The organism is Streptomyces sp. NPDC002701 (assembly GCF_042889045.1).
In the GTDB taxonomy this organism is placed as follows: domain Bacteria; phylum Actinomycetota; class Actinomycetes; order Streptomycetales; family Streptomycetaceae; genus Streptomyces.
In genome coordinates, this window is sequence record NZ_JBIAQL010000003.1 from 529376 (window position 1) to 571341 (window position 41966).

At 71.7% G+C, this 41966-nt stretch carries 43 protein-coding genes, 1 pseudogene and 1 riboswitch (1 of these 45 cut by a window edge); of the genes and pseudogenes, 21 read left to right on the forward strand and 23 right to left on the reverse strand.

The window, feature by feature from the left end; translation table 11 throughout:
• On the forward strand, nt 1-467 hold the 3' portion of the coding sequence (locus tag ACFYXC_RS10785) for an FG-GAP-like repeat-containing protein (protein WP_389549347.1). Its footprint begins 2302 nt before the window's first position; the window shows 467 of its 2769 coding nt (coding positions 2303-2769); the start codon falls outside the window, past its left edge; its stop codon occupies nt 465-467.
• 104 nt (nt 468-571) lie between these two features.
• Here the strand turns inward: ACFYXC_RS10785 and ACFYXC_RS10790 are convergent, their stop codons facing one another.
• The 3 genes from ACFYXC_RS10790 to ACFYXC_RS10800 all read right to left on the reverse strand — a co-directional run bounded on the left by ACFYXC_RS10790 (nt 572) and on the right by ACFYXC_RS10800 (nt 3520).
• The gene (locus ACFYXC_RS10790) at nt 572-1162 is read right to left on the reverse strand and encodes a hypothetical protein (RefSeq protein WP_389549349.1); all 591 of its coding nucleotides are present in this window, start codon (nt 1160-1162) and stop codon (nt 572-574) included.
• A gap of 99 nt (nt 1163-1261) precedes the next feature.
• Entirely contained in the window at nt 1262-1780 is a 519-nt protein-coding gene (locus ACFYXC_RS10795) for a hypothetical protein (protein ID WP_389549351.1), read from the reverse strand.
• Nucleotides 1781-1936: 156 nt separating this feature from the next.
• A complete protein-coding gene (locus ACFYXC_RS10800) occupies nt 1937-3520 on the reverse strand; it encodes a glycoside hydrolase family 20 protein (protein ID WP_389550012.1) in 1584 nt (527 codons plus the stop codon).
• A 236-nt stretch (nt 3521-3756) separates the two neighbouring features.
• On the opposite strand from ACFYXC_RS10800, the gene ACFYXC_RS10805 reads away from it, so the two are divergent.
• The 5 genes from ACFYXC_RS10805 (at nt 3757) to ACFYXC_RS10825 (ending at nt 8125) form a co-directional block, all read left to right on the forward strand.
• Nucleotides 3757-4362, forward strand: coding sequence for a 2-oxo-4-hydroxy-4-carboxy-5-ureidoimidazoline decarboxylase (locus ACFYXC_RS10805; protein ID WP_389549354.1), 606 nt, complete (start codon nt 3757-3759; stop codon nt 4360-4362).
• A gap of 341 nt (nt 4363-4703) precedes the next feature.
• Nucleotides 4704-5084, forward strand: coding sequence for a succinate dehydrogenase, cytochrome b556 subunit (sdhC, locus tag ACFYXC_RS10810; RefSeq protein WP_388914441.1), 381 nt, complete (start codon nt 4704-4706; stop codon nt 5082-5084).
• A 5-nt stretch (nt 5085-5089) separates the two neighbouring features.
• Nucleotides 5090-5572 carry a succinate dehydrogenase hydrophobic membrane anchor subunit gene (locus ACFYXC_RS10815; protein ID WP_388914438.1) on the forward strand — a complete coding sequence of 161 codons (483 nt, stop codon included), beginning with the start codon at nt 5090-5092 and terminating at the stop codon, nt 5570-5572.
• A 19-nt stretch (nt 5573-5591) separates the two neighbouring features.
• Nucleotides 5592-7346, forward strand: a complete 1755-nt coding sequence (sdhA, locus tag ACFYXC_RS10820; RefSeq protein WP_389549359.1) for a succinate dehydrogenase flavoprotein subunit — start codon at nt 5592-5594, stop codon at nt 7344-7346.
• On the forward strand, nt 7346-8125 hold the full coding sequence (locus tag ACFYXC_RS10825) for a succinate dehydrogenase iron-sulfur subunit (RefSeq protein ID WP_388914432.1): 780 nt from the start codon (nt 7346-7348) through the stop codon (nt 8123-8125). Before sdhA ends, ACFYXC_RS10825 begins: the two co-directional genes overlap by 1 nt.
• Nucleotides 8126-8197: 72 nt before the next feature.
• Here the strand turns inward: ACFYXC_RS10825 and ACFYXC_RS10830 are convergent, their stop codons facing one another.
• The 4 genes from ACFYXC_RS10830 to ACFYXC_RS10845 form a co-directional block, all read right to left on the reverse strand.
• Entirely contained in the window at nt 8198-8461 is a 264-nt protein-coding gene (locus ACFYXC_RS10830) for a TM2 domain-containing protein (protein WP_388914429.1), read from the reverse strand.
• A gap of 226 nt (nt 8462-8687) precedes the next feature.
• The gene (locus tag ACFYXC_RS10835) at nt 8688-9080 is read right to left on the reverse strand and encodes a DUF2752 domain-containing protein (protein WP_388914415.1); all 393 of its coding nucleotides are present in this window, start codon (nt 9078-9080) and stop codon (nt 8688-8690) included.
• 46 nt (nt 9081-9126) lie between these two features.
• A complete protein-coding gene (locus ACFYXC_RS10840; RefSeq protein WP_388914412.1) occupies nt 9127-9678 on the reverse strand; it encodes a TM2 domain-containing protein in 552 nt (183 codons plus the stop codon).
• Nucleotides 9679-9798: 120 nt separating this feature from the next.
• Nucleotides 9799-10260: an ATP-binding protein gene (locus ACFYXC_RS10845; RefSeq protein ID WP_389549364.1), complete on the reverse strand. Its 462-nt coding sequence runs from the start codon at nt 10258-10260 to the stop codon at nt 9799-9801.
• 189 nt (nt 10261-10449) lie between these two features.
• Here ACFYXC_RS10845 and ACFYXC_RS10850 point away from each other — a divergent pair, with 189 nt between their 5' ends.
• The 6 genes from ACFYXC_RS10850 to ACFYXC_RS10875 all read left to right on the forward strand — a co-directional run bounded on the left by ACFYXC_RS10850 (nt 10450) and on the right by ACFYXC_RS10875 (nt 13890).
• Nucleotides 10450-11301: a helix-turn-helix domain-containing protein gene (locus ACFYXC_RS10850; protein ID WP_389549367.1), complete on the forward strand. Its 852-nt coding sequence runs from the start codon at nt 10450-10452 to the stop codon at nt 11299-11301.
• 11 nt (nt 11302-11312) lie between these two features.
• Nucleotides 11313-11519, forward strand: a complete 207-nt coding sequence (locus tag ACFYXC_RS10855; protein WP_389549370.1) for a DUF397 domain-containing protein — start codon at nt 11313-11315, stop codon at nt 11517-11519.
• A gap of 123 nt (nt 11520-11642) precedes the next feature.
• Nucleotides 11643-12053: a VOC family protein gene (locus tag ACFYXC_RS10860; protein ID WP_388914401.1), complete on the forward strand. Its 411-nt coding sequence runs from the start codon at nt 11643-11645 to the stop codon at nt 12051-12053.
• A gap of 118 nt (nt 12054-12171) precedes the next feature.
• Nucleotides 12172-12579, forward strand: coding sequence for a hypothetical protein (locus ACFYXC_RS10865; protein WP_389549373.1), 408 nt, complete (start codon nt 12172-12174; stop codon nt 12577-12579).
• Complete coding sequence (locus tag ACFYXC_RS10870) at nt 12576-13097, forward strand: thiol-disulfide oxidoreductase DCC family protein (RefSeq protein WP_388914394.1); 522 nt, start codon at nt 12576-12578, stop codon at nt 13095-13097. Before ACFYXC_RS10865 ends, ACFYXC_RS10870 begins: the two co-directional genes overlap by 4 nt.
• 55 nt (nt 13098-13152) lie before the next feature.
• Nucleotides 13153-13890 (forward strand): TetR family transcriptional regulator, encoded by a 738-nt coding sequence (locus ACFYXC_RS10875; protein ID WP_389550015.1) that lies wholly within the window; start codon nt 13153-13155, stop codon nt 13888-13890.
• 47 nt (nt 13891-13937) lie between these two features.
• Here ACFYXC_RS10875 and ACFYXC_RS10880 read toward each other — a convergent pair whose 3' ends face one another.
• Complete coding sequence (locus ACFYXC_RS10880) at nt 13938-16355, reverse strand: MMPL family transporter (RefSeq protein ID WP_389550018.1); 2418 nt, start codon at nt 16353-16355, stop codon at nt 13938-13940.
• 175 nt (nt 16356-16530) lie between these two features.
• Between ACFYXC_RS10880 and ACFYXC_RS10885 the strand changes: the two genes are divergently transcribed.
• Together ACFYXC_RS10885 and ACFYXC_RS10890 are read left to right on the forward strand one after the other, a co-directional pair.
• On the forward strand, nt 16531-17220 hold the full coding sequence (locus ACFYXC_RS10885; RefSeq protein ID WP_388914388.1) for a response regulator transcription factor: 690 nt from the start codon (nt 16531-16533) through the stop codon (nt 17218-17220).
• Nucleotides 17217-18662 (forward strand): ATP-binding protein, encoded by a 1446-nt coding sequence (locus ACFYXC_RS10890; RefSeq protein ID WP_388914385.1) that lies wholly within the window; start codon nt 17217-17219, stop codon nt 18660-18662. The genes ACFYXC_RS10885 and ACFYXC_RS10890 overlap by 4 nt, the downstream gene beginning before the upstream one ends.
• Nucleotides 18663-18823: 161 nt before the next feature.
• Here ACFYXC_RS10890 and ACFYXC_RS10895 read toward each other — a convergent pair whose 3' ends face one another.
• The 3 genes from ACFYXC_RS10895 to ACFYXC_RS10905 form a co-directional block, all read right to left on the reverse strand.
• Nucleotides 18824-19234: an ATP-binding protein gene (locus tag ACFYXC_RS10895; RefSeq protein WP_389549378.1), complete on the reverse strand. Its 411-nt coding sequence runs from the start codon at nt 19232-19234 to the stop codon at nt 18824-18826.
• Nucleotides 19235-19608: 374 nt separating this feature from the next.
• Nucleotides 19609-20937 (reverse strand): metallophosphoesterase, encoded by a 1329-nt coding sequence (locus ACFYXC_RS10900; RefSeq protein WP_389549381.1) that lies wholly within the window; start codon nt 20935-20937, stop codon nt 19609-19611.
• A gap of 38 nt (nt 20938-20975) precedes the next feature.
• Nucleotides 20976-21224: an SCO4848 family membrane protein gene (locus ACFYXC_RS10905; protein WP_388914376.1), complete on the reverse strand. Its 249-nt coding sequence runs from the start codon at nt 21222-21224 to the stop codon at nt 20976-20978.
• A 151-nt stretch (nt 21225-21375) separates the two neighbouring features.
• Here ACFYXC_RS10905 and ACFYXC_RS10910 point away from each other — a divergent pair, with 151 nt between their 5' ends.
• Nucleotides 21376-22764, forward strand: coding sequence for a D-alanyl-D-alanine carboxypeptidase family protein (locus tag ACFYXC_RS10910; protein WP_389549385.1), 1389 nt, complete (start codon nt 21376-21378; stop codon nt 22762-22764).
• On the opposite strand, the gene ACFYXC_RS10915 is transcribed toward ACFYXC_RS10910, so the two are convergent.
• From ACFYXC_RS10915 to ACFYXC_RS10930, 4 genes are read right to left on the reverse strand one after another with little or no spacing between them, the layout of a single operon-like run.
• Nucleotides 22718-23650 carry a YihY/virulence factor BrkB family protein gene (locus tag ACFYXC_RS10915; RefSeq protein WP_388914370.1) on the reverse strand — a complete coding sequence of 311 codons (933 nt, stop codon included), beginning with the start codon at nt 23648-23650 and terminating at the stop codon, nt 22718-22720. The two genes, ACFYXC_RS10910 and ACFYXC_RS10915, sit on opposite strands and share 47 nt — an antisense overlap.
• Nucleotides 23638-24099 carry a GtrA family protein gene (locus tag ACFYXC_RS10920; RefSeq protein ID WP_389550021.1) on the reverse strand — a complete coding sequence of 154 codons (462 nt, stop codon included), beginning with the start codon at nt 24097-24099 and terminating at the stop codon, nt 23638-23640. Before ACFYXC_RS10920 ends, ACFYXC_RS10915 begins: the two co-directional genes overlap by 13 nt.
• Before the next feature lie 23 nt (nt 24100-24122).
• On the reverse strand, nt 24123-25064 hold the full coding sequence (locus ACFYXC_RS10925; RefSeq protein WP_389549389.1) for a decaprenyl-phosphate phosphoribosyltransferase: 942 nt from the start codon (nt 25062-25064) through the stop codon (nt 24123-24125).
• Complete coding sequence (locus ACFYXC_RS10930; protein WP_389549392.1) at nt 25057-25578, reverse strand: phosphatase PAP2 family protein; 522 nt, start codon at nt 25576-25578, stop codon at nt 25057-25059. The genes ACFYXC_RS10925 and ACFYXC_RS10930 overlap by 8 nt, the downstream gene beginning before the upstream one ends.
• A 132-nt stretch (nt 25579-25710) precedes the next feature.
• On the opposite strand from ACFYXC_RS10930, the gene ACFYXC_RS10935 reads away from it, so the two are divergent.
• Nucleotides 25711-27066: an FAD-binding protein gene (locus ACFYXC_RS10935; RefSeq protein WP_389549395.1), complete on the forward strand. Its 1356-nt coding sequence runs from the start codon at nt 25711-25713 to the stop codon at nt 27064-27066.
• Nucleotides 27067-27114: 48 nt separating this feature from the next.
• Entirely contained in the window at nt 27115-27870 is a 756-nt protein-coding gene (locus ACFYXC_RS10940) for a decaprenylphospho-beta-D-erythro-pentofuranosid-2-ulose 2-reductase (protein WP_388914358.1), read from the forward strand.
• Nucleotides 27871-27944: 74 nt separating this feature from the next.
• Here ACFYXC_RS10940 and ACFYXC_RS10945 read toward each other — a convergent pair whose 3' ends face one another.
• Complete coding sequence (locus ACFYXC_RS10945) at nt 27945-28523, reverse strand: 2'-5' RNA ligase family protein (RefSeq protein ID WP_388914355.1); 579 nt, start codon at nt 28521-28523, stop codon at nt 27945-27947.
• A 218-nt stretch (nt 28524-28741) separates the two neighbouring features.
• The gene (gene trpS, locus ACFYXC_RS10950) at nt 28742-29755 is read right to left on the reverse strand and encodes a tryptophan--tRNA ligase (RefSeq protein ID WP_388914352.1); all 1014 of its coding nucleotides are present in this window, start codon (nt 29753-29755) and stop codon (nt 28742-28744) included.
• A gap of 89 nt (nt 29756-29844) precedes the next feature.
• Here trpS and ACFYXC_RS10955 point away from each other — a divergent pair.
• Nucleotides 29845-29994, forward strand: a pseudogene (locus tag ACFYXC_RS10955) (siderophore-interacting protein); the annotation flags it as partial.
• Nucleotides 29995-30339: 345 nt separating this feature from the next.
• Here the strand turns inward: ACFYXC_RS10955 and ACFYXC_RS10960 are convergent.
• Nucleotides 30340-31785, reverse strand: a complete 1446-nt coding sequence (locus tag ACFYXC_RS10960; protein ID WP_389549399.1) for a glycine hydroxymethyltransferase — start codon at nt 31783-31785, stop codon at nt 30340-30342.
• Between the two features lie 31 nt (nt 31786-31816).
• Nucleotides 31817-31902: riboswitch (ZMP/ZTP riboswitch) on the reverse strand.
• A 116-nt stretch (nt 31903-32018) separates the two neighbouring features.
• Nucleotides 32019-33449, reverse strand: a complete 1431-nt coding sequence (locus ACFYXC_RS10965) for a PLP-dependent aminotransferase family protein (RefSeq protein ID WP_389549402.1) — start codon at nt 33447-33449, stop codon at nt 32019-32021.
• 47 nt (nt 33450-33496) lie between these two features.
• On the opposite strand from ACFYXC_RS10965, the gene ACFYXC_RS10970 reads away from it, so the two are divergent.
• Complete coding sequence (locus ACFYXC_RS10970) at nt 33497-34039, forward strand: carboxymuconolactone decarboxylase family protein (protein ID WP_389549405.1); 543 nt, start codon at nt 33497-33499, stop codon at nt 34037-34039.
• Complete coding sequence (locus ACFYXC_RS10975; protein WP_389549408.1) at nt 34036-34764, forward strand: isocitrate lyase/phosphoenolpyruvate mutase family protein; 729 nt, start codon at nt 34036-34038, stop codon at nt 34762-34764. The genes ACFYXC_RS10970 and ACFYXC_RS10975 overlap by 4 nt, the downstream gene beginning before the upstream one ends.
• Nucleotides 34765-34933: 169 nt before the next feature.
• Here ACFYXC_RS10975 and ACFYXC_RS10980 read toward each other — a convergent pair whose 3' ends face one another.
• Nucleotides 34934-36448 (reverse strand): aldehyde dehydrogenase family protein, encoded by a 1515-nt coding sequence (locus ACFYXC_RS10980; protein WP_389549411.1) that lies wholly within the window; start codon nt 36446-36448, stop codon nt 34934-34936.
• Nucleotides 36449-36648: 200 nt separating this feature from the next.
• Here ACFYXC_RS10980 and ACFYXC_RS10985 point away from each other — a divergent pair, with 200 nt between their 5' ends.
• Nucleotides 36649-37530: a GNAT family N-acetyltransferase gene (locus ACFYXC_RS10985; protein ID WP_389549414.1), complete on the forward strand. Its 882-nt coding sequence runs from the start codon at nt 36649-36651 to the stop codon at nt 37528-37530.
• A gap of 146 nt (nt 37531-37676) precedes the next feature.
• Here the strand turns inward: ACFYXC_RS10985 and ACFYXC_RS10990 are convergent, their stop codons facing one another.
• The 3 genes from ACFYXC_RS10990 to ACFYXC_RS11000 form a co-directional block, all read right to left on the reverse strand.
• A complete protein-coding gene (locus ACFYXC_RS10990; RefSeq protein ID WP_389549417.1) occupies nt 37677-38666 on the reverse strand; it encodes a malate dehydrogenase in 990 nt (329 codons plus the stop codon).
• Nucleotides 38667-39256: 590 nt separating this feature from the next.
• Nucleotides 39257-40555, reverse strand: coding sequence for a helix-turn-helix domain-containing protein (locus ACFYXC_RS10995; protein WP_389549420.1), 1299 nt, complete (start codon nt 40553-40555; stop codon nt 39257-39259).
• Between the two features lie 592 nt (nt 40556-41147).
• Nucleotides 41148-41741 (reverse strand): DUF3017 domain-containing protein, encoded by a 594-nt coding sequence (locus ACFYXC_RS11000; RefSeq protein ID WP_389549422.1) that lies wholly within the window; start codon nt 41739-41741, stop codon nt 41148-41150.
• Nucleotides 41742-41966 lie beyond the last annotated feature (225 nt).

Consider the following 41966-nt stretch of genomic DNA (forward strand, 5'->3'; position numbering starts at 1 on the left):
CGGGTGTCGAGGGGGCCAACGAGTCCGGTGACGCGATGGGCACCTCGGTCTCGGTGGGCGACTTCGACGCCGACGGCTTCGCGGACGTCCTGACCGGCGCCCCGAACGAGGACATCACGCGCAGCGGCGCCAACAAGGCCGACGCGGGCGCGGTCTGGCTCCTGAGGGGCACCGCGGCGGGGCTGACCGGCACCGGTTCGCTCTCCTACTCGCAGGACACGAGCGGCATCGCCGGGTCCACGGAGAAGGACGACAAGCTGGGCTCGTCCGTCTCGCTGACGGACTTCTCCGGCCACGGCCGGGCGCACCTGCTGATCGGCGCCGAGGGCGAGGACACGGGCAACGGCACGCTGCTCCACCTTCCGAGCACCGCCTCGGGCGTCTCCGTCGCCAGGTCGGCGTACTACGGCGTCACCCAGCTGGGCGCGGCGACGGCCGCGCGTCTGGGCCAGGTCCTGACCCCGTAGACACGCCACCGGCGCCGGCGCACCACCGCGCCACCGACCCGCAAAGGGCCGGGACCCCGTTTCGCACGGGGTCCCGGCCCTCCGCGGTTCCGGCCCGGTTCGGGTCAGGCGCGGCCGCGGGCCCGCCGGGACACCACCGCGCGCAGCACGCGCCGGCCTTCCGTGGAGAGCTCCCGCGCCTGGCGCAGACCGGCCGGGCCGTGGGCCGACAGCAGTTCCAGGATGGCGATCTGGCGGCGCAGTTCGGCGGCGACGAGGGGTGACATGTCCTGCGTACGGCCCTCGCGCGGGGCCGTCACGGAGGACGCGTCGCCGGATCCAGCAGCGGACGAGCCGTCGAGGAGGCGGTGGATCCGCAGCGCGGCGACCGAGCAGTCGTCGGCCCACTCCCGGAGGTTCTCGGTGGTCCGTTCGACGGGGGCGGTGCCGAGCATGCGATGCGCCAGCGCGACGGCCTCGCCCTCGGCGGACGCGTCGTCCCGCGGCACCTCGAAGGCGTAGAGCTTGGCGCGCGCCTGCTCGACGCACTCGCCCCAGTCGAGGTCCCCGGCCTCGGACTCGGCGAGGCTCGCCCACAGGGGCCGCAGGATCTCGTCGTCGCCTCCCAACAGGGGTACGCACCTGTCCAGGCACGCCAGACCGCCGGCCGCGAGACCCCGCTCGTCGGCCCGAGCGATCAGTTCCACCAGGCTCATCACGCCTCCCTCGGTGGGGCCGCCGCCGGTCACGGAGCCCGCACTTCCCCTTACTGCGTGCACTGTGGCCGGAACGTCACACTGCGAGATGGCCGAAATCTACATCGGGACGACCCCGAGCCGGTCCAGGAACCGGAAGAAAAGCATCTCGGCCGAGGGGTCCGCGTCGGAGGTGAGCACGTCGAGGAGACGCTCCTCGGAGGCGTCACGGCCCGATTCGGCGGCCCAGGCGAGGGCCCGCGCCACGGCGTCACGCGGTTCCAGGAAGAAGTCGTCGACAGCCAGCCCGTCCTCGTTGCCGCCCAGGTACCCGGCCATCGCCTCCCGGGCCAGGCAGGTCGTCCAGGACCCGCTGTCGGGCGCGGCCGCCTCGACGACCACGCAGTCGCTGTCCATGACGTAGCCGAAGAGAGCGGGCGCGCCCGTCTCCTCGGCCAGGTCGTTCATGTTCCCGACGTCCCCGGCGGCGCCGTCGGGTGCGTTCGGGTACTCCCACACCTGCCAGCCGTCTTCCGTCGTCTCGTGCAGCGTCATGCCCGGCGCCGCCGCCGACAGCGCGCCGAGCTCCGCGAGCCGCCGCTCGCTCCTGCCCACCACGAAGTATCCCCAGTAGCCCATGCCGCTCCCCCCGCCGTGTCGATTCGGCCAGCGCCGAATACACCACATACGCACGGCAGTTCGCCACCGGAACGGGCAAGTCGCCACAACCGCGTCATCGCGGCCGCCCCGCACGGCCGGACCTCCGGCCCCCGCCCGCCCCGGCGGCGCCGGCCCTCAGCCCAGCTTCCCCGCCAGCCCCTTGAAGTCGGTCCACGACGCCTCGGGCGGGCGCGGGTCCCACAGCTTCTGCGTCAGCGCCCGCAGCGGCATCCGTATCCCCGCCGCCACCTGGTCCTGGGTCTGGGAGCCCGCGAGGTCGCACCAGACGGCGAAGGACGCGCCGAGTATCCGGTCGTCGTACTCCTTGGCCACCGGCGCCGTACCGCGCAGGACGAGGGGCGTCCACTGCTCGTAGATGCGCTGCCCGGTCGGGTAGACGAAGGTGTTGGGCTGCCCGAGGACGTAGTAGAGGTACTCGTCGTTGTAGTTGTGCAGCTCGCGCCCGGCCCGCAGGTACTCGGCCGGCGGACGCGCGCCGATCTCCTTGCCCGTCCAGTACGCGACCTCGACGTCCTTGTCGGCCTGGACCTCGCCCCCGGCGAAGATCCCGTCGTTCCACGCGCGCAGGGTGCGGTCGTGCCCGCGCATGGTGGCGGCCCGGTCGTTGAGCCACCCGGTCGCCAGGTCGGCGATCCCGGCACCGGATCCGTACGCCTTCGTCGCCGCGGCGGCCAGCCGCGGGTAGGAGGCTTCCGGGTTCGCCACCGTCAGCGCCTGGTACTCGTCGGCCCCCAGATGCCAGTACGGGCCGGGGAACAGGCCGGCGTACTCGTCCAGCAGTTCGTCCACGATCTTCGCGGACGCCGGGTTCGCGATGTCGATCGCGCCGCGCGTCGCGACCCCCTGGGTGTTGCGGAGCTGGAGGTCCGGGTGCGCGGCGATCACCGCGCCGAGGTGGCCGGGCGAGTCGATCTCGGGCACGACACTGATGTGGCGGCTCGCCGCGAGCTTGAGGATGCGCCGCACCTCCGCCTTCGTCAGGTGCTCCTTCGACACGACCTCGGGATGCGAGTCGGAGGCGATCCGGAAGCCCTGGTCGTCGGAGAAGTGCAGGCCCAGCTGGTTGTACTTCAGGTCGCCCAGCTCACGTATCCGGTCCTCGATCCACGCGGCGGTGAAGTGCTTGCGCGCGATGTCCAGCATGAACCCCCGCTGCGGCTTCGCCGGCGAGTCCCGTACGACCCCCTCGGGCGCCGTGGCCTTCCCGTGGACCTCCTGCTTGAGCGTGCGCGTGCCGTAGAAGACGCCCGCCTCGGCCGTCCCGCTGATCCGCACCCGCCCGTCCGCGACGGCCAGCGTGTACGACTCCGCGTTCGCGTCCTCGTCCGTGAGCTTCAGCCCGACGTCGCCGGCGCGCGGCTCGCCCTCACCCGCGTAGGCCAGCCCCAGTTCCTTCGCGAGCAGCCGGCCCTCGTCCGCGAGCGCCTTGTCGCCGACGACCACCCGCCCGCCCTTCGCCGGCCGCCAGCCCGGACCGCGGGCCGGGGTGTGCTCGCGCACGGCCGGTATCGTCCGGGGAGTCCGTGACAGGGGATACGTCCGACTGGGTGACGGCGTCGGGGAGGCCGCGGGGGCTTGGGCATGTCCCTGTCCGGAGGGTCGCCGGGTCGAGGGCGCGCCTGCGTCGCCGCCCGGCCAGAGCCCGACGGTCAGCGCGGCACCCGCCACGACGGCCACCACGCCCGCGCCGACCAGCAGGGGCCGCCTGCGGTCCGAAGCCCGTTGCTTGCGCCTACGCCCGTTCACCACAGACCACTCACTCTCCCGTGACTGTCCCCGTGACTGTCTCTGTGACTGTCCTCTTACGCTGTATCTCCGTTGTGAACCTAAGCCCCTTCGCTCTGTCCCGCCGTCCGCCCCTCGCTCCGCGACGTGCCCTTACGGGTGAAGTTCGGGCATTCGTCGGACAGGTCCTGTCACGTCTCGATAGCGTGATGACACATCTCTCACTTGATCCCCTGCCGAACCACGCGTGGCGCCCGTCCGAGCGCCACCGAACCGCCGAGGAACCCACGCTGCCCGCGCACCGTCCTTCCCGCCTCCCCGGTCTGGAGCGGTTCAACGCCCTGCCCGCCGACGAGGCCGAGCGCGTCCTGCTCGCCTGCTGTGGCAGCTGTCACTGGGCCCGCCGCGTCGCCGCGCACCGCCCCTACCCCGACCTTGAGTCCCTGCTGGCCGCGGCCGACGAGGCGGCGTACGACCTGACGCCCGGCGATGTCGCCGAGGCCCTGGCCTGCGAGTCCCTCACGCTCCTCCCGGACGGCGCGTACTCCGGCGCGCACACCGCCCTGAGCGCCGCGCACGCGGCGTACGAGAGCCGCTTCGGCCACGTCTTCGTGATCTGCCTGGACGACACGCCCCCGGCGGAGTACCCCGACCGGGTCCTCGCCGGAATCCGCTCCCGCCTGACCAACGACCCGGACGAGGAACGCTCCCACACAGCAGAAGAACTACGCCGCCTGGCCAAAGGCCGCCTGACCAGATCCCTGCCCCCCACCCCCTCCCACGACCACGGAGAACAACGCAGCCTCCTGCCGTAGGGGGCGCGGGGAACGGCGCAGTCTTTCGCCTTGAGGGGCGCGGGGAACGGCGCAATCTTTTCAGGGGCGCGGGGAACGGCGCGACCAGCCACAACGCACCCGCACCGGCCACCCCACCCACCCCACTCCCACCCCCACACCACCCCACCCCACCCAAAACCCCCGCCCGCTATAGCCCGTACGGACCTGTTTGCCTGCCAGTTCGATCACATCGGTAGGCCCGCCGTAAACGTTCCGACAACACGTCGCTACGATGGCCAGGGCCGGTGGACCGTACCCGGCCGGGCCCGACCGACATCGAAGCCGGCAGGCCCCAATCCCCGCTCCCGGAGGGTTCTTCCGTGCCGGCTGGAACGCTGTACCGCGGCCGGGAAGGAATGTGGTCCTGGGTGGCTCATCGAGTCACCGGCGTCCTCATCTTCTTCTTCCTGTTCGTACACGTCCTGGACACCGCTCTCGTGCGTGTCTCCCCCGAGGACTACGACAGGGTCGTAGCCACCTACAAGACCCCGCTCGTCGCGCTGCTGGAGTACGGCCTCGTCGCCGCCATCCTCTTCCACGCGCTCAACGGCCTGCGGGTGATCGCCGTCGACTTCTGGTCGAAGGGCCCGCGCTTCCAGAAGCAGATGCTCTGGACCGTGGTCGGCATCTGGGTCGTGCTGATGATCGGGGCCCTGTACCCCGTACTCGGCCACGCCGCTCGTGAAGTCTTCGGGAGCTGACGCACATGTCCACCACTGAGAAGACCGCGTCCGGCATCGGCCCCGTCGAGGGCGCGTCCCTCTACGACGTCGACAACCCGGCGCCCCTGATCGACCCCCCGCGCAAGCGGACCAAGAAGACGCCGAAGTCCGCCCGCGGCAACTTCGAGATGCACGCCTGGCTCTTCATGCGCCTGTCCGGCATCGTCCTGGTCGTCCTGGTCATCGGCCACCTGCTCATCCAGCTCGTCCTCGACGGCGGCGTCTCCAAGATCGGCTTCGCCTTCGTGGCGGGCCGCTGGGCCTCCCCGTTCTGGCAGGTCTGGGACCTGCTGATGCTCTGGCTCGCGATGCTGCACGGCGCCAACGGTCTGCGCACGGTCATCAACGACTACGCGGAGCGCGCGAACACCCGGCTGTGGCTCAAGGGCCTGCTCTACACCGCCACGGTGTTCACCATCCTGCTGGGCACGCTGGTGATCTTCACCTTCGACCCGAACATCCGCTAGGCACGGGGCTGCGAGAAACATGAAGATCCACAAGTACGACACCGTCATCGTCGGCGCCGGCGGCGCCGGCATGCGTGCCGCCATCGAGGCGACGAAGCGCAGCCGGACCGCCGTGCTGACGAAGCTCTACCCCACCCGCTCCCACACGGGCGCCGCGCAGGGCGGTATGGCCGCCGCGCTCGCCAACGTGGAGGAGGACAACTGGGAGTGGCACACCTTCGACACGGTCAAGGGCGGTGACTACCTGGTCGACCAGGACGCCGCCGAGATCCTGGCGAAGGAGGCCATCGACGCGGTCCTCGACCTGGAGAAGATGGGCCTGCCGTTCAACCGGACCCCGGACGGCACCATCGACCAGCGCCGTTTCGGCGGTCACTCGCGCAACCACGGCGAGGCCCCGGTCCGCCGGTCCTGCTACGCCGCGGACCGCACCGGCCACATGATCCTCCAGACGCTCTACCAGAACTGCGTGAAGGAGGGCGTGGAGTTCTTCAACGAGTTCTACGTCCTCGACCAGTTGATCACCGAGGTGGACGGCGTCAAGAAGTCGTCCGGCGTCGTCGCCTACGAACTGGCGACCGGTGAGATCCACGTCTTCCAGGCGAAGGCCGTGATCTACGCGTCCGGCGGCACCGGCAAGTTCTTCAAGGTGACGTCCAACGCGCACACGCTGACCGGTGACGGCCAGGCGGCCGTCTACCGGCGCGGGCTGCCGCTGGAGGACATGGAGTTCTTCCAGTTCCACCCGACCGGCATCTGGCGCATGGGCATCCTGCTGACGGAGGGCGCCCGCGGTGAGGGCGGCATCCTGCGCAACAAGGACGGCGAGCGCTTCATGGAGAAGTACGCGCCGGTCATGAAGGACCTCGCGTCCCGTGACGTCGTCTCGCGCTCCATCTACACGGAGATCCGTGAGGGCCGCGGCTGCGGCCCCGAGGGCGACCACGTCTACCTCGACCTCACGCACCTCCCGCCGGAGCAGCTGGACGCGAAGCTGCCCGACATCACGGAGTTCGCCCGTACCTACCTCGGCATCGAGCCGTACACGGACCCGATCCCGATCCAGCCCACCGCGCACTACGCGATGGGCGGCATCCCGACGAACGTCCAGGGCGAGGTCCTCGCGGACAACACCACGGTCGTCCCGGGCCTGTACGCGGCCGGCGAGGTCGCCTGCGTCTCGGTCCACGGCGCGAACCGCCTGGGCACGAACTCGCTGCTCGACATCAACGTGTTCGGTCGGCGCGCGGGCATCGCGGCGGCGGAGTACTCGGCCACGGTCACGCACGTCGACCTGCCCGAGGACCCGGCCTCGCTGGTCGTCGCGCAGATCGAGCGGCTGCGCTCGTCCACGGGCAACGAGCGGGTGGCGGACATCCGCCGCGAGCTGCAGGAGACCATGGACGCCAACGTCATGGTGTTCCGCACCGAGCAGACGATCAAGACGGCGGTCGAGAAGATCGCAGAGCTGCGCGAGCGCTACCTGAACGTCTCGGTCCAGGACAAGGGCAAGCGGTTCAACACCGACCTCCTGGAGGCCGTCGAGCTGGGCAACCTGCTCGACCTCGCCGAGGTCATGGCCGTGTCCGCGCTCGCCCGCAAGGAGTCCCGCGGCGGTCACTACCGCGAGGACTACCCGAACCGCGACGACGTGAACTTCATGCGCCACACCATGGCGTACCGCGAGGTCGGCGACGACGGCACCGAGTCCATCCGTCTCGACTACAAGCCGGTCGTCCAGACCCGCTACCAGCCGATGGAGCGTAAGTACTGATGGCAACCCCGACCCTGGACAAGGCGGACGCGGCCGGCACGCCCGAGCCCGGCTTCGCCGACTCCCCGTACATCACGGCCACCTTCCGCATCCGCCGCTTCAACCCCGAGGTCTCGGGAGAAGCGGTGTGGGAGGACTTCCAGCTGGAGATCGACCCCAAGGAGCGTGTCCTCGACGCGCTGCACAAGATCAAGTGGGACCAGGACGGTTCGCTGACCTTCCGCCGGTCCTGCGCGCACGGCATCTGCGGTTCGGACGCCATGCGGATCAACGGCAAGAACCGGCTGGCCTGCAAGACGCTGATCAAGGACATCAACCCGGCCAAGCCCATCACGGTCGAGCCCATCAAGGGCCTCACCGTGCTGAAGGACCTGGTCGTGGACATGGAGCCGTTCTTCCAGGCGTACCGCGACGTGATGCCGTTCCTCATCACCAAGGAGACGAACGAGCCGACGCGCGAGCGTCTGCAGACGGCGGAGGACCGGGAGCGCTTCGACGACACGACGAAGTGCATCCTCTGCGCCGCCTGCACGTCCTCCTGCCCGGTGTTCTGGAACGACGGCCAGTACTTCGGTCCGGCCGCCATCGTGAACGCCCACCGCTTCATCTTCGACTCGCGCGACGACGCCGGGGAGCAGCGGCTGGAGATCCTCAACGACAAGGACGGGGTGTGGCGCTGCCGCACGACGTTCAACTGCACGGACGCCTGCCCGCGCGGTATCGAGGTCACGAAGGCGATCCAGGAAGTGAAGCGTGCGCTGATCACGCGCCGTTTCTGATCGTCCCGGCACCGACGCACGAGGGCCCCACTCCTGCCGGAGTGGGGCCCTCGTGCGTCACGCCGGCCGGACTCAGCCGCGGAGCACGCGGCCGTGCTTGTCGGTGCGGTCGTTGCTGGTGAGGAACAGGATGCCGTCGATGAGCGCCCAGAGGCCCAGACCACCGCAGGTGAGGAGCTGCGCGACACCCACACCGACGGAGCCGACGTAGAAGCGGCCGATGCCGAGGGTGCCCAGGAAGATCTGGAGGATGCCCGCGACGATCTTCGACTTGTCGGAGTAGGGGCGGCCCTGGGGGTCGACACCGTACGGGGTTGCGGGAGTGGGGACGGTCATGAGACGTGCTCCTGGATGACTGAATGAGACCGGAGCGGACTTGCTCCGGTGGGACCCCAGGAGGAACCCCCCATGGCAGAGACCTGCCAAGAATCGCGTGACCACGTGACCGCGTACACGTCGTCCCCCCTGTGCCGTGTGAGCGTACGGAGAGGCGTGGGGCGGGCGGGAGGGTAAACCTTCTATTGTTCCCATCCCGTGATCAAGTATGCAGGGATTCCGGGATTCAGCCCCGGATGTTGCGGAGCACGGTCCATACGACCGCCACCGCCAGGATCAGGACCTGGTTGCGCGCGCTCAGTTCGGGGCGCCAGCGGCGTCCGCGCAGCCCTTCCACGGTCCAGCGGGCGAGCAGCGCGAGGGCGAACGGCGCGGCGAGCAGCAGCGCCCTGTTGTCGAGCCAGGCCGCGGCGAACTGACCGTGCATCAGGTCGTACGTCATGCGGGTGCCGCCGCAGGCCGGGCAGAGCAGCCCGGTGACGAAGCGGAACGGGCACGCGGGCAGGACGTGGCCGGACTCGTGCGGGTCGGTGACGTACAGATAGGCCGCGCCGGCGGCCCCGGCGAGGAGCACCGCGAGGGGTGCCGCCGCCGGGTGCCGCAGAGCGTTTGCGCGCACCGCGCGCGGGGCTCGCGCCGCGCGTGCGTCGTGCACGGGGCCCGGCTCAGCCACGCAGCGGCCTGCCCTGGGCATCCGTCGCGTTGTGGCCGGTCAGCAGCATGATCCCGTCGATCAGGGCCCAGATGCCGAGACCACCGCAGGTGAAGAGCTGCGCGAGACCGATCCCGACGCTGCCGATGTAGAACCGCCCGACGCCGAGACCTCCGAGGACGAGCTGCAGCACCCCAGCGATGATCTTCGACTTGTCCGAGTACGGGCGCCCGTAGGGGTCGTAGCCGTACGGGGCGTTGGGGTCGCCGGTGTAGGCACCGGGCGGGAACGCGCCGGGCGGCGGGTAGCCCCCGGCCCCCGGAGGCGGGTACCCGCCGGGCTGCTGGTACCCCGACTGCTGGTACCCGCCCTGCGGATACCCGTACGGCTGCCCCGGCTGCTGCCCGGCCCCGGGCTGCCCGGCCGCGTACGGGTTCGCGTCGCCCGGCGGAGTCGATCCGGAGCCCGGATACCCGTAACCGGGCGGGGTGGCCCCGGAGTTCGGATAGCCGTAGCCGGGCGGCTGGTTCGGTGGCTGCTGCGGCTGCGACGGCTGCTCGCTCACGGTGACTGCTCCTGGGGAGGGGACGAAGTAGGAAAAGAATCAGGTCAACCCATCTTGCCGGAGACACCCCCAACAGAGAAGCCGGCTGGGCCGCGGGGCCGCCTCCGGCGGGGTCCGGACCTACGCGTCCGGGGTGCGCCACTCCGCCCAGACCTCCTTGCCGCCGCCGTTGCGGCGTCCGTTGATCAGGAGGTAGTGGCCCCACTCGTCGGCGCACGCCCGCGTCAGCCAGAGCCCGCGCCCGCTCTCGGCGTCCAACTCCGGCCCCGACACGGGTCCGGGCCACCGCGGTGGCGGATACGGGCTGCTGTCCCACACGCTGAGCCGCAACCGCCCGCCGGTGCGGACGAGTCGTACGGCGATGGAGTCCCGGGTGCAGGCCAGGGAGTTGGTGACCAGCTCCGAGGCGACGAGCTGAGCGTTGTCGAGGACGGTGGGGTTCGTACGGTGGCGGGTCAGCACGGCCCGCACATGGGCCCGGACGATGCCGGGCCCGAAGGGTGAACTGGGGATGCGGAGGGCGTACTCCCAGTCGCCGTCGAGCGGGGGGTGCGCGAGGTCGTTCAGGACGAGTTCGGTCATGGCCGTAACTCCTGTGTGCGATGCGGGGGTTGATGAACGTGGTCGAGTGACGCGGGCGGTGGCTCTGTCGCTGACGCGGTGCGCTTCCGGAATCCCGACGCCACGTTGAGTGACCTGACGAGCACACACAGTAGAGCAGCTGGCTGCAATACTGCTACCGAACAAGGCAACTTCTTGGATGGGACACCGATGCCACCTCGGCCGACAGCAACTGTCAGACAACAACGTCTAGGCGCTGAGCTGCGCAAACTGCGTGAACGAGCCGGCCTCAACTCCCGCGAGGCCGGGCAGAAACTCGGCATCGATCCGGCCCGCATCAGCAACATCGAGTCCGGACGGTTCGGCGTCAGCGCGGATCGTGTTCGAGCATTCGCCCACGGGTACGAATGCTGCGATGAGCCCTACATCGACGCGCTCGCGGCCATGACGGGAGGCCGCTCCCGCAACTGGTGGGACGACTACCGGGACCTCCTCCCACCGGTCCTGCTGGACCTGTCGGAGATGGAGGAGCACGCGAAGGCACTGCGTACGGTTCAGTTCACCCACCTGCCCGGCCTGCTCCAGACCGCGGAGTACGCACGGCTGGTCTTCCAGCAGAACGTGCCCAGCCTGCCGCCGCCGACGGTCGAGCACCGTCTGTCCCACCGCATCAAGCGCCAGGGAATCCTCTACGGCGACACCCCGACGCACTATGTCGGGATCATCCACGAAGCCGCCCTGCGCATGCGGTTCGGCGGTCCCGGGGTCATGCGTGAACAGCTGGCGCACATCACGCAGATGAGCGAGCGCGAGGACGTGACCGTCCTCGTGCTTCCCTTCGCGGCAGGCATCTTCCCCGGCGCCGGCCAGACGGTGGTCATCGCCGAAGGTCCACACCCGCAACTGGACACCGTGCAGCTGGACACCGAACACGGCTCCGAATTCCTGCACGCGGAGGCCCAGCTGGAGAAGTACCGAACGATCATGAGCCGCATGGAGCAGCTCTCCCTCGACGCCGCGCACTCCCGCGACTTCATCAACAGAATCATCGACGACCTGTGAAAGGCCCCGCCATGACCGAACTCCGCTGGCAGAAGTCCTCGTTCAGCAGCGAGGCCAGTAACTGCCTCGAACTCGCCACCGCCCCCGACGGAACGATCCGCCTCCGCGAGTCCGACGACCCCACCACAACCCTCACCCTGCGCACCCCCGACCTGGCATCCCTCCTGACGGCCGCCCGCCGGGGCATACCGGCGACACGCGAGGCCGAGGGCGCCTGAACGCGGCACTCGCCCAGCGACGCCCGCGTCCGGGTCAGCCGCGCCGGCAGGCGGAAGCCGCCACCCGGGTGACTGCCCGCCCGCCTCCCCCGTCTCCCCCGTCCGTCGACTTAATCTGACGACATGTCAGACGATGAGTCGTACGAACTGCTCGGTTTCGACAACGTCCTCTTCCCCGTCGGCAGCCTCGACGAGGCCGTGGACTTCTACCGGCGGGCCGGGTTCGAGCTCGGGGTCCGGCTCGACGAGGCCGGGATCGCCGTCCTGAAGGTCGGCAAGGAGACGCCCGGCGTGCTGCTGCGCCTGGAGGAGGAGCTCGGGCACCGGCCGCCGGCCTGGGCCACCCCCCGGGTGTGGCTGGAGGTGCGGGACGCCAGGGGCACCGCGGACGTCCTCGCGGCGGCCGGCATCCAGCCCCTCGACGCCCCCCTCTCCGTGGCCACCGGCTGGACCGTCGAGGTCGCCGACCCCTGGGGCAACGTCATCGGTTTCACCGACTACACCAAGCGGCCGGAACTGGCCCGCACCGCCTGAGCCACACGTCACATCCACACCCGTGACGGATGACTTGAACGTGTTCAAAAACAGGTCTACATTCTCTCTCGACAGCGCGTTTTGAACGCGTTCAAGAAGTCGGGAAAGGGTGGGGGACATGGACCTCACGGTCGTTGCGTATGTCATATATCTGCTGATCAGCGTCGCCCTGACGGTGTGGGTGGCACGGACGCTCAGCCACAACGGGCGGATCTTCCTCGCCGATGTGCTGCACGGGAACGAGAAGCTCGCGGACGCCGTCAACCACCTCCTGGTGGTCGGCTTCTACCTGGTGAACCTCGGCTTCGTGGCGCTCTACCTGAACCAGGACGACAGCATCGCCGACGCCCGCGGGGTCTTCGAGGCCCTGTCGACGAAGCTCGGTGTCGTGCTCCTGGTGCTGGGCGCCATGCACCTGGGCAACGCGTACGTGCTCAACAAGATCAGGCGCCGCGGCATCATGGAGCGCGAGCAGCTCCCGCCCGTGCCGCCGCAGGGCTGGGTCGCACCCACGGCCGGGGCGTGACTCCGGTGGCCACCACCACGGGCCCGGACCGGGACGCCACGCGCGTCCCGGTCCGCGGGCTCACCGTCCTGTACGACGCGCAGTGCTCGCTCTGCACCTTCCTGCGCGACTGGCTCGTGTGGCAGCGGCAGCTGGTGCCCCTGGAGCTGGTCGCCGCCGGGTCGGCGGAGGCGAGGCGCCGTTTCCCGGGGCTCGACCACGCCGCGACGCTCGACGAGATCACCGTGATCGGTGACGCGGGCCAGGTCTACCGGGGCCCCGCCGCTTGGGTCGTCACCCTGTGGGCGCTCACCGAGCACCGCCCGACGGCACACCGGCTCAGCACCCCCGTCGGGGCCCGCCTCGCGCGGGGCGCGGTGCTCGCCGCCGCCAAGTGGCGCGAGGGGCAGCGGGCCCGCCGGGAGGGCCAGTGGGGCGGGCGTACGTACATCGCGGCCGACGGGTGGACGTACGACCCGGCCATGGGCTGGACCTACGAGCCGCCCGGTTGCGACGGCGGCACCTGCGCTCCTCGTTAGGCTCTGTCACGTGCCAGCAGCGAACGACAGTGCCCCCAGCCCGGACGGCCCCGCGGTGCCCGAGAACTCCGGCTCCTCGCGTACGCCCGTCAAGAGCGAACAGACCCGGGCCCTGATCCTGCGGACGGCGATGCGCCTGTTCCAGGAGCGGGGCTACGAGAAGACGACGATGCGGGCCATCGCCAAGGAGGCCGGGGTCTCCGTCGGCAACGCGTACTACTACTTCGCCGGCAAGGAACACCTGATCCAGGGCTTCTACGACCGGCTCGCCGCCGAGCACCGGGTGGCGGTCCGCGAGGTCCTGGACCAGGAGAAGGACCTGGAGGCGCGGATCGCCGGAGTCCTCAAGACGTGGCTGGACGTGGCGACGCCCTACCACGAGTTCGCGGTGCAGTTCTTCAAGAACGCCGCCGATCCGGACAGCCCGCTCAGCCCGTTCTCCGCCGAGTCGGAGCACGCGCGCGTGGAGGCCATCGACGTCTGCCGCGAGGTGCTCAGCGGTTCGAAGGCGAAGGTGCCCGAGGAACTGCGGGAGGTGCTGCCCGAACTGCTGTGGCTCTCCCAGATGGGCCTGGTCCTGTACTGGATCTTCGACCGGACCGAGGGCCGCGAGCGCAGCTACCGCCTCGCCGAGCGCGGCGCCCGCCTCACCTCGCTCGGGGTCTCACTGGCCCGCTTCCGTGTGCTGCGGCCCCTGGTCCGCGAGGTGCACGAACTGTTCACGGACTTCCTGCCGGGGATGACGAACGCGCTGCCCGACCCCGCAAAGAAGCCGACCGGATCGACCACCTAGCGGCTGTCCGGCGCGCGGGGCCTGCCGGACAGGCCCCGCGCGCACGGTCAGTTCACCGCGTCCATCTCGTCCTCCGCCAGCTCCACGTCGTACACCAGCGGCTCCGCGTCGACCAGCACGTGACGGGCCCTGGACGGGTGGTCCGCGGCCGTCACGGCCAGCAGGTACGAGCCCGGCGACGGCACCGAGACGATGTACGAGCCGTCGGCCAGCGACGTCACCCGGTCGAGCTGCCGGCCGCCCTTGGAGAGCAGGGTCAGCGCGGCGCCCTCGACGGGCGCGCCGTCCGGGGTGCGGACGAAGCCGTGGATCACGGTGGAACCGCCTGCGGCGGCGGGCACGCGCGCGGGGGGCTCGGCGGTCTCCTCCTCGCGGGGTTCCACCGCCAGATGCGGCAGCCGCTTCTCCATCCCGGCGGGCAGCCACCAGTTGGAGTTCCCCAGGAGGTGCATCGCGGCCGGCACCAGGGCCGTACGCAGGATGAACGCGTCCAGCGCGACCGCCGCCGCGAGCCCGATGCCCGCCATCGCGCCCTCCATGTCACCGCTGAGCACGAACGCGGAGAACACGCAGATCATGATCAGGGCCGCGCAGTTGATGACCCGGCTGGTCTCGGCGAGGCCGACCCGGACCGCGCGCGCGTTGTCCTTGGTGTGCACCCACTCCTCGTGCATGCGGCTCACCAGGAACACCTGGTAGTCCATCGAGAGCCCGAAGAGCAGCGACAGCATGATGACCGGCAGGAACGCGGTGATCGGCCCCTCCTTGCCGATGCCGAGGAGCTCCGTGCCCCAGCCCCACTGGAAGATCGCGACGAGCACCCCGAAGGACGCGGCGGCCGCGATCAGGTTCATCACGGCGGCCGTCAGCGGCACCACCAGGGACCGGAAGGCCACCATCAGCAGCAGGAACCCGAGGGTGATGATCGCCGCGACGAAGTAGGGCAGCCGCTCTCCCGTGACGGCTGCGAAGTCCTTGAAGACCGCGGTCACCCCGCCCACATGGGCCTCGGTCCCGGACGCCGGGATCACGTCGTCCCGCAGCCGGTCGATCAGCTGGTCCGTCCGCTCGGACTGCGGTGACGTGGTGGGCACGACCTGGATGACCGTGATGCCCCGGGCGGGCGGCGCGGCGACGACCTGGGCGACCCCGTCGGTCGAGCGGATGGCCGAGACGAGCCCGTCCGCGTCACCGCCGCCCACGACGACCTGCAGCGGGCCGTTGAAGCCGGGCCCGAAGCCCTCGGCCAGCAGGTCGTACGCCTGCCGGGTCGTCGTGGAGTCCTGGTGGTTGCCCTGGTCGGTGGCGCCGAGCCGGATCGACAGGACGGGCAGCGCCAGCACCGTCATGACGAGCAGGGCTCCGGCGGCGATCGACCGCGGCCGCCGCTGCACGTACGCGGACCAGCGGGCGGCGGGACCGCTCGCCTCCTCCGGCTCCGGTCCCGTGGCGGCGAGCCGGCGGCGCTGCCTGCGGCTGAGCACGCGCATGCCGAGCAGCCCGAGGAGCGCGGGCAGCAGGGTGACCGCCGCCAGCACGCTCAGCACGACCGTCAGCGAGGTCGCGACGACCACACCGTCCAGGAAGCGCATGTTCATCACCAGCATCCCCGCGAGCGCGATGCAGACGGTGCCGCCGGCGAACAGCACGGCCCGGCCCGAGGTGTTGAGGGCCGTGACGGCGGACTCCTCGGGTTCCATGCCGCGCAGGATGCCCCGGCGGTGCCGCGTCACGATGAACAGGGCGTAGTCGATGCCGACCCCGAGGCCGATCAGGGAGCCCAGCAGCGGCGCCACTTCGGGGACGTCGGTGACGTGGCTGAGCAGCGAGGTCGCCATCATGCCGGTGCCGAGGGCCGCGATCGCGACGACCAGGGGCAGCAGCATCGCGAAGACCGACCCGAAGGCGAGGAAGAGGACGACCGCGGCGGCCAGGATGCCGACCATCTCGGCGAGACCGGTGGGCGGTTCCTGGGTCCGGGTGATCGCCTGACCGCCCAGCTCCACCTGGAGCCCGGCGCGTTCGGCACCCTGCGCCGTGTCGACGACGTCCTCCACGAGGGCCTTCGGCACCCCGTTGGCCTGCTCGGTGAAGGTGACCTGGGCGTACGCGATCCGCCCGTTCTCGCTGATCTGCGCGGCCCCCTCGGCGGCGTACGGGCTGCTGACGTCGCCGACGCCCTTCATCCGGCCGATCTCCTGGAGCGCGGGCTCGATCCGGGAGCGTACGGACGCGTCGCGTGCCGTGCCCTCGTCGACCTTCCACACCACCGTGTCGGTGTCGCCCGACCGCTCCGGGAAAGCCTTCTCCATCAGGTCGTACGCGCGCGTGGAGTCCGTGTTCGGAAGGGTGAAGGTGTCCGCGTAGTTCGTGCCCGCGGCGGAGCCCGCGAAGCCCAGCCCCAACAACGCCCCCACCCACAGGAACAGGACCACCAGCCGGTGCCGATAGCACCACCGTGCCAATGTCGTCACGCCTCAACGCCCCTTACTCGTCCGTCGGTCATCGGTCGGTCCCCCAGGTCCTGCGGCTCAGCATCGGGGGCACCGCGCGCCGCTGGACATGTCCCGGCCATGACTCACAAGGAACTCCAAAGGGAGAGCCGGCCCCGTTGTCGGTGCCCGCGCCGATACTGGGGACATGACCGCTCACGAGGGGGCGACCGTGCTGGTCGTCGAGGACGAGCCGAGCATCGCGGACGTCCTGGCCATCGCCCTGCGCTACCACCGCTTCGAGGTGATGACGGCCGGCACCGTCCGCGAGGCGCTGACGATGGCCGAACGCACCCGCCCGGACGCCGCGCTCCTCGACGTGATGCTCCCGGACGGCGACGGCCGGGCCCTGGGCCGCGAACTGCGCACCAGACAGCCCGACCTGGCCCTGGTGTTCCTCACCGCGCGGGACGCGCCCACGGAGATCGTCGGCGCGCTCGCCTTCGGGGACGACTACATCACCAAGCCGTTCAACATCGACGAGGTGATAGCCCGCATCACCGCCGTCCTGCGCCGCACCCGCCCGGCCGACGTCCTGCCCGAGCGGCCACCGCTGCGCTACGGCGACCTGGAGCTGGACGAGACGACGTACTCGGTGCACCGCGCGGGCCGCACCGTGGAGCTCACCCCCACCGAGTACGCCCTGCTGCGTTTCCTCGTGCGCAACGGCGGGCGGATCGTGCCCAAGGAGCAGCTCCTGCGGCACGTCTGGCAGTACGAGCACCCGGCGGAGTCGACCGTCGTCGAGACGTACATCAGCTATCTGCGGCGCAAGCTCGACGCCCTCGGCGCCCCGGTGATCACGACCCGGCGGGGCGTCGGATACGGGCTCGCATGATCCTCCGGCACCGCCACGGCCACGGCCTCCACTCGCTGCGCGGCAAGCTGACCCTGGCCAACGTGGCGCTGCTGGCGCTCGGCATCGTCATGGCGACGGCGGTGAGCCTGATGGGCATGCGGTACTACCTGCTCGACCAGATCGACTCCGAACTGCTCGCGATGCGGGACTCGCTGGGGAGTACGCAGCTGACCGCGCGGCAGATCGACTCGCTGAGCGCGCTGGCCTTCGTCCGCGACGGGAAGATACCGGAGGCGCAGGTCCCGCCGAACGCGGACTCCCTCTTCGCGGTGGTCGACCCGCGGGGAGAACCGCTCACCCTCGGCACCTTCGAACCGACCCCGAACCAGCGCGCGCTCGCCGCCGCGGTGGACGACCCGCGGGCGCTCACCGGTGACGCGGAGCCGCTCGACGTGACGGTGGACGGCGCTCCGTTCCGGGTCATCGGTGTCCCCCTGACCGACGGGACCGTCATCCTGGTCGCCGGTTCGACCGACGCGCTGCACAAGGGCATGGCGAAGGCCCTCAAGCTCGATCTGTTCTTCGGGGTCCTGCTGCTGTTGCTGCTCGCCGTGCTGACGATGCTCAGTGTGCGGCGCCGGCTGCGGCCTCTGGAGGACATGGTGGAGACGTCGTCGGCGATCGCCGAGGGGGACCTGGCCCGGCGGGTGCCCTCCAGCCACCATCCGACCCAGGAGGTCGAGCAGTTGCGGCTGGCCCTCAACTCGATGCTCCAGCAGGTCGAGTCGGCGTACCGCACCCGCGAGCGGAGCGCCGCCCAGCTGCGCCGGTTCGTCGCGGACGCCTCGCACGAACTGCGCACACCGCTGTCGGCGATACGCGGCTACCTCCAGCTGTACGACAAGGGCATGCTGCGTGAGCCCGCCGAGCGCAAGCGTGCCTGGGACCGGATGACCGGGGAGGCCGACCGCATGGCCCGCCTGGTCGACGAACTGCTCACCCTGGCCCGGCTCGACCAGCGGCCCGAACTGCGGTTCAGGAACGTCGACCTGAGCCGTCTGGTGCGCGACGCGGCGGAGGATCTGCGGGCCCAGCAGCCCGGCCGGCCGGTGACGGTGAGCGCCGAGGGGGCGCTCCTCGTCCGGGCCGACGAGTCGGGTCTGCGGCAGGTCCTGGGCAACCTCGTGGCGAACGTGCGCACGCACACGCCGCCCGACGTCCCGGTCTCCCTCGGTCTGTCGCGGGCCGACGGGGTCGTGCGGCTCTGTGTCCGCGACCGGGGGCCGGGGCTGGCCGAGGAGGATGCCGCGCGCATCTTCGACCGGTTCTTCCGGGCGGGCGGGGGTGCGGGGAGCGGGCTGGGCATGGCCATCGTCCAGGGGGTGGCGGTGGCTCACGGGGGTGATGTGACGGTCCGGACGGCGCCGGGTGAAGGGCTGGCGGTGACGGTCACGCTGCCCGCGGAGGCGTGCCCCGCGTGAGGGGTGGGTTTTTTTGGGGGGGTGGGTGCGTTGTGTGGTGCCGGCCGGTGGGGGCTGGTCGCGCAGTTCCCCGCGCCCCCTGAAGGCGCCTGCGGCGCCCATCAGGGGGCGCCCTCTCAGGAGGCGCCCTCTCAGGAGCCCGGGGCCCAAGAACCCGGGTCCTACCGAGCAGCCGGTGCCGGAACCAGCGCCCAGATCGTCTTGCCGTGTCGGCCCCGGCTCCAGACCCCCCACGCGGTCGTGAGGCTCTCCACCAGCCGCAGCCCCCGGCCGGACTCCTCCTCGTGCTCGTCCACCGTCCGCAGCCGGGGCTGCACGGGACTCTCGTCGGAGACCTCTATGAGGCAGGACCCGTCCGCGAGCGTGGTCACCGCGACCTCGAACTCCCGTTCCAGCATCGGCGCGTGCCGTACGGCGTTCGTCGCCAGTTCGGACACCAGCAGCAGCACGTCCTCGAACGCCTGCTCGCCCGCGCTGTGTCCCCAGTCCGACAGATGGTCACGCACCCGGCGCCGCGCGAGGCCGACCGAAGCGGGATGCCGCGGCAGCCGGAACGAGTTGCGTCTCAACACGTTTGCTCCTCACCCCGCGCACGCCTCCGTCACATCATGCTGCGTGAGGCGGGCCCGGCGCGTCACGCGCGCAATTGCAACCCCGCGTGAACGCGTCAGGCCGTCGGCGCCCTGCGCCCGGCGGGGCTCCACAAGCGGAGGAGCCGGTGCCGCCCCGCGGATACCGCCCACCACCGCGTCCTCCCTGCTCGGCGTGCCGTTCGCGGGCCGGCGCGCCGGGGCCGGCGGGGTCTTCCGCGACGACCGTGTCCCGCGTCGTGTGAAAGTCCCCCGCCCTGGGGTCGCGGCCGGGGCGCCGCCGACTGTCCGGAACCCGATGGTCGGCGGGGTCGGCGGCACGCCGGACACCGGCCGGGCGAGCGGTCGCCCCGCGCTCAGCTCTGCTTGGAGGCCAGCTCAATGACGGTGATGTCGGACGGCGCCCCCACCCGGGTGGGCGGGCCCCAGGCACCGGCGCCCCGGGACACGTACAACTGGGTGTCCCCGTAGCGTTCCAGGCCGGCGAGGGTCGGGTTGGCGAGGTCCGCGACGAGGTTGCCGGGCCACAGCTGCCCTCCGTGGGTGTGCCCGGAGAGCTGGAGGTCCACCCCGTGGTCCACGGCGTCGTGGATCTGCACCGGCTGGTGCGCGAGCAGCACACACGCGCGGGCACGGTCCCGGTCCCCGAGGGCCTTGGCGAAGTCGGGCCCCTGCCCCTCCTCCTCACCGGCCACGTCGTTGACGCCGGCGAGATCGAAGTCGGCGAGCTCGGTGCGGGCGTTCTCCAGCGGCCGCAGCCCCAGTTCGCGTACGCGCGCGACCCACTCCTCGGCGCCGGAGAAGTACTCGTGGTTCCCCGTCACGAAGAACGACCCGTGCCGGGCGCGCAGCTGGGCGAGCGGCGCGGCGGCGGGCCCGAGGTCCTTCACGCTGCCGTCCACGAGGTCGCCGACGACCGCGATCAGGTCCGGCTGCGTCGAGTTGATCGTGTCGACGACCTTCTGGGCGAATCCGCGCCCGAGCACCGGCCCGAGGTGTATGTCGCTGACGACGGCGATCCGGTATCCGTGGGCGGAGCGCGGCAGTTTGGCCAGGGGCACGGTGACCCGCTTCACCTCGGGCCCGCTCAGGACGCCGTACGTGCCGTACCCGACGGTGCCCACGGCGGCGGCCGCGGCGGCACCGCCCACGACGCGCGAGACGAAGAGACGGCGAGAGGGCCCGGCGAGCGCGGGGGCGGGCACCGGTACGGTCCCGGGCTGCTCGGCCCCGGAGTCGGGCTCGGCCCCGGCGGGACGCGTGGCCTCCGAGGCACGCGTGGTCTCGGAGGGCTGTTCGGCCTCCCGGGTGGGCGCGCCCGCCGGTATGGGCTCGGCCTCGCGCACCTCGGGCACCTCGGCCGTGGGCGCCTGACGCCGTTCCAGCACCCTGAGCAGCAGCGGTCGTACGACCTCGCCGACGAGCAGCGCCAGCAGGAGGTAGAGCGACAGCGCCATCCACAGGAAACCGGGCCAGGCCAGCACCTGCTGCAGCCAGAACGGCGCGCCCGTCCGCTCGGAGGTGATCGCCGCGAACATCAGCAGCGGCCCGGCCACGAAGGCGACCGTGCCGACCCGCCTGGAGACCCCCGGCCCCGCCGTCGTGTCGCGCACCAGCCGACGCCACACGTACCAGAGCAGTCCGCCGAACACGGCCAGGACCAGGACCAGGAACACGATGACCACGCGGCGACTCTCCCGTTATGCCTTGGTGCGTTGAGACGTCATGACGACGGTGTGTGGCGCAGGGCCCGGACACCGCGCAACCCGATGCCCCCGACGACCGTCCCCAAGACAAAGGAGACAACGGCGAGCGTCAGGTGCACCCAGAAGTACCCCGTCGGATCGCCCGCGTCGTCGAAGGCGAGCCCGCTGCCGTCCTTCCACAGGTTCTTGACGAAAGTGATCCAGATGACCCAGCTCCACACTCCGAAGGCGAGCAGGAACCAGGAGACGGGACGGCTGAGCTTCATGGGTTCAGTATCGCCGCCCCCGAACGGCGCCGGCGCCCGGGGTGGGGAGGACCGCGGCGGACCGCACGGTGGCGGAAAAGCCTCTGCCGGCAGGCTTCTCGGCGAGGAGGCCCACGCGACTTCCCGGGCGACGCCCTGTACGTTCTCGACCGTGCCCGCCATGAAAAAGACCGCCAAGTCCTCCTTGCTGGTCACCTCCGCCACCCTGTTGTCGTTCTCGCTCGCGCTCTCGGTGACCGCCACCGCGCCCGCCGCCGCGGCCGACAAGCCGTCACCGACCCCCTCGGCGACCCCGTCCACCTCGACGTCACCGTCCGGCTCGGCCGCACCGTCCGGCTCGCCGTCGGCGTCGGCCTCGCCGTCGGGCAGCGCGTCGAACAGCGAGTGGGCCACGCCGCCGAAGGGCATGTCGACCGTGGGCGGCGCCCAGCTCGGCCGGCCCGGGACGCAGGCGAACCTCGGCACCGGCGCGCCGGTCCTCCCGAAGGATCTGAGCGCCCGCTCCTGGGTCGTCGCGGACGCCGAGTCCGGCGACGTCCTGGCCTCGCACAACGCGCACTGGAAACTGCCTCCGGCGAGCACCCTGAAGATGCTGTTCGCCGACACCCTGCTGCCCAGGTTCCCGAAGACGCAGAAGCACAAGGTCGCGTCGTCCGACCTGGCGGGCATCGGATCGGGCTCCAGCATGGTGGGCATCAAGGAGGACGAGACGTACACGGTCCACGACCTGTGGCTCGGTGTCTTCCTTCGCTCGGGCAACGACGCCGTGCATGTCCTGTCCGCCATGAACGGGGGTGTCGACCGGACCGTGAAGGACATGAACGCGCGGGCCGCGGAACTCCAGGCGCTCGACACGAACGTGGTCAGCCCGGACGGCTACGACGAGAAGCGCCAGGTGTCGTCGGCGTACGACCTGACCCTGATCGCCCGCTCCGGCCTGCAGAACAAGGACTTCCGGGAGTACTGCTCGACGGTCCGCGCCAAGTTCCCCGGCGAGACGAAGAAGAACAAGAAGGGCCGGACGAGCCGGAAGTCCTTCGAGATCCAGAACACCAACCGGCTGCTCACCGGCGACTACGGACTCGACGCCTACCAGGGCATCGCGGGTGTGAAGAACGGCAACACCACGAACGCGGGCGCGACCTTCACCGGCGTCGCCGAGCGCGACGGCAAGGTGCTGCTCGTCACGGTCATGAACCCGGAGAAGGAGGAGCGCGACGAGGTCTACAAGGAGACCGCCAAGCTCCTCGACTGGGGCTTCCAGGCGTCGGGCAAGGTCACCCCGGTCGGCGAACTGGTGCCGCCGAGGAGCGCGGACACGAGCGCGCAGCCGGGCGGCAGCGCCTCCGGCGAGGCGGGCGGTTCGGGCGACGGCGCGCCCTCCTCGAAGCCTGTCTCGGCGTCGGCCCAGGCGGACGGTTCGAGCGGTGCCGGCGTGGCCCTGGCGATCGCCGGCGGCGTCCTCGTGCTCCTCGCCGCCGGTGTCTTCGTGATCAACCGCCGCTGGCCGCTGCCGGAACTGATGCGCCGCCGCCACTGACGTCCGCGCCGTCGTCCGCCGCCGCCGGCTCGGCCGTCTCCTTGTGCGGCGTCGCCGTCCAGGCGGCGCAGAAGAGCAGCAGCTTCGACGTGAAGTTGATCCACAGCAGCAGGGCGATGGGCACGCCGAACGCCCCGTACATGCTCTTCGACGCGACTCCCTGGATGTAGCCGCTGAGCAGCAGTTTCAGCAGCTCGAACCCGGCGGCGCCGATCAGCGCGGCGACGACGAGGCGGCGCCGCTCCGGCTGGACGCCGGGGAGCAGTGTCAGGAGGTACAGGAGCAGCAGGAAGTCGGCGAGGACGGCCACGCCGAAGGCTGCCGTCCGCAGCAGCACCCCGCCCCAGCCGCCCTCCTCGATGCCGAGGTGCCGGGTCGTCCAGCCCACCGCGGTCGACGCGAGGGTGGAGGCGGCGATCGTGACGAGCGCGGCTCCGCCGAGACCGAGGAGCACGCCCGCGTCCTTGAGCTTGCCGAGGAACGGGTTGTCGTCCTCGTCCGGCAGTTCCCAGACCGCGCGCAGGCACTCGCGCATCGAGCCGACCCAGCCGATGCCGGTGAACAGCAGCAGCGCGCCCGCGATGAGTCCGACCGTGCCGGCGTTGTCGACGAGGGCGCCGATGTCGAGCTGGTCGGCGATGCCCGGCACCTGCTCGGCGATCTGGTCCTCGAGCGTCCGCACCCCCTTCTCGTCGAGGGTCGCGGCGGTGATCGTGGCGGCCACCGTGATCAGCGGAAACAGCGCGACGAAGCTGATGAAGGTCATCGCCGCGGCGAGCCGCGTCCACTTCACGCGGTCCAGGCGTTCGTACGAGCGCCAGGCGTGTGTGGCCATCAGCCGGGTGAACCACGGGCCCACGCCGGGGAGCTTTTTCAGCCAGTCCATGATCCGACTCTGCCCTCCCCTCGGAATACCCATGTCCGGGTACCCCAGAAGCGCAGGACCGTAGCCAGCGCCATGCCGATTCCCGCGCCCGACACGGTGTCCGCGCGCGGGGAGGTGAACCCGAGGCCGTAGTGGCTGACGAGGATGCACAGCAACTGGACCAGGGCGCCCGCGACGTTCACCCCGAAGAAGATCCCGTACTGGCGCAGCCCGCTGCTGGTGTGCCGGTACGTGCCGAGCGCGTTGCCCGCGTACGCGACCGAGCAGCCCGCCACGAACGACAGGGCCTTGGCGGTCAGCGGGTCCAGGCCGGCGGGGCCGCGCAGCCAGAGGAAGAGGGCGAGGTCGGCGGCGTACGCCAGGAGTCCGGCGGCGGCGAACCCGAGCAGTTCCCGCGGCTGCGGCCGGCGCGCGCGCCGCTTCCCCGCTCGCCGCGCCCGGTTCGCCAGTCCCCGGCCCACCGGTCCCGGGCTCACCAGTCGACCACCGCGAGGCCGTACATCGCGAGCCACGCCACGCCGATCAGGGCGAGCGCGCGGTCGCGCAGCACCACGTCCTCGGGTTCGCCCGCGGTGCCCCGGTCCGCGAAGACCGCGTACCGCAGGACGGCGAGGATGAAGGCGACCATCGACAGCTGCCGCCAGGGCAGCACGCTGGTGTGCGGGACGCCGCCCTCCTCCAGCGCCCACAGGCAGTAGCCGAGCACGGCGACCCCGGCCGCGAGCTGCCAGACGAAGCGCAGGTAGCCGGTGGTGTACTCGGTGAGCAGCGCGCGCGTGGCACCCGATGTCCCGGCCATCTGGACGGCCTCGGAGTAGCGCTTGGCGGACACCATGAACAGCGCGCCGAAGCCGGTCGTGATCAGGAACCAGCGCGACAGCGGGATGCCGAGCGCGACCCCGCCGATCATGGCCCGCATCAGGAACCCGGTGGTCACCACGGCGAGGTCGACGACCAGGACGTGCTTGAGGCTCAGGCAGTACGCGAACTGCATGCCCAGATAGGCGGTGAGCAGCGCCGAAGTGAGGGGCGAGCACAGGAAGGCCGCCACGGTCGGGGCGACGACGGCGAGCACGATCCCCGCGCAGTAGGCGACCGGTACGGGCACCTGTCCGGCGGCGACCGGCCGGTGGCGCTTGACCGGGTGCGCGCGGTCGGCGTCGGCGTCCCGCGCGTCGTTGACCAGGTAGACGCTCGCGGCACAGGCCGTGAACAGCACGAAGACCAGCCCGACCTGGATGAGGGCGTGGCGCGAGAAGAGCTCGCCCGCCGCGGCCGGGGCGGCGACGACGAGGACGTTCTTGACCCACTGTTTGGGACGGGCGGTCCTGATGAGCCCCTTCAGGAGGGCACTTTTCCGCGGGGCGGTCTCTTCTTCCCCGTGTGTCCTGTCCAGAAGAGCCGTCTCAGCCATGGTGACGGCCCCCCGTCATCCAGCGGGCGCCGAGCCGGGCCGTCACCGCGCCGAGTGCGGCGCCCGCTGCGACGTCCGAGGGGTAGTGGACGCCGACGACCAGCCGTGACACACACATCGCGGCGGCCAGCGCGGGTACCGCGCGGGCGCCGAGCGCTCCGAAGGCCACGGCGGCGGCCGTCGCGGAGGTGGCGTGCGAGCTGGGGAAGGAGTGCCGGCCCGCGGTGCGGACCAGTGGCTCGACATGGCCGGGACGCGGACGGCGCACGAGCCGTTTCACGCCCATGCTGGCGAGGTGCGCGCCCGCGGTCAGGGCCGTGCCGCGCAGCCAGGCGCCGCGCCGCTCCCGGTCGGCGGCGGCGCCCGCGAGACCCGCCGCGAGCCAGAGCGCACCGTGCTCGCCGGCCAGGGACAGGGCCCGCGCGGCGGCGGCGACCCGCGGTGCGGCGGCGTGGGCATGGAGGGCCGAGAGGATCCGGTGGTCCAGGTCAGGGCGCTCGTCGTGGTGGTCCATGGGGACTCACTGTTCACGCAGACACCACGGGAACTCCGGCAATATTGAGCGACATCCCATTAATCACCCATTTCGGGGAGGAAAGGGATGTTAGAGAACTAATGACGTCTTTTGCTCGATACGGTCACTGGCATGTCTACCGACACGGTTTCCGTCACTGGGTGGGGCCGCACCGCTCCCACCACCGCCCGCCTGGTGCGCCCCCGCTCGTACGAGGAGGCCGTCGCGGCCGTCCGGGAGTGCGGGGCCCGCGGGGGCATCGCACGGGGCCTGGGACGGGCCTACGGGGACGCGGCGCAGAACGCGGGCGGGGCCGTGTTCGACATGACGGGCCTGGACCGGATCCACGCGATCGACGCGGACGGCGGGACGGTGCTGTGCGGCGCCGGTGTCTCACTGCACCGCCTCATGGAGGTCCTGCTGCCGCTGGGCTGGTTCGTGCCGGTGACACCCGGGACCCGCTATGTGACGGTCGGCGGCGCGATCGGCGCGGACATCCACGGCAAGAACCACCACGTGTCGGGCTCGTTCGCCCGGCACGTCCTGTCGTTCGAGCTGCTGACCGCGGACGGCGAGATCCGTACGGTGCACCGGGGCACGCCCCTCTTCGACGCCACGGCGGGCGGCCTGGGCCTGACCGGCGTCATCCTGACGGCCACCGTCCGGCTGCAGAGCGTCGATACGTCGTTGATGTCCGTCGACACCGAGCGCGCCACGGACCTGGACGACCTGATGGCCCGCCTCACCGCCACCGACCACCGGTACCGCTACTCGGTCGCCTGGATCGACCTGCTGGCCCGCGGCGCGTCCATGGGGCGCTCGGTGCTGACCCGCGGCGACCACGCCCCCCTGGAGGCGCTGGCGGACGCCGCACGCGCGCGCAGGGCCCCGCTGGAGTTCCGTCCCGGACGCCTGCCCGCCGCTCCCTCCTTCGTCCCCGAGGGCCTGCTCGGCCGTACGACGGTCGGCCTCTTCAACGAGTTCTGGTACCGGAAGGCACCCCGCGCGCGGATGGGTGAACTCCAGCGGATGTCCACGTTCTTCCACCCGCTGGACGGCGTGCCGCACTGGAACCGCGTCTACGGGCGCGGCGGTTTCGTGCAGTACCAGTTCGTCGTCGGACACGGCCGTGAAGAGGCCGTACGCGGGATCGTGCACCGCATCTCGCAGCGGCGCTGCCCCTCCTTCCTCGCCGTCCTCAAGCGGTTCGGCGAGGGCGACCCGGGCTGGCTGTCCTTCCCCATGCCCGGCTGGACCCTCGCCCTGGACATCCCGGCAAACCTGCCGGGGCTCGGCGCCTTCCTCGACGAGCTGGACGAGGAGGTGGCGGCGGCCGGTGGCCGGGTCTACCTCGCCAAGGATTCCCGGCTGCGGCCCGAGCTGCTCGCGGCGATGTACCCCCGGCTCGGCGAGTTCCGGGCGCTGCGCGAGGAGCTCGACCCGCGGTCCGTCTTCACCTCCGACCTGTCCCGCCGCCTCGGCCTCTGACCGGAGCCGCCCGCCCGGCCCGCCCCACCTCCCATAGGAGTTCCGTTCATGAAGGACGCCTTCGGCATCCCCCAGTCCCTGCTCGTCCTCGGCGGCACGTCCGAGATCGCGCTCGCCACCGCCCGGCGGCTGATCACCCGCCGCACCCGTACGGTGTGGCTCGCGGGCCGCCCCTCGCCCGGCCTGGAAGAAGCCGCCGCCGGGCTGCGCGAGCTCGGCGCGGACGTCCGTACCGTCGGCTTCGACGCGCTCGACCCCGACGCCCACGAGGCGGTGCTCGGCAAGGTCTTCGCCGAGGGCGACATCGACATGGTCCTGCTCGCGTTCGGCGTCCTGGGCGACCAGTCGCGCGACGAGAACGAGCCGGGCGCCGCGGTCCGGGTCGCGCAGACCAACTACACGGGCGCCGTGTCGTCCGGCCTGGTGTGCGCCCAGGCGCTCCAGACGCAGGGGCACGGTTCCCTGGTGGTGCTCTCCTCGGTGGCGGGCGAGCGGGCCCGCCGCGCGAACTTCATCTACGGGTCGAGCAAGGCGGGCCTCGACGCGTTCACCCAGGGCCTGGGCGACGCGCTGTACGGCACGGGCGTCCATGTGATGGTCGTACGCCCCGGGTTCGTCCGGTCGAGGATGACGGCGGGCATGGACGAGGCCCCGCTCGCGACGACGCCCGAGGCGGTGGCCACGGCCATCGAGACGGGCCTGCGCCGCCGCTCCGAGACGGTGTGGGTGCCGGGGGCGCTCCGGGTGGTCATGTCGGCCCTGCGGCACCTGCCACGGGGCCTGTTCCGCAGGCTGCCCCTGTAGGCGCGCCGCACCGTGCCCGCCTCTGTTCCCCGACCTGTCCGGTCAGCAGGCCGGAAGCGGGCGACCTGTCCGGTTCAGCACGCCGGAAGCGGGCCCCGCTGTACGTGGGAGGCTTGCGGCGGCACGACCGTGCCACCGAAGACGTAGTCACGGAGCCTGCGCCACACGCCGTCGGTCCCCTGCTCGTAGAGCGCGAAGCCCGTGCACGGCCACTGCGCCTCGTAGTCCGCCAGCTCCTCGAAGGCACGGTCCATCGCCTCGTCGTCGATGCCGTGCGCCACCGTCACATGCGGGTGGTAGGGGAACTGCAGCTCGCGCGCCACGGGCCCGGAGGCGTCCCGGACCTCCTTCTGCAGCCAGGTGCACGCCTCGGCACCCTCGACCACCTGGACGAACACGACGGGGGACAGCGGACGAAACGTTCCCGTCCCGCTCAGCCGCATGGAGAAGGGCCGGCCCGCCGCCGCGACCTCGACGAGATGCGCCTCGATCGCGGGCAGTGCCGACCGGTCGACCTCGGTCGGCGGCAGCAGTGTGACGTGGGTGGGAATGCCGGAAGCCGCGGGGTCACCGAAGCCCGCGCGCCGCTCCTGGAGCAGGCTGCCGTGAGGCTCCGGGACCGCGATCGACACACCGATCGTTACGGTCCCCACGTCGTCTCCTGTCGTCGTTGTGGCGTTGTGGCGTTGTGGCGTTGCGTCAGTGTGGCGCTGCGTCGGTGTTCCGTTCTGTCGGTGTTCCCGACAGACAGAGGTTGTACCGGCTATCGACTGTACGGCGGCGCGGCCCCATACCGGATGCCATGCCGGTGTTGTCCTGGTCTCGTCCCGGCCGCCGTACGCGCTCCGTACCGGCGGCCGGTGCCCGGCGATCAGTGCTTGGCGGGCAGGAAACCCACCTTTTCGTACGCCTGGGAGAGGGTCTCCGCGGCGACCGCGCGAGCCTTCTCCGCCCCCTTGGCCAGGATCGAGTCGAGCGTCTCCGGGTCGTCCAGGTACTGCTGCGTGCGCTCCCGGAACGGCGTCACGAAGTCGACCATGACCTCCGCCAGGTCGGTCTTCAGCGCACCGTAGCCCTTGCCGACGTACTTCTGCTCCAGTTCCGCGATACCGGTGCCGGTGAGCGTGGAGTAGATGCCCAGCAGGTTGCTGACGCCCGGCTTGTTCGCCACGTCGAACCTGATCACCGTGTCCGTGTCGGTGACCGCGCTCTTCACCTTCTTCGCCGTGGCCTTCGGCTCGTCGAGGAGGTTGATGAGTCCCTTCGGCGTCGATGCCGACTTGCTCATCTTGATCGCCGGGTCCTGCAGATCGAAGATCTTCGCCGTCTCCTTGAGGATGTACGGCTTCGGCACGGTGAACGTCTGCCCGAAGCGGCCGTTGAACCGCTCGGCGAGGTCACGCGTCAGCTCGATGTGCTGACGCTGGTCCTCGCCCACGGGGACCTCGTTGGCCTGATACAGCAGGATGTCCGCGACCTGCAGGATCGGGTACGTGAAGAGGCCGACCGAGGCGCTCTCGGCGCCCTGCCTGGCGGACTTGTCCTTGAACTGGGTCATGCGGGACGCCTCGCCGAAACCGGTGAGGCAGTTCATGATCCAGGCGAGCTGGGCGTGCTCCGGGACATGGCTCTGGACGAAGAGCGTGCAGCGCTCGGGGTCGAGACCGGCGGCCAGCAGCTGGGCGGCGGCGAGCCTGGTGTTGGCGCGCAGGTCCGCGGGGTCCTGCGGAAGGGTGATCGCGTGCAGGTCCACCACCATGTAGAACGCGTCGTGGGACTCCTGCAGGGCCACCCACTGGCGGACGGCGCCGAGGTAGTTGCCGAGGTGGAACGAGCCTGCGGTGGGCTGGATTCCGGAGAGCACACGGGGACTATCAGAGGCCATGCCCACCATTCTCTCAGGTGTCGGGACCCACTCCGGAACTGGTCGGAAACAGGTGGGAACCGATCCGTCCCCGGCGGTGTAACAAGAGTGTGCGGACGCGGGAGGGGGGCCGCATCGTCGATGAGGCCGCGGTCGTCGCACGTGTACGCGCCGGAGAGCGGGAGGCGTACGCGCTGCTGGTGCGTGCCCATACGGGCCTCGCGCTCAGGGCGGCCGCGGCGCTGGGGGCGGGCGCGGAGGAAGCCGCACAAGGGTCCGCGCCCACGGAGCAGCCCCGCACCGCGGCCACCGCGGCGACCCGCGACGGCACGGACTGGAGGTGGGCGATACCCGGCCTGGTGGCCGGGGCGGTGCCGGCGCCGGGGCTGCGCCCCGTGGTGGTGCTACTGGCGGCGGAACGACTGGCGACGGCGCGGCACCGACCTGGCCGGTGGGGTTGGCCGTGGGGCCGGCCCGGGGAGCGGGAGGCCGGACCCCGGCAGGAGTTGATCGACTCCTGAGGCGGCCGGGACCCCGGGAAGCCCGCTCGGCCCAGGGCACCGGCCGCGCACCGCGACAGCCGGCCACGGCACCGGCCGGTGGTGTCAGCCGAGGTCGATCTCCGGGTAGAGCGGGAAGCCGGCCAGGAGGTCGGTCGCACGGTGGGAGATCTCGTCCGCGATCTTCGGGTCGAGGATGTGCTGGGCCTTGGAAGGGGCGCCCTTCTTGGTGGTGCCCTGTTCCGTGGTGGTCAGCACGCGGTCGATCAGGCCGGCGATCTCGTCCATCTCGGTGGCGCCGAGACCCCGGGTGGTCAGCGCCGGCGTGCCGATGCGGATGCCCGACGTGTACCAGGCGCCGTTGGGGTCGGCGGGGATCGCGTTGCGGTTGGTGACGATGCCCGAGTCGAGCAGCGCGGACTCGGCCTGGCGGCCGGTGAGGCCGTAGGAAGAGGCGACGTCGATGAGGTTGAGGTGGTTGTCCGTGCCGCCGGTGACCAGCGTGGCGCCGCGCCGCATCAGCCCCTCGGCGAGGGCACGGGCGTTGTCGACCACGGCCTGGGCGTAGTCGCGGAACTCGGGGCGGCGGGCCTCGGCGAGTGCGACCGCCTTGGCTGCCATGACATGCGGAAGGGGGCCGCCGAGGACCATCGGGCAGCCGCGGTCGACCTGGTCGGCGAGCGACGAGTCGCACAGGACCATGCCGCCACGCGGGCCGCGCAGCGACTTGTGGGTGGTCGTGGTGACGATCTGGGCGTGCGGGACCGGGTCGAAGTCACCGGTGAGGACCTTGCCGGCGACGAGTCCCGCGAAGTGGGCCATGTCCACCATGAGCGTGGCGCCGACCTCGTCGGCGATCTCGCGCATGATCCGGAAGTTCACGAGACGGGGGTAGGCGGAGTAGCCGGCGACGATGATCATCGGCTTGAACTCACGGGCGGAGACGCGCAGCGCCTCGTAGTCGATGAGGCCGGTGGCGGGGTCGGTGCCGTAGGAGCGCTGGTCGAACATCTTGCCGGAGATGTTCGGGCGGAAGCCGTGGGTGAGGTGGCCGCCGGCGTCCAGGGACATGCCGAGCATGCGCTGGTTGCCGAAAGCCTGCCGCAGCGCGGCCCAGTCGGCCTCGGAGAGGTCGTTGACGTTGCGGACGCCGGCCTTCTCCAGGGCGGGGGCCTCGACACGCTGGGCGAGGACCGCCCAGAAGGCGACGAGGTTGGCGTCGATGCCGGAGTGCGGCTGGGCGTAGGCGTGCTCGGCACCGAAGAGTTCGCGGGCGTGCTCGGCGGCGAGGGCCTCGACGGTGTCCACGTTGCGGCAGCCGGCGTAGAAGCGGCGGCCGACGGTGCCTTCGGCGTACTTGTCGCTGAACCAGTTGCCCATCGCGAGGAGGGTGGCCGGGGAGGCGTAGTTCTCGGAGGCGATCAGCTTGAGCATCTCGCGCTGGTCGGCGACCTCCTGCCCGATGGCGTCGGCGACCCGGGGTTCGACGGCACGGATCACTTCAAGGGCACTGCGGAAGGCGGTGGATTCGGTGGAGAGGGGCTCTGACATGACGGCCTCCGGACGTGGCGTTCGGCGTTCACGGTTCGGCCCAGGCGCACGGCACACGGTTCCGGGCCGCTCCCCGATGGTCGATCCCATCCCAGCGCGCCAGTCACGGCCCGTGGACGAGCGTACCGGGCACGCCTGGAGGATGGGTCACGCCGTCCACCATGCGAGCGACGACGGGAAGGGGCATGAGTAGGCCCGCCACTCCGCACCCGGCCGGAGCTACCGGCTCCCGGCTAGGGCAGTGCCCCGCACAGTGCCTCCAGGGCTCGCGGCCAGCCGCTGTCCGAGGGGGTTCCGTAGCCGACGACCAGCGCGTCGAGCGGCGCGGGCGTGGCGGCGGGGTGGCGGTAGCTGGTCAGGCCGTGCACGGCCAGGCCGTGCCAGGCCGCCGCGCGGACCACCGACTGCTCGGTGCCGGGCGGGAGCCGGAGCACCGCGTGGAAGCCGGCCGCGATGCCCGTGGCCGTCACCGACGGGGCGCGGGCCGCCAGGGCCGAGACGAGCTGGTCGCGGCGGCGCCGGTAGCGGAGGCGGGAGGCGCGCACATGCCGGTCGTACGCGCCCGAGGTGAGGAACTCCGCCAGTGTCAGCTGGTCCAGGACCCCGCACGACCAGTCCGCGCCGCCTTTCGCCGCGATGACCTCGGGGGCCAGGTCCGGCGGCAGGGCCAGCCAGCCGAGGCGCAGGCCGGGGGCGAGGGACTTGCTCGCGGTGCCGAAGTACACCACGCGGTCCGGGTCGAGGCCCTGGAGGGCGCCCACGGGCTGCCGGTCGTAGCGGAACTCCCCGTCGTAGTCGTCCTCCAGGATCAGCCCGCCCGTGCGCCGCGCCCAGTCGACGACGGCGGCACGGCGGTCGGGTTGCAGCGGCACGCCCATGGGGAACTGATGGGCGGGGGTGAGCAGCACCGCCCCCACGGCGCCGCCCTGACCCGCACCCGCGCCCGCGCCCGTCGAGGGCAACTCGTCCGTCCGCGTGCCCCGTTCGTCGAACGGCAGCGGCGCCGAGGCCAGTCCCGCACGGTCGATCAGGTCCCAGTGCACGTCGAGTCCGTACGACTCCACCGCGAGCGTCCGTGCTCCCCGCTGCCGCAGCACCGCCCCGAGCAGCATCAGCCCGTGGACGAACCCGGAGCAGATGAGGATGTGTTCGGGGTCGGCGCGCACGCCGCGGGCCCGGGCGAGATAGCCCGCGAGGGCGGTGCGCAGTTCGACCCGGCCGCGCGGGTCCCCGTAACCGAGGGCGTCGTCCGGGGCCGCCGCGAGAGCCCGGCGGGACGCCTTGAGCCACGCGGCGCGCGGGAAGGAGGCGAGGTCCGGGGTGCCGGGGACGAGGTCGTAGGCGGGGCCCCGGAGCGAGCGGGGCGGGCGTGCCGCGGAGGCCGGGACCGGCACCGCCCGTTCCGCCACCCGTGTGCCGGAGCCCTGGCGCGCGGTGAGCCAGCCCTCGGCGACGAGGTCGGCGTACGCGTCGGCGACGGTGTTGCGGGCGATGCCGAGATCGGCGGCGAGGGACCGGGACGACGGCAGCCGGGTGCCCGGCGCGAGCCGTCCGCCGCGTACCGCTTCGCGCAACGCGTCCGTGAGGCCACGGCGCGGGCCGACGCCGGGACGCGCCACGTCGACATGCAGGTCCACTCCGAAAGTGGCCCAGGATTCAGCCATGGAAATGGACCATACTCCTGGGCTGCTTCGCTCGTAGGGTCGAGGTCATGACGACGACGCACACAGCGACCGGCACCACGACCGACACGACGACCAGCACACCGGCGGACACCTCGTACGCCTCTGAGGAGGCCCCCCGACTTCAGTGGACCACGTTCGCCCCCGACGTCTACAAGGCCATGATCCGGCTGGCCGCGGCGGCCGAGCAGGGTATCGACCCGGTCCTGGCGGAGCTGGTCAAGATCCGCGCGTCACAGATCAACCACTGCGCCTTCTGCCTCGACATGCACACGAAGGACGCGCTCGCGGCGGGCGAGAGCGTCGAGCGGATCGTGCAGCTCAGCGCCTGGGAGGAGTCCCGGCACTTCTACACGGAGAGGGAACTCGCGGCGCTCGCGCTGACCGAGGCGGTCACGGTCCTGACGGACGGTTTCGTCCCGGACGAGGTGTTCGAGGCCGCCGCGCGCCACTTCGACGAGGCCGAGCTGTCCCATCTGATCGCCACGATCACGGTGATCAACGCGTGGAACCGCTTCGGTGTGACCTGCCGTCTGACGCCCGGGCACTACACGGCCGGCCAGTACAAGTGACGGCGGCGCCTTCGGCGAAGGCCGAGGTCTTCCGCGCGCTGCACCGCGACCGCGCACCCGGCGATCCGCTGGTCCTGCCCGGTCCTTGGGACGCGGCCAGTGCCCGGGTGTTCGTGGACGCCGGTTTTCCGGCGCTGGCCACGCCCAGCGCCGGGGTCGCGGCCTCGCTCGGGTACGAGGACGGGGCCACGCCGGCCGACGAGATGTTCGCGGCGGTCGCGCGGATCGTCCGGGCGGTCGACGTGCCCGTGTCCGCGGATGTCGAGAGCGGGTACGGGCTCCCTCCCGGGGAACTGGTCGAGCGGCTGGCGGAGACGGGCGCGGTGGGGTGCAATCTGGAGGACTCCCGCGAGGGCGTCCTCCAGGACCCGGCCCGGCAGGCCGACTGGCTTGCCGAGGTGCGGGACGCCGCGGGCGGCCTGCTCTTCGTCAACGCGCGCGTGGACACCTTCCTGCGCGGGGTCGCGGATCCCGTGGCGGACGCGATCGAGCGGGCCGCGCTGTACGTCGCCGCCGGGGCCGACTGCGTGTATCCGATCGGTGCTCCGGCGGAGGTGCTGCCGTCGCTGCGGGCGGGCATCGAGGGGCCGGTCAACGTGTCGGCGGCACCGCGAGGGCGCTCCGCTCGGGAGTGGGGTGAGCTGGGGGCCACCCGGATCACGTACGGGCCGGGGTTGCAGCGGGCGGCTGCGGCGGCCTTGCGAGAGATCGCCGGAGGGCTCTGACCTCTTCGCCGGCACGGGACGGTACCCGGAACAGGACACGGGACAGGACACACGGGACAGGACACACGGGACGGGGCACGGGCCCGCGGCGCGTACGTGACGGCGAAGGAGCCGCAGGACGGGGGGCGACTCCTCGTGCGGGCCCGTGTGCGGACCGGGGGCCGGGGTGTCAGCCCGCGAACCACCGGACCGGCTTCGGCGCGAGGTTCTGGTACACGTGCTTGGTCTCGCGGTACTCGGCGAGCCCCGCGGGTCCCAGCTCACGGCCGACGCCGCTCTTGCCGAAGCCGCCCCACTCCGCCTGCGGAAGGTAGGGGTGGAAGTCGTTGATCCAGACCGTGCCGTGCCGCAGCCGTCCGGCCACCCGCCGGGCACGTCCCGCGTCGGCGGTCCAGACGCCTCCCGCGAGCCCGTACTCCGTGTCGTTGGCGAGCGCGACGGCCTCGTCCTCCGTACGGAAGGTCTCCACCGTGAGGACCGGTCCGAACACCTCTTCCCGTACGACACGCATCTCGCGGTGGCACTGGTCGAGGACGGTCGGCTCGTAGAAGTAGCCGGTGGCCGGGCGCTCCGGAGACGGGTCGGGGCGGGCGCCGCCGGTCCGCAGCACCGCGCCCTCGGCCAGGGCGGCGGCCACGTAGTCCTCGGTCTTCTCGCGCTGTTCGGCCGAGACGAGCGGGCCGCACTCGACTCCCGGCTCGGTGCCGCGGCCGAGCCGGATCCGTTCGGCGCGCCGGACCAGTTCCGTGACGAACGGGTCGCGTACCGACTCCTCGATGATGAGCCGGGAACCTGCCGAGCAGACCTGGCCGCTGTGGATGAACGCGGCGTTGAGGGCCTGGTCGACGGCCGTGTCGAAGCCCTCTTCGGTCGCGCAGGCGTCGGCGAAGACGACGTTGGGGTTCTTGCCGCCGAGTTCGAGGGCGACCTTCTTGACGGTGGCGGCGGCGGCCTGGGCGACCTTGGTCCCGCTGACGAGACCGCCGGTGAACGAGACGAGGTCGACGTCCGGGTGCTCGGCGAGGCGGGCGCCGACGCTGTGCCCGGGACCGGTGACGATGTTGGCGACTCCGGCGGGCAGCCCGGCCTCGACGAGCAGCCCGATGAGGGCGACGGTGGTCAGCGGGGTGATCTCACTGGGCTTGACCACGAAGGTGTTGCCCGCGGCGAGAGCGGGGGCGATCTTCCAGCTGGCCTGCAGCAAGGGGTAGTTCCAGGGCGTGATCATCGCGCAGACGCCGAGGGGCTCGTGCACGACGACACTGTGGATGTCGTCGGAGCCGGCGTCGACGACCCGCCCGCCGCCCTCCGCGACGACGAGATCGGCGAAGTAACGGAAGGCGTCGGCGACACAGTCGATGTCGACCCGTCCCTCCTCCAGCGTCTTGCCCGCGTCCCGGCTCTCCAGCAGTCCGAGCGACTCGCGGTCGCGCACGAGGAGGCCGGCGACGCGGCGCAGCAGGGCGGCGCGCTGCTTGACGGGCGTCCGGGGCCACACCCCGTGGTCGAAGGCGTGCCGGGCGGCCTCGACGGCGGCGTCCGTGTCGGGCACACCGCCCTCGGCGACCACCGCGAACGGCTTCGCGTCCGCCGGGTCGAGGATGTCCCGCGTGGCCCCCGAGGCGGACGCCCGCCACTCCCCGCCCACATGAATCGTCCGCTCCGCCGCCTGGTGTCCCGACATGATCGATGCCTTCCGTTCCTGGTCCGTCCTGGTCCGTTCCGGTCCCCGCCCCGGTGCACCCGCGCGTCGCCCTCACGGTCGGGAGCACCTGCCCTACGGCCCGGATTGCATGCGCGCCCCAGGGCCGAAGTGCGCGGCGTCACTGACAAGCCCTCCGAAACATGGACACGCTCTCCACTCTTTGACTAAAGTCAAAGGTTATGGCTTCAGCGTCAGTGTCCTCGGCGCACGTGACCACCCTGCGCCGTTTCAACCGGTACTTCACCCGTCGGATCGGTGTCCTCGACGACCACTACCTCGGGCAGGACCGGCCGCTCAGCGAGGCCCGCCTGCTCTACGAGATCGGGGCCGGCGCCTCCCTGCGGGAACTGCGGACCAGGCTCGGTCTGGACGCCGGTTACCTGAGCCGGATGGTGCGCGCGCTGGAGGGGCAGGGGCTCGTCCGGGTCACCGTGCATCCGGCGGACAGCAGGCTGCGTCTCGCGGAGCTCACCCCTGCCGGGCGCAGGGAACTGACCGAGCAGAACCGCCGCGCGGACGACCTCGCCGAGGGGCTGCTGAGCGGGCTGAGCGAGACCCAGCGGGAGCGGCTGACCGAGGCCGTCGCGGTCGCCGAGCGGCTGCTGCGGCTGGCCGCGATCACGGTACGGCCCGTCGGGGCGGCGTCGCCCGACGCGCGTGCCTGCCTCACGGGTTACGCCGCCGAACTGGACGGACGGTTCCCCGAGGGGTACGCCACGACCGACCTCGTACCGCCCGAGCGGATCGCCGCGTTCCTCGTCGCGTACGAGGAGGAGCGCGCCGTCGGCTGCGGGGCGCTGTGCGCGCTCGACACCGGGACGGCCGAGATCCGGCACCTGTGGGTGCACCCGGACGCCCGCGGCCTCGGTCTCGGCCGGCGGCTGCTGACCGAACTGGAGCGGACGGCCGCCGGACGCGGACACCGGACCGTACGCCTCGACACGCACCCGGTGCTCCGGGAGGCGGCGGCGATGTACCGCACGGGCGGTTACACCGAGATCCCGGCGTACGGCGACAACCCGCACGCCGGTCACTGGTTCGAGAAGCCCCTGCACCATTGACCCGCGGGCCCGCGCGCACCTACGGACCCGCCGATCCAGCGACGCGCCGATCCGCCGACCGCTCAGGGGACGGAACGCACCGATCCCCGGGCGGTTGCCCGGGGATCGGCGGAACGGGACTGGTGCCTGCGGGTGTCTACGGGTGCCTAGATGAGGCCGAGGGCGCGGACCGCCTCGCGCTCCTCCTCGAGTTCCTTCACCGACGCGTCGATCCGGGCGCGGGAGAAGTCGTTGATCTCAAGACCCTGGACGATCTCGTACGAGCCGTCCTTCGTGGTGACGGGGAAGGAGGAGATGAGGCCCTCCGGGACGCCGTACGAACCGTCGGACGGGATGCCCATGGAGGTCCAGTTGCCGTCCGCCGTGCCGTTGACCCAGGTGTGCACGTGGTCGACGGCGGCGTTCGCGGCCGAGGCGGCGGAGGAGGCGCCGCGGGCCTCGATGATGGCCGCGCCGCGCTTGGCGACGGTCGGGATGAACTCCTCGGCCAGCCACTTCTCGTCGTTCACGGTCTCGGCGGCGTTCTTGCCGGCGATCGTGGCGTGGAAGATGTCGGGGTACTGGGTGGCCGAGTGGTTGCCCCAGATGGTGAGGCGCTGGATGTCCGCGACCGTCGAGCCCGTCTTCTTCGCGAGCTGCGTGAGCGCGCGGTTGTGGTCCAGGCGGGTCATCGCCGTGAAGCGCTCGGCCGGTACGTCCGGGGCGGCTGCCTGGGCGATCAGGGCGTTGGTGTTGGCCGGGTTGCCGACGACGAGGATCTTGACGTCGTCCGCGGCGTTGTCGTTGATGGCCTTGCCCTGCGGCTTGAAGATGCCGCCGTTGGCCTCCAGGAGGTCACCGCGCTCCATGCCCTTGGTGCGGGGGCGGGCGCCGACGAGCAGACCGACGTTCGTGCCGTCGAAGGCCACGTTCGGGTCGTCGGTGATCTCGATGCCCTGCAGGAGCGGGAAGGCGCAGTCGTCGAGCTCCATGGCGGTGCCCTCGGCGGCCTTCAGCGCCGGCGTGATCTCAAGGAGACGCAGCTTGACCGGCACGTCCGCGCCGAGCAGCTGGCCGGAGGCGATGCGGAAGAGCAGGGCGTAACCGATCTGGCCGGCCGCGCCGGTGACGGTGACGTTCACGGGAGTGCGGGTCATGGCGTTCTCCGTATGACAGCTGACGGTGGGGCGTCCCTGCCCCGGGGTACGGAATCCCGGCCCTGGCACCGCGATGATCGATCATCGATTGAGATGAACGATCTCTTGGCGTCAAGAGAGATCCAGCGGTCAGGCTATCGCGCATCCGGGATCCCGGACGGCCGGGTCCGCTGTGGCCCACCCCACAGGGCCGCCGCCCCGCTCTGGCCGCCGCTCCGGTGGGCGCGCGGCCCCGGCTCCGGCGCCCGTCCACGAGCAAGGCGGCCGTCGATCCGGGAGAGTGGGCCGACGACCGCCAGGTGGGGGTGCCGGTGGGCAAGGAGGGCTGTACGCCTCCCGATGAAAGGCCGGACTCCCGTGGGGGTACGAATTCGCCTGCCCCGAAGTACGCCGCCCATTCCTACCGAGAGCGATCGATCGCTGACGCGCCGCGAACGGCCGCCCGCGCGCGACCCGGCCGGAACCCGACGCGCACGACCCGGACGGGCCTCCGCGCCCGTGACGTGGGCAGGCGCCCCACTCGGTCGAGTCGGGCGCCTGTCCGGCCGGGTGCCGGGCCCCCGGAAGGGACCGGTCCGGGGTGTGCGTCGTTACTTCGTGCACCCCTCCACGCCCGACTGGAGCGTCGCGCACGCCTTCGCCGCGGTGGCGTTCTTCACCGCGACCATCGGGGTGTAGGCGTCGGTGTCCGTGCCGACCTCGGCGGTCTGCGCGGCGGCCGAGCCCGCCGCTATCCGGACCGAGTCCCCGGCTCCGGCCGCCGTGATACGAGCCCACGCGGCACCGCACGTCTCGCTGTAGCGGACCTCGACCTGGGCGGTGCCGACGACGGCCTTCTCCACGGTCTGCGCCAGCGTCCCGCCGCAGCCCATGTTCTCCGGGTCCTTGCCGGCGCAGGCCGCGCCACTGCACTCGACGCCCTCCGGCAGTTCCTTGCTCACCGTCGGACTCGGGCTCGGCCCGGCCTCGTTCTTCTTTCCGTCGTCGCCGGACTGCGTGAACAGCACGGCTGCGGCTGTCACCACGAGCGCGCCCACGACCCCCGCGAGGAACATGGTCAGCCGCCGCTTGCGCTGCCCGTCCGGCGAACCGCCGGACCGGGGCCGCGCGTCCTGCGGCGGACCCCCACCAGGTCCGGAAGGACTCGCGGAACGAGCGGGGCCCGCAGGACCGACCGGACCTGCGCCGACCGGACCTGCCGGGCCGAAGGCCCCCGACTGGCCGGGGCGGGAGGCACCGGACATTCCCGGCGGCGAGGCGACGACTCCCCAACCGCCACCCCGCGTACCCGAACCCGAGCCCGAAGCCGACCCCGTGCCGGAGCCCGGGCGCGAGCCCGCCCCGGCACCCTCGCCCGCCCCGGCTCCGGAACCCGTCCCGGCACCGGCCCCGTACGGCGGCCTGCGCTCGTCCCCCTGCACCGGGCTCCGCGGCGGCACCGTGGGCGCCACCCCGGCGGGGCCCGCGATACCCGGCTTGGGCGCGGCCGTCGTGCTCCCCCCGGCGCGCGCCTGCTTCCCGCTCTTCTCCCCCTTGGCGGGAGTCGGCCCGAACTCCCCCAGCGCCGCGCGCGCCTGGGAGATCCGTATCGCCTCCATGGTCATGTCGTGGCGCATCTCCGAACGGCTCCAGGCCCGCTCGGCCAGCTCCCACATCGTCGTCAGATGGACGGGATTGGTCCCGGTCACCTCGGCCAGCGCCACGATCGCGCCCTTGGGCGCGAGCAGCCGGCCGTTCAGATACCTCTCCCAGGACGTCTTGCTGTACCCGGTCCGGTCTGCCACGGCGGCGATACTCAGTCCGCTGCGGTCGACCAGCCGGCGCAACTGGCTGGCGAACTCCCTGACCTGCGGATCGAGTTCATCCGGCAAGGCCCTCCAACGAGGCATTACTACCCCCCTCTTCCCCCCGTACGTGCTTGCTTCTCCCGCGTGTGAAGCCCTGTGCCGAGTCGTCGTTCTGGCTACCCACAGGGATGCGCCCGGCCAGGATCTCAGTTCCCGGGGTGGGGGCGCACGGGAGCATTCGGGCCTGTGGGCATGCACCGTTGCACGCCCGCTGGTCTGCGGTCCAGTGTCCCACCGACTTCCCTCCGGGCTGACGAGCCGGCCCGGCCGATGCGCGGGACGTCCCGGAGCGTCCCGATTGCCCACGTTATCGATGATCTCGGGGGTGATCGGCGGCCACTCACCGCCGTCGCCGTGCGGCGACGGCCGCGGCCGGTCCGCCAGGCTATCGACGGAAGCGGCGGCGCGTACGGCGTCCGGCCCGACCGGTGCCGGGTGAGCCCACTTTGCCGTGGGCCGGCCCCGCCTCGGGCAACCGCTCTGCGCGCGGGACGTACCGGAACCGTCACCTTCGTGCCACAGGCAACCGGCGGGTGTTGAAGCGCCGCCGGCACGTCCATGACCCTGGGTTGCAGGCGGCGCCCCTCCGCGCTCGGGGGAGTGGACGGGCGCCGCTGCCGCCCCCGTGAGGCGCCTACGTCCTGATCGTGAAGTGCAGGGTGTCGTCCAGGAAGGGCAGCTCCAGCCAGGGGTTGGGCTGGGCCATCATCGCCAGGAGCGCGATGGTCGCCCCGAGGACGCCATACGTGACGAGGTCCGTGAAACGGGAGCGGACGGCGAGCATGCCCACGTCGGGCAGCATCCAGCGCATGGCCGCGCCTGCGAGCAGTGCGACACCGATCAGCAGGGTGCCGACCTTGAACGCGTCCAGGGCGGTGAGCAGCAGCCCGAGTCCGACCAGGCCGGTGACGGCGAGGATGGGCCACTGCCGGGCGGGCGCCGGCGCGTCGCTGGGGGCCGCCCTGCCGCCGCCCTCGGGCCGGGCGGTGTCCCGCGTGAACAGCGGGAAGCGCCGGGTGACGCGACGGGGCTGCCCGTCGGGCCCGGGCGCGCTGACGGCATCGCGGACGGTGAGCTCGTCGCCGTCGCCCTGCACGGGGTTCTGTACGTCGGCCTCGTCCTGGACATCGACATCGGTTCCGGCGGGATCGCCCGCCCCGGCGGAAGCGTGTGTCTCGGCGGAAGCGCCCGTCCCGGCGGAGGTGTCCGTCCCGGCGGGAGCGCCCATCCCGGCGGAAGCGCCCGTCCCAGCGGAAGCGCCCATCCCGGCGGAAGCGCCCGTCCCAGCGGAAGCGCCCATCCCGGCGGAAGCGCCCGTCCCAGCGGAAGCGCCCGTCCCAGCGGGAGCGCCCATCCCGGCGGAAGCGCCCGTCCCAGCGGGAGCGCCCATCCCGGCGGAAGCGCCCGTCCCAGCGGGAGCGCCCATCCCGGCGGAAGCGCCCGTCCCAGCGGG

Excerpts from the sequence above, each read along its gene's own strand:
- ACFYXC_RS10985 (WP_389549414.1), top strand. The coding sequence starts at position 36,649 with ATGGCTTCAGCGTCAGTGTCCTCGGCGCACGTGACCACCCTGCGCCGT.
- ACFYXC_RS10915 (WP_388914370.1), bottom strand. The coding sequence starts at position 23,650 with ATGGACTGGCTGAAAAAGCTCCCCGGCGTGGGCCCGTGGTTCACCCGG.
- ACFYXC_RS10860 (WP_388914401.1), top strand. The coding sequence starts at position 11,643 with ATGTCAGACGATGAGTCGTACGAACTGCTCGGTTTCGACAACGTCCTC.
- ACFYXC_RS10885 (WP_388914388.1), top strand. The coding sequence starts at position 16,531 with ATGACCGCTCACGAGGGGGCGACCGTGCTGGTCGTCGAGGACGAGCCG.
- ACFYXC_RS10850 (WP_389549367.1), top strand. The coding sequence starts at position 10,450 with ATGCCACCTCGGCCGACAGCAACTGTCAGACAACAACGTCTAGGCGCT.
- ACFYXC_RS10970 (WP_389549405.1), top strand. The coding sequence starts at position 33,497 with ATGACGACGACGCACACAGCGACCGGCACCACGACCGACACGACGACC.
- ACFYXC_RS10965 (WP_389549402.1), bottom strand. The coding sequence starts at position 33,449 with ATGGCTGAATCCTGGGCCACTTTCGGAGTGGACCTGCATGTCGACGTG.
- ACFYXC_RS10830 (WP_388914429.1), bottom strand. The coding sequence starts at position 8,461 with ATGACCGTCCCCACTCCCGCAACCCCGTACGGTGTCGACCCCCAGGGC.
- ACFYXC_RS10865 (WP_389549373.1), top strand. The coding sequence starts at position 12,172 with ATGGACCTCACGGTCGTTGCGTATGTCATATATCTGCTGATCAGCGTC.
- ACFYXC_RS10980 (WP_389549411.1), bottom strand. The coding sequence starts at position 36,448 with ATGTCGGGACACCAGGCGGCGGAGCGGACGATTCATGTGGGCGGGGAG.
- ACFYXC_RS10960 (WP_389549399.1), bottom strand. The coding sequence starts at position 31,785 with ATGTCAGAGCCCCTCTCCACCGAATCCACCGCCTTCCGCAGTGCCCTT.
- ACFYXC_RS10825 (WP_388914432.1), top strand. The coding sequence starts at position 7,346 with ATGGCAACCCCGACCCTGGACAAGGCGGACGCGGCCGGCACGCCCGAG.
- ACFYXC_RS10855 (WP_389549370.1), top strand. The coding sequence starts at position 11,313 with ATGACCGAACTCCGCTGGCAGAAGTCCTCGTTCAGCAGCGAGGCCAGT.
- ACFYXC_RS10925 (WP_389549389.1), bottom strand. The coding sequence starts at position 25,064 with ATGGCTGAGACGGCTCTTCTGGACAGGACACACGGGGAAGAAGAGACC.
- trpS (WP_388914352.1), bottom strand. The coding sequence starts at position 29,755 with ATGGCCTCTGATAGTCCCCGTGTGCTCTCCGGAATCCAGCCCACCGCA.
- ACFYXC_RS10990 (WP_389549417.1), bottom strand. The coding sequence starts at position 38,666 with ATGACCCGCACTCCCGTGAACGTCACCGTCACCGGCGCGGCCGGCCAG.
- ACFYXC_RS10805 (WP_389549354.1), top strand. The coding sequence starts at position 3,757 with ATGACACATCTCTCACTTGATCCCCTGCCGAACCACGCGTGGCGCCCG.
- ACFYXC_RS10930 (WP_389549392.1), bottom strand. The coding sequence starts at position 25,578 with ATGGACCACCACGACGAGCGCCCTGACCTGGACCACCGGATCCTCTCG.
- ACFYXC_RS10995 (WP_389549420.1), bottom strand. The coding sequence starts at position 40,555 with ATGCCTCGTTGGAGGGCCTTGCCGGATGAACTCGATCCGCAGGTCAGG.
- ACFYXC_RS11000 (WP_389549422.1), bottom strand. The coding sequence starts at position 41,741 with ATGGGCGCTCCCGCCGGGACGGACACCTCCGCCGGGACGGGCGCTTCC.
- sdhA (WP_389549359.1), top strand. The coding sequence starts at position 5,592 with ATGAAGATCCACAAGTACGACACCGTCATCGTCGGCGCCGGCGGCGCC.
- ACFYXC_RS10935 (WP_389549395.1), top strand. The coding sequence starts at position 25,711 with ATGTCTACCGACACGGTTTCCGTCACTGGGTGGGGCCGCACCGCTCCC.
- ACFYXC_RS10890 (WP_388914385.1), top strand. The coding sequence starts at position 17,217 with ATGATCCTCCGGCACCGCCACGGCCACGGCCTCCACTCGCTGCGCGGC.
- ACFYXC_RS10790 (WP_389549349.1), bottom strand. The coding sequence starts at position 1,162 with ATGAGCCTGGTGGAACTGATCGCTCGGGCCGACGAGCGGGGTCTCGCG.
- ACFYXC_RS10905 (WP_388914376.1), bottom strand. The coding sequence starts at position 21,224 with ATGAAGCTCAGCCGTCCCGTCTCCTGGTTCCTGCTCGCCTTCGGAGTG.
- ACFYXC_RS10795 (WP_389549351.1), bottom strand. The coding sequence starts at position 1,780 with ATGGGCTACTGGGGATACTTCGTGGTGGGCAGGAGCGAGCGGCGGCTC.
- ACFYXC_RS10815 (WP_388914438.1), top strand. The coding sequence starts at position 5,090 with ATGTCCACCACTGAGAAGACCGCGTCCGGCATCGGCCCCGTCGAGGGC.
- ACFYXC_RS10940 (WP_388914358.1), top strand. The coding sequence starts at position 27,115 with ATGAAGGACGCCTTCGGCATCCCCCAGTCCCTGCTCGTCCTCGGCGGC.
- ACFYXC_RS10845 (WP_389549364.1), bottom strand. The coding sequence starts at position 10,260 with ATGACCGAACTCGTCCTGAACGACCTCGCGCACCCCCCGCTCGACGGC.